Origin of the sequence: Pseudomonas sp. R9.37 (assembly GCF_963878885.1) — a bacterium.
Lineage (GTDB): Bacteria > Pseudomonadota > Gammaproteobacteria > Pseudomonadales > Pseudomonadaceae > Aquipseudomonas.
The window spans coordinates 1-57671 of sequence record NZ_CAWNZA010000002.1; the positions used below are offsets into that span (position 1 = coordinate 1).

The following is a 57671-nucleotide window of genomic DNA, read 5'->3' on the forward strand; positions in this document are numbered from 1 at the left end:
GTGCTTCTGCCCTGCTTTTGCTTCAACCACTCAGGTCGGCTACCAGGCCGCCGTGCTCTGCTCTTGATCTTGCTTTTGACTTTGATCTGACAGGCCCCGTCAACCACGCTGGCCGAACGCAGGCTTGGATCCGTGGGTAACCCGGCAGGACGCCGGGTTAGCCGTGTTGGGCCATGGATGGCCCGTCGCGGCGGCCCACGGATTCAAGCCGGAGTGAGGGCACACCGAGCCTGGGCGAGGTGCCGAGTGGTGGGGCAAAGACCTTTTGGTTACTTTTGGCTGGGCCGGCATTCCGGGCGTTTGCCAAAAGTGACCCGCTGTAAGAGCGGAACCCTAAGCCGCCGTGACCGCAGCAACGGATATACACCCCCCACCGCAGCCATTCGGTTTTCCGAACACCACACCCCAAACCATTCGGTTTGCCGGACCAAACCGCCAAATCCCTCCCGCCATACAAACTTAATACCCATATAAATCAACCAGATAACCTTTTATTCCTGGTATGGCACGACTCATGCTCTACACTCCCTGACGATTGCCTGCGACGCTTCAGGAGCCGTCACGGGCATTCGCTGTACAAAAGAGAGCCGTCTAGCCGGCTTCATAAAAAAAACAAATGTCGAGGAAGTATTGATGCGCATCGTTCCCCATATCCTGGGCGCAGCTATCGCTGCTGCTCTGATCAGCACTCCAGTTTTCGCCGCCGAACTCACCGGCACACTGAAGAAAATCAACGACTCCGGCACCATCACTCTCGCTCACCGCGACAGCTCCATTCCGTTTTCCTACATCGCGGACGGCTCGGGCAAACCCGTGGGCTACTCCCACGACATTCAACTGGCCATCGTTGAAGCCCTGAAAAAAGACCTGAACAAACCCGATTTGAAGGTCAAGTACAACCTGGTCACCTCGCAAACCCGTATCCCGCTGATCCAGAACGGCACCGCGGATATCGAATGCGGCTCCACCACCAACAACGCCGAACGCGCTCAACAAGTTGATTTCACCGTCAACATGTTCGAAATCGGTACCCGCCTGCTGGTCAAGAAAGACAAGGATGGCAAGCCGTCCTACGCTGACTTTGCCGACCTGAAAGGCAAAAACGTCGTGACCACCGCTGGCACCACGTCCGAGCGCATCATCAAAGCGATGAACGCCGATAAGCAAATGAGCATGAACGTCATCTCCGCCAAAGACCATGGCGAATCCTTCCAGATGCTGGAAAGCGGCCGCGCCGTCGCCTTCATGATGGACGACGCCCTGCTCGCGGGCGAAGAAGCCAAGGCCAAGAAGCCGGACGACTGGGTCATCACCGGTACGCCACAGTCTTTCGAAGCCTACGCGTGCATGGTGCGTAAAGACGACCCAGCCTTCAAAAAAGCTGTCGATGACGCCATCGTCGGTCTGTACAAATCCGGCGAAATCAACAAGATCTACAGCAAGTGGTTCGAGAGCCCGATTCCTCCAAAAGGCCTGAACCTGAACTTCCCGATGAGCGACAAGGTTAAGGAGCTGATCGCTAACCCAAGCGACAAACCAGCCCCTGACGTAAAAATCTGATACCTGACTAAGCTTATCTCCTGAGGGAGCCAACCCTCCCTCAGGCGTCTGTTACTACCTGCTGGCTTTAATTTGGAACACTCGACCTGGCGGTTTTCGAGCCGATCGTGTGTGCCTGGCGTTCAACGTCGGGCGGGAAAGGATCTTCCCCAAGCGGGTGCTTGTACATCGATCGATCTCGAGGGGAGACCCTAATGAATTACAACTGGGACTGGGGCGTGTTCTTCAAGTCCACTGGCGTGGGCAGCGAGACTTATCTCGACTGGTACATCGCCGGCTTGGGCTGGACCATCGCCATCGCTGTCGTGGCATGGATTATCGCCTTGTTGCTGGGGTCCATTCTGGGCGTCATGCGCACCGTGCCAAACCGCATCGTATCGGGCATCGCGACCTGCTACGTGGAACTGTTTCGTAACGTGCCGCTGCTGGTTCAGCTGTTTATCTGGTACTTCCTGATACCCGATCTGCTGCCGCAAAACCTGCAGGACTGGTACAAACAAGACCTCAACCCGACCACCTCGGCCTACCTGAGCGTCGTCGTGTGCCTGGGCCTGTTCACCGCCGCCCGTGTGTGTGAACAAGTGCGTACCGGCATCCAGGCGCTGCCACGCGGCCAGGAATCTGCCGCACGCGCCATGGGCTTCAAGCTGCCGCAGATCTACTGGAACGTGCTGCTGCCTCAGGCTTACCGCATCATCATTCCGCCGCTTACCTCGGAATTCCTCAACGTGTTCAAGAACTCCTCCGTGGCGTCCTTGATCGGCTTGATGGAACTGCTGGCGCAAACCAAACAGACTGCCGAGTTCTCGGCCAACCTGTTTGAAGCCTTCACCCTGGCCACGCTGATTTACTTCACCCTGAACATGAGCCTGATGCTGCTGATGCGCGTGGTCGAGAAGAAAGTCGCGGTGCCCGGCCTGATCTCCGTGGGGGGTAAATAATGGACTTCGATTTCAGCGGCATCATCCCCGCCATTCCTGGCCTGTGGAACGGCATGGTCATGACCTTGCAGTTGATGGTCATGGGTGTGATCGGCGGTATCGCGCTGGGTACGATGCTGGCGCTGATGCGCCTGTCGTCCAGCAAACTGCTGTCGCGTCTGGCCGGCGCCTACGTGAACTACTTCCGCTCGATCCCGCTGCTGTTGGTGATTACCTGGTTCTACCTGGCGGTGCCGTTCGTGTTGCGCTGGATCACCGGCGAAGACACCCCGATTGGTGCGTTCACCTCCTGCGTCGTGGCCTTCATGATGTTCGAAGCCGCGTACTTCTGTGAAATCGTGCGGGCCGGCGTGCAGTCGATCCCCAAGGGCCAGATGGCCGCCGCACAGGCGATGGGCATGACCTATGGCCAGACCATGCGTCTGATCATCCTGCCCCAGGCGTTCCGCAAGATGACCCCGTTGCTGCTGCAACAGTCGATCATCCTGTTCCAGGACACCTCGCTGGTTTACACCGTGGGCCTGGTGGACTTCCTCAACTCCGCCCGCTCCAACGGCGACATCATTGGCCGCTCCAATGAGTTCCTGATCTTCGCCGGTGTCGTCTACTTCATCATCAGCTTTTCCGCCTCGCTGCTGGTCAAGCGTCTGCAAAAAAGGTTTGCCGTATGATCTCTATCAAGAACATCAACAAGTGGTATGGCGACTTCCAGGTGCTGACCGATTGCAGCACCGAGGTTAAAAAAGGCGAAGTGATCGTGGTGTGCGGGCCGTCCGGCTCGGGTAAATCCACCCTGATCAAGTGCGTCAACGCACTGGAACCGTTCCAGAAAGGCGACGTGGTGGTGGACGGCACGTCCATCGCCGACCCGAAGACCAACCTGCCGCAACTGCGCTCGCGCGTGGGCATGGTGTTCCAGCACTTCGAACTGTTCCCGCACCTGACCATCACCGAAAACCTGACCATCGCGCAGATCAAGGTGCTTGGCCGCAGCAAGGAAGAAGCCACCAAAAAGGGCCTGCAACTGCTTGAGCGCGTCGGCCTTTCGGCACACGCCCACAAGCACCCGGGCCAGCTTTCCGGCGGCCAGCAACAACGGGTGGCGATTGCCCGCGCCCTGGCCATGGACCCGATCGTCATGTTGTTCGACGAACCGACCTCGGCGCTGGACCCTGAGATGGTCAACGAAGTGCTCGACGTGATGGTGCAACTGGCCCACGAAGGCATGACCATGATGTGCGTAACCCACGAAATGGGGTTTGCGCGCAAAGTGGCCGACCGTGTGATCTTCATGGACGCGGGCAAGATCATCGAAGACTGCCCGAAGGAGGAGTTCTTCGGCGACATCAGCGCCCGCTCCGAACGCGCGCAGCACTTCCTTGAGAAAATCCTGCAGCACTAAGCCCTACAGAGCTTCCACTGCAAAAAACCGAGCCCATGTGACTGTGGGCTTGTGTGGGAGCGGGCTTGCTCGCGAAGGCGGAGTGTCAGTCGGTACATTTTTCATTGACCCACCGCATTCGCGAGCAAGCCCGCTCCCACACTGGACTGAGCAGGCCGACAAGCTCTGGTTGACCCAAGGCAACTGTGATGAAATGCGACCCCAACCAATTTCGCGCCGCACCGCCATCACTTGCCGTGAAACCTCGTCTGATTCGCCAACTGTTCCTGCCGCCGTTGATCATCGCCCTGATGATCGGCTTGGGTTATATCGGCTTCTGGGTCAGTGAGTACTATGGCATTCGCACCCTCAGCGACAACGGCGAACGCCAGTTGGAGCTGCACGCGCGCACCGTTGAAAGTGAACTGAGCAAATACACCTACCTGCCCAGTCTGCTGGAGCTCGAATCCAGCGTGTCCACGCTGCTGGCCGACCCGAACCAGGAAACCCGGCAGACGGTCAATGATTACCTCGAAGGCCTGAACCGACGCAGTCGCAGTCGGGCCATCTACGTGATGGACACCACCGGCCGTGTGCTGGCCACCAGTAACTGGCGCGATGCCGACAGCTACCAGGGTGAAGACCTGTCCTTTCGCGCCTATTTCCAAAATGCCGTGCGCGGCCAGCCGGGCCGCTTCTATGGCATCGGCAGCACCAACGGCGAGCCCGGCTACTACCTGGCCCACGGCCTGGAAGAGCACGGCAAGATCATCGGCGTCGCCGTGGTCAAAGTGCGCCTCGAAGCCCTCGAAGAGCGCTGGCAGCGTGCGCGCCTCGAAGCGTTCGTGAGCGACGAGAACGGCATCATCATCCTCTCCAGCGACCCCGCCCGCCGGCTCAAGGCGGTGCGTCCGCTGAGCGACGACACCAAAGAACGCCTGGCCCACAGCCTGCAATATTACTGGGCGACGCTTAACGAGCTGGAGCCGCTGGCCCGTGAGCGACTCAATGAGGGCACCGAAAAGCTGACCTTCCCGGCCAACAGCGAAGTGGTCAACGACGAGCACGAGGTCAGCTACCTCGCCCAAACCCGCCCGCTCAACGACACGCCGTGGAATTTCACCCTGCTGACCCCACTCAATGACCTGCGCCGCGCGGCGATCAACCAGGGCATTCTGGTCGCCGTCGCATTCGGCCTGGTGGCGTTTTTGCTGATCGCCTGGAACGAGCGCCGCAAGGTGATCGCCACCCGCCTCGCCGCGCGGGAAGCCTTGCAGGAAGCCAACAGCCAGCTGGAGCGTCGGATTGCCGAACGCACCGCCGACCTGCGTGCCAGCAACGAACGGCTCAAGGGCCAGATTCGCGAACGGCGCCAGGCCGAAGAAACCTTGCGCCGCGCCCAGGACGAACTGGTGCAAGCGGGAAAACTCGCTGCCATCGGCCAGATGTCCACCAGCATCGCCCACGAGTTGAACCAGCCGCTGGCGGCACTGCGCACCCTGTCAGGCAACACGGTACGTTTCCTCGAACGTGGCGCCCTCGACACTGCCAGCGCCAACCTCAAAACCATCAATGAACTGATCGACCGCATGGGCCGCATCACCGCTAGCCTGCGCTCCTTTGCCCGGCGCGGCGATGACCAGGGCGAAGCCAACCTCGGTAAAGCCGTGGACGCCGCGTTCCAGGTGCTCGGCGCTCGTCTCGACGGCCTGCCGTTGACCGTGCACCGCGAATTCGCCAACGCTCAATTGCAAATCGACCAGACGCGCCTGGAGCAGATCCTGGTCAACCTGATCGGCAATGCCCTGGACGCGATGCAGGCGCAACCTGCGCCCGAACTGTGGTTGGATGGCCACGTGTTTGAGGGCAAGTACCGCCTGCACGTGCGCGACAACGGGCATGGTATCGACCCCGAAACGCGCAAGCATTTATTCGAACCGTTCTTCACCACCAAACCCGGCGAACAAGGCCTGGGCCTGGGCCTGACCCTTTCCGCCAGCCTCGCGGCGGCCACCGGCGGCAACCTTGCCGTGGAACACCCGGCCAGCGGTGGTACTGCCTTTGTCTTGTGCCTGCCGCTGGTGGGCACTCAAAAAGCTGAGTCGATATGAATACAGACACCACAGCCGCAAAAGACGAACTCACCGTTCTGATCGTCGAGGACGATCCCCATGTGCTGCTCGGCTGCCAACAGGCCCTGGCGCTGGAAGACATTCCCAGCGTGGGCGTGGGCAGTGCTGAAGAAGCCCTCAAGCGCATAGGCGAGAACTTTGCCGGCATCGTCATCAGCGACATTCGCCTGCCGGGCATCGACGGCCTCGAGCTGCTGACCCGCCTCAAAGCGCTGGATAAAAGCCTGCCGGTAGTGCTGATCACCGGGCACGGCGATATTTCGATGGCCGTCGGGGCCATGCGCAATGGCGCCTACGACTTCATGGAAAAGCCCTTCTCCCCCGAACGCCTGGTTGACGTCGCGCGACGCGCCCTGGAGCAACGCGGGCTGGCGCGAGAAGTGTGGTCGCTGCGCCGCCAGCTGGCCGAACGTGATTCGCTGGAGGGCCGCATCATCGGCCGCTCGCCGGCGATGCAGAACCTGCGCGAACTGATCGCCAACGTCGCCGACACGTCGGCCAACGTGTTGATCGAAGGCGAGACCGGCACCGGCAAGGAACTGGTCGCGCGCTGCCTGCATGATTTCAGCCGGCGCCATTCCCATCAGTTCGTTGCCCTGAACTGCGGCGGCTTGCCGGAAAACCTGTTCGAAAGCGAGATTTTCGGCCACGAAGCCAACGCCTTTACCGGCGCCGGCAAGCGTCGCATCGGCAAGATCGAGCACGCCCACGAAGGCACGCTGTTTCTCGACGAAGTGGAAAGCATGCCGATCAACCTGCAGATAAAACTGCTGCGGGTGTTGCAGGAACGCACCCTTGAGCGGCTGGGCTCGAACCAGAGCGTGGCCGTGGATTGCCGGGTGATCGCCGCCACCAAATCCGACCTCGATGAGCTGAGCCGCGCCAGCCAATTTCGCAGCGACCTTTACTACCGCCTCAACGTGGTCACCCTGGAACTGCCGCCGTTGCGCGAACGTCGCGAAGACATCCTGCAGTTGTTCGAGCACTTCCTGCAGCAATCCTCCCTGCGCTTTGATCGCACCGCGCCTGAGCTGGACAACCAGACTGTGTCGACACTGATGAGCCACGACTGGCCAGGCAACGTGCGCGAACTGCGCAACGTCGCCGAGCGCTTTGCCCTGGGCTTGCCCGCCTTCAAGAAAAGCGGCAGCGGCAACAGTAACCACGGCCTGGCCTTCACGGAAGCGGTGGAAGCCTTCGAGCGCAACCTGCTCAACGATGCCCTGCAGCGCAGCGGCGGCAACCTGACCCAGGCCAGCCTGGAACTGGGAATGGCCAAGACCACCCTGTTCGACAAGGTCAAGAAATACGGATTGAGCCACTGATGGATCTATTCTTGAAGGCCGCCATTGGCGCGGCGGTGGTGTTGGTCCTGGCGGCGTTGGCCAAGACCAAAAACTATTACATCGCGGGGCTGGTGCCGCTGTTCCCGACCTTTGCGTTGATTGCGCACTACATCGTCGGCAAGGGCCGCTCGGTGGAGGACCTGAAGACCACCATCGTGTTTGGGATGTGGTCGATCATTCCGTATTTTGTGTATTTGGCGACGCTGTATGTGATGGTCGACCGCCTGCGCCTGGAAGCATCACTCGCCGTGGCGGCGGTGGCATGGTTGATGGCAGCGACGGTGTTGGTGAGCGTGTGGGTGCGCCTGCATAGCTGACAACCGCGGTCAAAAACGGGCAAGGGTGACCTGACACACCTCAATCAAAAATGTGGGAGCGGGCTTGCTCGCGAAGGCGGCGTGTCAGTCGATATATCCGCTGACTGAATCACCGCTTTCGCGAGCAAGCCCGCTCCCACATTCAGAGGTGCGAATCACCCGAATCTCAGCGGACGATCTTGTCGACCTGAATCCCCAGCTTTTTCAACCGATACCAGAAGCTCCTTTCTGAAATCCCGATTTTCGCCGCCGCGGCAGCCTGCACGCCGTTGCTCTCGTGCAACGCCGCCAGGATGTAGGTTTTCTCGACGTCCGCCAGTGCCGCGTCCAGGTCCGCAGGCACGCCAGGGTTGTCCCCAAGCAACGCCGTGACGCCGTCCTCTGCCGGTTTTGAAGCAAACAGGTAGGCCGGCAGGTCGATGTCTTCGATCACCGGTTTGGCGGCGACGATGGTTGCGCGCTCCACGCAGTTTTGCAGTTCGCGGATATTCCCCGGCCAGCTGTACGCGGCCATGGCCTGCAAGGCCTCCGGGCTGAACCCGGTGATGCGTTTGCCGGCGGTGGCGCTCAGGGTCTGGGCGAAGTGCCGGGCCAGGGGCACGATGTCCTCAGCGCGTTCGCGCAGGGCCGGCAGCGGGATCGGGAACACATTCAGGCGGTAATACAGGTCTTCGCGAAACTCTTTATTGGCCACCGCGTCCAGCAGGTTTTTGTTGGTGGCGGCGATCACCCGCACATCCACCTTGCGCTCGCGCGGGTCGCCCACCGGCTCGATCACCCGCTCCTGCAACGCGCGCAGAATCTTGGCCTGCAACGCCAGAGGCATGTCGCCCACCTCATCCAGAAACAGCGTGCCCTTGTCAGCCTGCATAAAGCGCCCGACCCGATCCGCCACGGCGCCGGTGAAGGCGCCCTTGCGATGGCCAAACATTTCGCTTTCCAGCAAGCCTTCCGGAATCGCCGCGCAGTTGACCGCTACAAATGGCTTGTCGGCACGGCTGCCGTGCTTGTGGATCGCGCGCGCGACCATTTCCTTGCCGGTGCCGCTTTCGCCAGTCAGCAGGATAGTGGCGTTGCTGTCACGCACCGAATCGATTGCATGCAGCACCTGGCGAAACGCCGGGCTGTCACCCACCAGGCTGTCGAACTGCGCATGGTGATCGAGTTCGGCGCGCAGCCGCGCGTTGTCGCGCATGATGTCGCGAAACTGCAAGGCCTTGGCTACGGTGATGTCCAGTTCGTCGATGTCGAACGGCTTGGCAATGTAGTCATAGGCGCCGTTGCGCATCGATTGCACGGCGTTTTTCACCGTGCTGTAGGCGGTCATCACGATCACCGGCAAGTCCGGAAAACGCACCTTGATCTCGGCCAGCAGCGCCGGGCCGTCCATGCCGGGCATGCGCCAGTCACTGATCACCAGGTCGATGTCTTCCTGTTCCAGCACCTTGAGCGCGTGCAGGCCATTGCTTGCGGTAAATACCTGAATGCCGTTCTGGCTCAGGGCCGACGACAGCAGGTCGCAGAGCTTGGGCTCGTCGTCGACTACCAATACGTTATGCGTCATGACCATCCTCATCGTCGCCGTCGTCATCACCCTGGGCCGGAATGTACAGGCTGAAGGTGGCGCCGGCATCTTTCTCACTGGCACATTCAATGCTGCCGTCGTGACTTTCCATGATCGAATAGACTTTTGCCAGGCCCAGGCCCGTGCCCGAGGCCTTGGTGGTGACGAACGGTGTGAAGATCCGCTCGATCATATCCGCCGGGATGCCCTGGCCGGTGTCGGCGATGCTGATCACCGTGTTGCCGTCGACACTGCGAATGCCCAGGGTCAGACGCCCGCCTTCAGGCATCGCGTCGATGGCGTTGAGAATCAGGTTGAGGCACGCCTGCTTGAGTTGTTTGGCATCGGCATAGATCGTCGCACCGGGTGCCTGGTCGTCAATCTGCGCGTCAATGTTATGCGTGGACAGTTCCGGGCTGCAGAAACCGAGGATCTCTTCCACCAGCGCACGCGCCGGCTGTTGCACACGCAGCGGCGGGTTGGGTTTGGCGAAATCGAGGAATTCGGTGATCAGGTCGTTGATGCGGCTGACCTCGCTGATCACGTATTCCAGGTGGCGCTTGTCGGTTTCCGCCAGGTCGGCGCGACGGTGCAACAATTGGGTCGCGGTTTTGATGATGCCCAGCGGGTTGCGAATCTCGTGAGCCAGGCCCATGGCGACTTCGCCCAGGGCGTGCAGCCGATCGCGACGGCGCAACTGAGCTTCAAGGTGATGCAGTTCGCCCAGGCGCTCGGTCATGTGGTTGAAGGTGCTGCTCAACTGCGCCAGCTCATCGCCGCCAGTGACCAATACGCGGTGTTCGTAATGACCCGAGATCACCGCGTCCACGCCTTGGGACAAATCGCGCAACGGTTTGGTCAGGCGCCGCGACACCAGCACCCCGGCGCCCAGGGACAACGCCGAGCTGAGCAGGAAAATCAGCACGAACAGGTTGCTCTGATTCACCAGCCCGACCAGGCTGGTATGGCGTAGCAGACCGCTGAAGATCACCCCTTGCAGGTCGCCGGCATCATTGAAGATTGGCCAATACAGACCGCTGTAATTGTTGGTGAACTGCTCGCTCGGCTGCTTGGTGGCGCGCATGGCCGTTTCGACGTCCTTGGGAATGCGCGAGGGGTGGTTTTCGAAACGCTGGGTCGAGAAGATTTCGTTAAAGCCCGACGGATTGGCCAGGTACAGGCGCAGGTCGAGGGAATGCACATCGGCCACGCTGGTGAGGAAACTGCTGTCCAGGTACGTCGCCACCAACAGCAGGTAGTCGACGCCTTCCTGGGTGGTTTCGAAGGTCGAGACCACGAGGCCCGTACTCACGCCCGCCACCTGCACGGTTTGCAGCACCGCGTTGCTGGTCAGGTCGATCTGCTTGACCACATCGTCGGAGGCCGTGCTGAACACGACCTTGTGATCACTCACGCGAATCAGCGCGACCACGTCGATGTCCGTGGCGTCGGCAATGTCGGCGGTCAGCCGGTCGTGCTTGGCGGCCTGCTTGGTCGAAGGCGGGCTGGTGTAGCGCAGGAACAGCTTGGCCATGCGCGCGTTGTCATGAAGGATGTCGCCGATTTCGTCCTTGACGATCTTGGTCGACTCTTGCAGCCAGATACGCACGTTACTGTCGAAAATCTGCGACAGCGTGGTCGCCGCCAGCTCGGCGGCGATCATGGTGGGAATAACGCTGACCAGCCAGAACGCCAGCACCAGCTTGCGCTGGACGCTCCAGCGCGAAATGGCAAAGGGGCGGGCTTTCTGGCGGGTTTTGGTGATCATCAGGTTTCGCTTATCGCAGCAGCCATGGCAGGGTCGGAACGGTCCGGTCTCAGGTACATTTTCACGAGCTTGAGCAGGCTGTTGACCAGCCGGTTACGGTGACGGAAGAACATGCTGTTGCCTTGGAACTCGCACCCCAGGCGCAGCTTACTGGCATACCCTTCCTGACCGCACTCGTACACAGGGATCTTGTGCTGAATACAGTAGTCGACGTTGGTCAGCCAACTGCGAAAGTACAGGTTGTATTCGCGGCTGAATGCCATGTCGTGCCCAAAGAACTTGTCGATCAGGCGGTGCTGGTCCAGCAGGATCAGATTGAACGCCACCAGCTGCTCGTCCACCCAATAAAGAACACAGACCGCACGCCCTTCAAGCCGTTCGAGGATGCCGGTGAAGTAACGCGCCGGCAAACGTTCGAACTGCAGCTGCGAGCGCGCGAGCGTGGCCTCGTACAAGCGCATGACCTGCGGCAATACATCATCAATATTGCGCCGCCACTCCACGCGCGGGCCCGGCGCACGCAGTTTACGGCGCAGGTCCTTGCGCGTCGATTTGCACAACGAGCCAAGGTAGGCGTCTACCGAACCGTAGGGCACCGTCAGCAGACCGCTGGGCAAGCTCGGCATGCTCTGGAAACCTGCGCTGCGGCAGCTGGTCGCCCAGTGCGGGTCGTCGGTCGGTACATCTTTGACCGCCACCAGGCCAATCCCGAAGGCATTGGCATCCTGTCGCGCGGCTTGCAGCAACTGCTTGAGCAACACTGGGCGCCGCGCCTGGGGTATGGCGCTTGCAATACCAGCGTCGCAACGCTCGGCTATCGGCGAGCCAATGGCATACAGCGGCAACCGCAAAACACCCGGCCACAGTCGCTCCAGGCGTTCGGTAAAACGCTTGCCGGCACCCGACACCGTGGTGTCGAGGCGATAATGGGTGATGAACGCAGCGGCCACTGCCACCAGCGTTTCATCTTCGTAAACGGCCAGGTAACGCCATTTGAAGTCATCAATGGCCGCGTTTTCCACGGCGACGTAAAAATCCCAATCCTCCAGGGCACCGGGAAAACAGTCGTTCCAGGCACTGCGCTGGATGGCCCGGATAGTCGAGAAGGCTTGAGCGGTGATCACGGGTTTCCCTTTTTTTCTATTTCTTGTGGCGAGCGGGCTTGCTCCGCGGTGGGCGGAGCAGCCCCAAACCCAGGCACCTCGGTTCTAACTGGAAGCATGCAGTGTCAGTGATGGGGCGGCGGCGCCACCCACCGCGGGGCAAGCCCGCTCGCCACTGGCAGCGCGCGTGCGACTGACGCAGGCATGTTGCTCGACAAACTCGGCGCTCAACTCGATCACGCGTCGGTATTGCAGGTCGACGGTGATCATGTGGTAGCAGTTGTCCAACAGGATCTTGGTCACGGGGCCGCCCAAATGGCGCTCCACGTAATCGGCGTTCCAGCGGCTGGTGATGTCGTCCTCGATGGAGTGCAAAACCAGCGCCGGTACCTTGACCTCGGGCATGCGTTTCTTGACCACGGCGTTCATGCGGTGCAACTCGCGCACCGTAATGCCTTCCATGGTCAGCAAACCGGCTTCGCTACTCTCTCCTTCCTTCATCTGACGCTCGACGATGGCCCGCAGGCGCTCGTTCTTGATGCCGTAAGGCGGCTTCTCTTCGAAGCGACAGATGTGTACGCCGAACGGAATTTTCATCAGCAGTGGCGTGAGAAACGCCAGCTTGTGAATACTCCAGCCGTCATATTTCAAGGTCGTGGAATACATCAACAGCCCGGCGACTTGCCCAGGGTGTTCGGCGGCCACGTACATCGACATCACCGCCCCCATGGACAAGCCACCGACAAATACCTGCTCGTGACGTTGCTTGACCTGCACGAAGGTATTGCGCACGCCTTCGTACCAGTCCAGCCAGCCGGTGGCTTGCAGGTCGCTGTTGTCGCCGCAATGCCCAGCCAGGGTGGGCACGTACACCGTGCAGTTACCCGCCTTGGCCAAGCCTTTGGCGACTTGACGCAATTCCGTCGGGGTGCCGGTCAGGCCGTGGATCAGCAGGATCCCGACCGGACCTTCACCGAGAACGAAGCCGGCATCACCTTCACCGAGGTCGATCCCGGAAGTGCTCACCGTTTAGTCGCTCGCACCAGCAGTTGCTCGAGCAACTTCAAGCCCAGGTCGATTTCCGGGTAGCTGATTTCCAGCGACGGCGCCAGGGTGATCACGTTTTTGTAGTAGCCGCCCACGTCGAGGATCAAGCCCAGTTTCTGGCCATCGACGACCATGTCGCCCTTCATGCCTTCTTCAACCATGTAGTCCAGGGTCGCCTTGTCTGGCGTGAAGCCATCCGGGCCACAGATTTCGCAGCGCAGGGCCAGGCCCAGGCCATCGACGTCGCCGATGATCGGGAAACGTTTCTGCAGGTCCTGCAGGCCTTCCAGGAAGTATTTGCCCTTGGCCATGACCATCGCGCCGTAGTCGACTTCGCTGGTCATCTTGAACATTTCCAGGCCAACCGCCGTCCCCAGTGGGTTGGAGGCGAAGGTGGAGTGCGTCGAACCTGGTGGGAAGATCTTCGGGTTGATCAATTCTTCACGCGCCCAGATGCCGCCCAGCGGGTTCAGGCCGTTGGTCAGTGCCTTGCCGAAGACGATCACGTCCGGCTGCACGTCGAAGTGCTCGATCGACCACAGCTTGCCGGTACGGTAGAAGCCCATCTGGATTTCGTCGGACACCATCAGGATGCCGTGCTGGTCCAGTACATGCTTGAGTTCGCGGTAGAAGTTCATCGGCGGGATCACGTAGCCGCCGGTGCCCTGGATCGGCTCGACGTAAAACGCTGCGTATTCGCTCTGGCCGACTTTCGGGTCCCACACGCCGTTGTATTCGGTCTCGAACAGACGGGCGAATTGCTGCACGCAGTGGCTGCCGTACTCTTCCTTGGTCATGCCTTTGGGGCCGCGGAAGTGGTACGGGAACGGGATGAACTGCGCGCGCTCGCCGAAGTGGCCGTAGCGGCGACGGTAGCGGTAGCTGGAAGTGATCGACGACGCGCCGAGGGTACGCCCGTGGTAGCCGCCTTCGAAGGCGAACATCAGGCTTTTGCCGTTGGTGGCGTTACGCACCACCTTCAGGGAGTCTTCGATGGACTGCGAACCGCCGACGTTGAAATGCACGCGACCGTCGAGGCCGAACTTTTTCTTGGCATCGACCGCGATCATTTCCGACAGCTCGATCTTGCCTTTGTGCAGGTACTGGCTGGCGATTTGCGGCAGGGTGTCGATCTGCTGTTTCAGCGCGTTGTTCAGGCGCGGGTTGGCGTAGCCGAAGTTGACGGCCGAGTACCACATTTGCAGGTCGAGGTAGGCCTGGTCTTCGGTGTCCCACACGTAGGAGCCTTCGCAACGGCTGAAAATACGCGGCGGCTCGATGTAGTGAACAGTGTCGCCGTAGGAGCAGTACTTGGCTTCTTTATCCAGAAGGATCTGGTCTTCGGCAGTGGCGATACGGATATCAGACATGGTGGAAGAGTTCCTGGTTGTCAGCAGTAAAGGTGGTAGCGTTGGCCGCGATGCCCTGAGGCAGCTTGGCCAGCAATGCGGTCACTTCGGCGAAGGTGTCGAAGCGCGCGTGAGGAATATTGTTGGCCTGGCAATAGTCGGCCAGGCTGCCCTTGGCGAAGACGAAGTCGGCGGTGGAGGCCACGCACATGTCGGACTTGCCGTCGCCGATCACCAGCACGCGCTTGCTGCGCGGGGTGGATTTGCACTTGCAGTTGCCGGAAGCGGCACGGCAGGCATCGCTGGAATACGGGAAGTCGATGCGCCAGCTGTTCTGGTCGACCTGGCGCAGGCGGTTGGCGAGGATCGGCAGCAAGGTCACGTAGTTGCGCGACAGGATGCGCGCGATGCCTTGTTCGATGCCGTCGCTGACCACTTCGATGGTCGCGCCCAGGCCCATGACGTGATCGACGAAGTCCGGGAAGTCCGGGTCGATCTCGACGCTGTCGAAGTACGCCAGCAGTTCAGCCGGGGTTGCTTTGATCAGCGCCAGTTGACGGCTCAGGCATTCGCGGGAACCGATATGCCCATCCAGCCATTCCTGTTCGATGGTTTCCCACTCGGGGCCGGCGAAGCGTTGGAGGACGTTGTCGATGACGTCGGTTGGGGTGATGGTCCCGTCGAAGTCACACACGATATGCCAGTGGATCATTGCCTTTCCTTGAGTTGGAGGGCTTGAAGAAAATCGCGCTCTTTGCGCTTGCAGGAGGGGTAGAGCAGGGATTGTGCCAACTGGCTAAAAGCCCGCAGGGCTGGGGTTTTGGCCGATAGCCCGGGTGTTTTGTGTCGCAGGAGCTACAATTTTTGTAGCTTGCTACAAACAAGATGAGTGCTTGCGTCAGGGACGCCCTTCGCGCGTGAATGCGCGCATGTTCAGATAAGGAAATGGCTCCATGTTCAAGGTTACTTCTGCTGTATTCGCCGGTTTGCTGGGGCTGTGGGGCTTTTCCAGCACGGTATGGGCCGACGGCGCTACCGGCGAAGTGGGTGCGGGTGTCAGCTATCAACCCCACGACCCTACCGGCAGCCGCTACGAAACCCGGCCGATTCCCTACTTCGATCTGGACTGGGGCAGTGTCAGCCTGGGCACCGACGACGGCCTGACCTGGAGCGCGCTGAACACCAACGGCATTACTGCCGGCCCTTACATCAATTACCTGTCGGGCCGCACGGCCAATGGCTCACTGCGCGGTTTGCGCGATGTGTCGGACATGGCGGAAGTCGGCGGTTTCATCCAATACGCTCCGGCCGAGTTCTGGCGCGTGTACGCGCAGGTCGGCCAGGCCGTGGGCGGCGGGCGTGATCAGAGTGGCGTGTTGGGCAAGCTCGGCGGTGAGCTGGGTTACCCGTTGGGCGGCGGCATCATCGGCAGCACCGGCCTGATGGCGCACTTTGCCGATGCGCGCCAGACGCAGACTTTTTTTGGTGTGGATGACAAGGAGTCGGCGGCTTCGGGCATTCGGGCCTATAACGCCAGCGCGGGTTTCCAGAACCTGACGCTGACCCAGAGTTTTGAATTTCCGCTGGATACGCATTGGTCGTTATTGACCAGCGCCAGTTGGACGCACCTGGTGGGGTCGGCGGCCAACAGCACGATCGTCAAGCAGACGGGTGATGTGAACCAGGGGCAGGTGCAGACGGCGATCAGTTACAAGTTTGAGTGATGGGTTGGTTCTGGTTGGCTGGCGGCCGGCCCGCCGCCTTCGCGAGCGAGCCCGCTCCCACACTTGAAGCTCAGTGCATCAGGTGTACTCGGACAAATGTGGGAGCTGGCTTGCCTGCGATAGCATCGACTGGGCGCGCCTGATGTACCGAGGTGCCTGCATCGCAGGCAAGCCAGCTCCCAGAGAAAAGCAGATCTGCTGTTGCTGCAATCACTCAGGATAGGTACACAAGGCCCCGAAGACCTATCAGCCCTTGGCCTCACTGATGATCTGACGTATCGCCCCAACGAAGGCCTCAGCCGGTTGCCCCCCACTGACCGCATACTGATCGTTGAACACGATAGTTGGCACCGAAGTCACCCCTCGGGAAATCCACAGCTGCTCTTGCTCGCGCACCTCTGCGGCGTATTCATCAGAGGCCAGAATCTGCGCAGCACGCGTGACATCCAACCCAACACTTTCAGCAATAATCGCCAAGGTCGCAGGGTCGGACGGGTCTTGCCCATCACTGAAATAAGCCTTGAACAGCGCTTCCTTCAGGTTGTACTGCAACCCTTCCAACCCAGCCCAATGCAGCAAGCGATGCGCATCAAACGTGTTGTAGATACGACTCTGCCCGTCAGTGCGAAACGCAAAGCCCAACGCCGCACCCAAGTCACGAATACGCGCACGGTTAGCCTGCGATTCCTCTGCCGTGGAGCCGTATTTTTCAGTGATGTGCTCAACGATGTTCTGCCCGATAGCCGGCATATTCGGGTTCAGCTCAAACGGCTGGAAATGAATCTCGGCCTGCACCTCAGCGCCCAGCTGGTCCAACGCCTCAGTCAGCCCACGCAGGCCGATAATGCACCAGGGGCAAGACACGTCGCTGACGAAATCGATTTTCAGGGGAGTACTCATGGTAGGCAACCTCGCTGGCATTGATGCGCCGTAAAAGTTGCACGATACACCAACTTCACAACACCTTCGAAGGCTGCCCCAAATCAATCTGCGCCCAGTGCGCGGCATCTTCGCGATGGGCTTGCAGGTACGGCAACACCGCCGCCAGCAACGGCGCCTTGAACGCCTCCTGAAAACGATGCGCCAGGCCGGGAATCAATTTCAACTGGCTGCCCTGGATATGCGCGGCCAAATGCACACCGTGCATCACTGGCAGCAACGGGTCGGCAGTGCCATGCACCACCAGCGTTGGCACACGCAATTGATTGAGCAGCGGCACACGACTGGGCTCGGCGAGGATCGCCATGATCTGGCGCTTGACCCCGTCCGGGTTGAAGGCGCGGTCGTAGGACAGCGCGGCCTGATGCAGCAATACCTGGCGATCGTCCTTCACATTCGGGCTGCCCAACGCCGCCAGCAAGTCGGCCTGTTGCTCCAGCGCCACTTCACGGTTGGGCGCGCTGCGCCGCGACAGCAACTGCACCAATGCCGCACTCGGCGCCGGCAAGCCTTCGGCGCCGGAGCTGGTCATGATCAACGTCAGGCTCTCGACCCGTTGCGGCGCCATGGCCGCCAGGTGCTGGGCGATCATGCCGCCCATGCTCGCACCCAGCACGTGGAATTGGCGGATCTGCAACGCGTCCATCAAGCCCAGGGCGTCGTCGGCCATGTCGGTCAGCGTGTAAGGCGCCGCCACCGGCAGGCCGAGTTTGTAGCGCAGCACTTCGAAGGTCAGGTTGGCACTGGCCGGTGCCTGGCGCCACGTGGACAGGCCGACGTCACGGTTGTCGTAGCGAATCACCCGAAACCCTTGTTCGCACAGCGCCACGACAACTTCGTCCGGCCAGTGGATCAACTGCCCGCCCAGGCCCATGACCAGCAGCAATGCAGGGTCGGACGCACGGCCGATGCTCTGGTAGGCAATGCTCACCTGAGCCAGGTCGACCGTTTGCGTCGGGACATTGACGTCACATCGAGAAGCCGCAAAAGACGGCAGGCCGAACAATAGAGCGGCCAGTAAACACAACACGCGCATGAAAAACACCGAAACACAGAACCCCAGTAGAGCGCGAGTCTGATGAAGTTTGTTCAAGCGCGCTGCCACAGTTGCGTGACAGTTTGATGAACGGCGCCCAGCGGTCATGATCGACACGCCTTGCAACATGAGACAAACTCACGCCATTGCTGTTTTTCACAAATCGTCTTCATGGAGAGCCCGTGCTCGAAATCCGTCACCTCAAGACCCTGCACGCCTTGCGCGAAGCCGACAGCCTGGTCGAAGCCGCCGAGCGCCTGCACCTGACGCAGTCGGCACTGTCCCATCAGTTCAAGGAGCTGGAAGAGCGCTTGGGCATGCAGCTGTTCGTGCGCAAGACCAAGCCACTGCGCTTTACCAGCGCCGGCCTGCGTTTGCTGCAACTGGCCGACGCCACCCTGCCCTTGCTGCGCGGCGCCGAGCGCGATATTGCGCGTCTCGCCGGCGGCACCGCCGGGCGTTTGCACATGGCCATTGAGTGCCACAGCTGCTTCCAGTGGCTGATGCCGACCATCGACCAGTTCCGCGATGCCTGGCCGGAAGTCGAGCTGGACCTGGCCTCCGGTTTCGCCTTCGCGCCACTGCCGGCGCTGGCGCGGGGCGACCTGGACCTGGTGGTGACTTCCGACCCGCTGGAATTGCCGGGCATCACCTACGTGCCGCTGTTCACTTACGAAGCCATGCTGGCCGTGGCCAACCAGCACGCACTGGCGAACAAATCGTACATCGTGCCCGAAGATTTGCTCACCGAGACCCTGATCACCTACCCGGTGGAACGCGATCGTCTGGACATTTTCACGCGCTTTTTAGAGCCGGCCGACGTGGAACCGGCCCAGGTGCGCACCTCGGAACTCACCGTCATGATGATGCAGCTGGTAGCCAGTGGCCGTGGTGTGTGCGGCATGCCGCATTGGGCGCTGCATGAGTACAGCTCGCGCGGTTACGTGAAGGCCAAGCGGTTGGGCGAGAAAGGGCTGTTCGCGACGTTGTATGCGGGGATTCGTGCAGACATGCTGGACGCGCCGTACATGCGCGACTTTTTGCTGACGGCCAAGGACACGTCGTTTTCCACGCTCGATGGCGTCAGCGCCGTTCGCTGAACGACACAGATTAAAAATGTGGAAGCTGGCTTGCCTGCGATGCAGACGACGCGGTCTGACTGCAGCACCGAGGCGATGTTATCGCAGGCAAGCCAGCTCCCACATGGGATTGAGTTCCCACCTGGGATTTCAGTCGACCTTGAGTTCACGCCACATGTGGATCTTGTCGAAATAATCCTCGCCCACCCGCACCGCCAGTGGCTCCAGGCCGTACTGGATGAAGCCGCAGCGCTGGTACAACGCGAAGGCGGCGTCGTTGCCAGCGGTGACGGTCAGCTGAATCAGTGTGAGGTGCGGATGTTCACGCGCCTCGGCGAGCGCCGCCTCCACCAACTGACGGCCCAGGCCTCGGTGCTGGTACGCCCGGTTCACGTACATACCGAACAAGGTCACCTTGTGCCGCGCTTTCTCACGGGGCTCGAACGCCAGGCCGACAATGCCGACCAATGCGTCCCCCTCAAAAGCCCCGAGCAGCCGATCCAGCGGGCTGTCGACGCGCTTTTCCCACCAGCTCAAGGGCATCAGCGCGCGCTCCGCCACGCTGGAGGTGAACGCCTGCGGATAAGCGCCGTACGCCTCAAGCATCAACGCCCGATAAGCCTCGGCGTCGTTGGCGCCAAGTGACCGAATCATCATGCGTCGCAGGTCAGCGATGCGCGGTAAAACGGCAGGATCACGTCGCGCGTCAACGGCGCCAGTTGCAGGCCACCGTCACCGGCAGGGTCGATCCAGCGCACTTCTTCGATTTCGGCCGCGGGCGTCACCGCTACGTCGATGTGCACCTGGAACAGCTCGGCGTCCACGGTGAACCCAGGCTCATTGGCGGCGGGGGCCGAGAAGTGGCCAAGATAGACAGCTTGGCTTGGCTCGATGCACAGGTTGAGTTCCTCAAATAGCTCACGGGCCAGGGCTTGGGCCGGTTGTTCGCCGGCGTCAATCTTGCCACCCGGTTGCATGAACGCCTGGGTGCCGCGCTTGCGCACCAGCAGGGTTCGGCCGTCGCTGCCAATCAACAGCGCAGCGGCGATGCGGATAGTGGATGTCATGTAAAACTGCCTCGAATGCAAAGGCGCAAGGATCACAGATAGCGCGTTATTCGCAAAGCAATCCTTCATGCCGCTCTTTGATAAACACGCTGTACCTGGCGCCTTCCATCGTCTCAAAGGCAATCAACTTGTCCACCAGCGGCAGGTTCAGCACCTTGCCGGCGTTGAGCAACAACATGCCGTTATCGGCGTTGAGGTTGCGCGCCAGCACCATGCCCTCCTCCAGCTCGCGGGTGCCCAGCACCCTGACGCTGGGGTCGCCCAGGGTCACGTCATTGAGGTACGTGGCGCAGACTGAAACAAAACTTTCCACCATGTCGGGGTCGTAAAGGCGACCGGCGTATTTGCGGATATAGAGCAGCGCTTCGTCGCTGTTCATTTGGCGTTCGAGGATCAGGCCCTTTTGCAGCTCGATAAAGTCCACCGCCAGTTTCAACAGGCGCGAACCTGCGGGAATCGCGTCACCCTTGAGGTGATCGGGAAAGCCGCTGCCGTCCCAGCGCTCCTGATGATGGCGGATAAGCCGCGCTGCGTCTTTCATCGGTTCCAGGGTCATCAGCAACGATTCGCTTTGGGTGGCGTAAGCGCGATAACGCTCACGGTCGCTGCTGTGCAACAAGTCTGAAGGCGAGGCCATCATGCTGTCGCTCCAGCTCAATTTGCCGATGTTGTAGAGCGCGGCAGCCATGGTCAGGTCGCGGTTACTGGCCTCATCTACGCCATGGGCCACACACCAGGTGCGCACCAATTCGATGATTTGCCGGTTGGTCTGCTTGGCGCGCGGTAAGCGCAGGTTGGCCAACAACGAGAACACCTCGGTGCCCGTGGCGTAGCTGTGTTTGAGCTCTTCGTAGGCCAGGTCGAGCATATCGGCGGTTTGCTGCAATTCACTGGTGCGAGAGGCAACACGTTTTTCCAATGTGGCGTTGAGCTGCTTGAGTTCATCGTTCTGCGCCTGGATCAGCAGCTCCAGGCGCCCACGTTCGCGCTCCGAATGCTGATGGGCCAAGGATTGACGCAGGGCCAGCAGCAGTTCTTCATCGTTCCAGGGCTTGCTCAGGTAACGGTAGATCTGGCCTTCGTTAATGGCTTTGACGATCAGCGTCAGGTCGGTCTCGCCGGTCAGCAGAATGCGCACCGTGTGCGGGTGGTGTTGGTGGATGTGCGCCAGCAACGAGGCACCATCCATGTCCGGCAGACGCGCGGCGCTCATCACCAGGTCAATGGGTTGAGTGGCGAGAATGCCCAGGGCATCAGCGGCGCAGGTGGCGCTGTGCAGTTCGAAGGGCTCCAGGCTGAGCAGTCGCTTGAGGCTGTGCAAAACGTCCGGGTGGGCGTCGATCAACAGCAGCACTGGACGGTTGGCATCGATAAAGGTCACTGACTCTCCCATGGGACACCTCGGATCGTCGATCTGCGTTCCTTACGGTCTGGGACAATGCCTCCTGGCGATTACCCGGTAGTTTAGTTGGTTTTTACCAGGTGATGGCCTTGCGATATCAACGCATAAAAAAAGCCGCTCCAAATGCTGGAGCGGCCTTTGAGGTGAAACGTGAATCCCTCACGCCTCGGCGTTTTTTGGGCTGGTGCCAAACGACGCAAAACGCTTGTTGAACCCGGCAATCCGGCCTTCGACCTGAGTCTTGCGTTGCTGGCCGGTGTAGATCGGGTGCGAGGCGCTGGAGACGTCCAACGGGATGTAAGGGTACGTGTTGCCATCGCTGTGTGTGTGGGTGCGATCACTGTCGGCCGTGGAGCCTATCAGGAAGAACACGTCGGCGGCGGTGTCATGGAACAGCACGGTGCGGTAGTCGGGATGGATACCAGTTTTCATAGTGCCTCCGGGGCGTTTGAGTGCATCAATGTGTTACACAGTAACACAAATCATGCGCCCAAACGAGAACCGATTGCAATAAGGATAGACCTGTAGCGTCTATGCAGCTTCCTGAAAGTCCATTTCCGGCGGCTGTTGCGAGAAGCCGCGCGTCAGGAACCCCAGGTAAACCAGGCCGATCGCCAACCACACCACGCCCAGGTAAATCGCCAGATGATCGAGGCTGACCATCAGCCACACGTCCGCCGCGAGGCCGATGGCCGGGAACAGCAGGAACAACATCAACTCACGCACGCCACGCGCTTTCGCGCCGATCCAGTAGTGAAAGATCACCGACAGGTTCACCAGGCTGAACGCCAGGAATGCACCGAAGTTGATGAACGAGGTGGAGGTGGTCACATCCAGCTTCAATGCCAGCAACGCCACGACCGCACACAACAGGATGCTGTTGACCGGCGTGCCGAAGCGCGCATGCAAGGTGCCAAAGAACGACTTGGGCAACACGCCGTCGCGCCCCATCGCGAACAACAAGCGCGAACCGCTGGCCTGGGCCGACAGCCCCGAGGCGAACTGGCCGACGATCAAGCCGATCAGGAAGATCGACACAAACAGGTCACCGCCGACATTGCGCGCAATTTCATAGGCCGCCGAATCCACATCGGCAAACTCGAACGACGGATGCGCGATCTGCACGAAATACGACACGCCAACGAAGATCAACCCGCCGATCAAGGTGATCAGCATGATCGCCCGCGGAATGGTCCGGCGTGGGTCGCGGGTTTCTTCAGTCAAGGTACTGACCGCGTCAAAGCCCAGGAACGAATAGCAGGCAATCGCCGCCCCGCTCATGATCAGCGGCATGTGCATCTGGCCGTTGAAGAACGGCGCGACGGTCCACAGCGGCTTGCTCGCGTCGCCCCCGATGTAATGGATGCACAGCGCGACAAACGCAATCAGCACCAGAAACTGCACCAACATCAGCAGCGCATTAATGCCGTTGGCCAGTTTCAGACCGATGATATTGATCGCCGTGGTGACGCCGATAAACGCCAGCACCCAGATCCATTGCGGCACCGCAGGGAATGCCGAATGCAGGTACGCCGCCCCGATCAACCAGATGGCCATGGGCAAGAACAGGTAGTCGAGCAACACCGCCCAACCGGCGATAAAGCCCAGTTTCGGGCTGATCGCCTTGCGCACGTAGCTGTAGGCGGAACCGGCCACCGGAAAGGCCGACGCCATACGCCCGTAACTCATGGCGGTAAAGAACATCGCCACCAGGGCGGCCAGGTAAGCGGCCGGCACCATGCCGCCAGTGGATTGCGCGAGGATGCCGAAGGTGCCGAGCACAATGATCGGCGTCATATAGGCGATGCCAAACAGCACCACCGACCCTAACGACAGGGTGCGTTGCAAACGAGCCATGAGCGATTCTCCGCTGATTTATTAGATTTATGGCAGAACTGAAGTCGGTGAAGCGGATGTCATTTTTCTTATGATCAAGCGTATTTACTGTGGCGAGCGATGCTTGATGTAGCGAGCGGGCTTGATGTGGCGAGCGGGCTTGCCCCGCGTTGGGCTGCGCAGCGGCCCCATTACATTCACTGCATTTCTCCAGGCAAACCGCGGTTGCAGGTTTTAGGGCCGCTTCGCGCCCCAACGCGGGGCAAGCCCGCTCGCCACAAAGGGTCAGCCTTAATTGTGTGGAATCAGCAGTTCACGCGTCCCATCCGTGCGCTCGATCACCTCACCCGGCAATTTCAAGCGCTGGTCGTCGAGGTAGCGGTAGTCCTTGCGAGCCGCCACCAATTGGTCAAGGTCCAGCTCGACGGTAAATTGCCGTTCCTCGCGCCCGGCTTCGAACAGCAAGCTGCCAAACGGGTCGACCAGGGCACTGCCGCCGGCGAACAACAGGCCGCCATCGCCTTCTTCCACCCGATTGACCATCAGCGCAAACGCCTGGTTTTCCTGGGCGCGCGCCATGATCGCGGTGCGGTGCGTGGGACCGTAAGGGTCCATGTTGCCGTTGGTGACAATCAGCAGTTCGGCGCCCAGTTGCGCGTTGGCGCGGGCAGTTTCCGGGAACTCGATGTCGTAGCAGATCAACAGGCCGACGCGCACACCGTTCCACAAGCAAGTGGCATAGCGGTCACCGGGCGTGAACACGCCGCGATCCGAGGCCCACAGGTGGGTCTTGCGATACCGCAGGGCGATGCCTTCGGGGGTGATCAGCAACGTGGTGTTATAGAATTGGCCGGCGTCGCTCTCGGCCATGCCGATCACCACGGCGATATTGCCTGCGCGAGCCGCCTCGACAACGGCCTGCACGGTCGGGCCATCCACCGGCTCGGCGATGTCGGCGACGGTCTCGGCTGACGGGAAGCCCATCAGGTGGGTTTCCGGAAATACGATCAGTTGCGTGTCGGCGGCGCAGGCAGCAATTGCCGCCAAGGCGCGCTCAAGGTTGTAAGCTGTGCCGTTATCACGACCTGCCAACTGGGCAAATTCGACCTTCATGGGAAGTCCTGTTGTTTTATCTGTGGCGCAGTATGCGCAGCCGCACCCGTCGGGGAAATCACGCCGCCGGGGTAACCCTATGGGGGTAGACGAATGACAGTCTCGCTACAAGACATCGCCTGGCACCGTTCGGTGGGGCAAATGATAGACGCCCTCGACCAGGCCAACTTCTGGACCCAGCTCGTGCGCTTGCTGGACAACTACGTGCCGTTCGACAGCTGGGTGGTATTGCTGTTCAGCAGCGCGCACCGCCCGCTGGTGTTCGCCGAATGCCCGGGCGTCGACGGCACGCCGGACCAGTTGTTCCAGGACTACCTCAACGGCCTGTACCTGCTCGACCCCTTCTACATCGCCAGCCGCGAACACTCACGCACCGGCCTGTTTCGCCTGGCCGAAGTCGCGCCGGAGCACTTTGAACTCACCGAGTACTACCAGCGCTACTTCCGCCTGAACGTGGTGGCCGATGAAATCCAATTTAATTGCCAGTTGGCGGATGGGCGTACCCTGTGCCTGTCCCTGGGCTCGAAACAGCGTTTTGACCCGCAGCAGATCGCTCTGCTGTCGCTGATCCAGCCTTGGGTGCTGAGCCTGCTGCGCCAGCGCCTGCCCTTTGAACTCAAGCAGGTCAGCGCACCGCAGCCGCCGATTCAGAATGATGACTGGGGCGCGCAACTCACCGCCCGTGAGCTGGATGTGGGCCGCTTGATGCTCAGCGGTTGCTCCAGCAAGGAAATCGCTCGTAAGCTGGAAATCTCTGTTGAAACCGTGAAAGTCCATAAAAAACACATGTACAGCAAGCTAGGGATCAAATCCCAGTCGGAGCTGTTCTCGATCTTTCTACAGGCGCAAAACGCCTAGCCGATGAGTGAACCCAAGGAAAACCGTATGAGCCTGTCGTTACTAAGCCGTTACGCCTTCTTTGCCGTGTGCGTCATTTTTACCCTCGCCAGCCTCCCCTTTATCGAACATGAATGGCTGTGGCCAATCACCGTGGTCACCGGCGTGCTCAGCTTGATCGGTCTGTTCGACCTGCTGCAAAGCCCCCACGCGGTGCGCCGCAACTACCCGATCCTGGGCAATATCCGTTACCTGGTGGAGGCCATCCGCCCGGAAATCCGCCAGTACCTGCTCGAATCCGACAGCGACGCGCTGCCCTTCTCACGCGCGCAACGCTCACTGGTTTACTCGCGCGCCAAGAACGAAACCGCCGACAAACCCTTCGGCACCCTGATCGACGTGTATCAATCGGGCTTCGAATTCATCGGCCACTCCATGCGCCCTGCGCCGTTGAGTGACCCGAGCGCGTTTCGCGTGATGGTCGGCGGCCCGCAGTGCAAGCAGCCGTACTCGGCGTCGGTGTTCAATATCTCGGCCATGAGCTTCGGCTCGTTGAGCGCCAACGCCATTCGCGCATTGAACCAGGGCGCCAAGCTCGGCAACTTTGCCCACGACACCGGCGAAGGCAGCATCAGCCCTTACCACCGCGAAAACGGCGGCGACCTGACCTGGGAACTGGGCAGTGGCTACTTCGGCTGCCGTACCAGCGACGGCCGCTTCGACCCGGAACGCTTCGCCGCGCAGGCGCAGAACCCGCAAGTACGCATGATCGAAATCAAGATGAGCCAGGGCGCAAAACCCGGCCATGGCGGGATTCTGCCCAAGCACAAGGTCACCAAGGAAATTGCCGAGACGCGCGGCATCATGATGGGCGAAGACTGCATCTCGCCGTCGCGCCACAGCGCGTTTTCCACGCCGATTGAAATGATGCAGTTCATCGCCCAACTGCGCGAACTGTCCGGCGGCAAACCGGTGGGCTTCAAGTTTTGCCTGGGCCACCCGTGGGAGTTCATGGGCATCGCCAAGGCCATGCTCGAAACCGGCATCCTCCCGGACTTTATCGTGGTCGACGGCAAGGAAGGCGGCACCGGCGCCGCGCCGGTGGAGTTCACCGACCATATTGGTGTGCCGCTGCGTGAAGGTCTGCTGTTTGTGCACAACACGCTGGTGGGCCTCAATCTGCGCGACAAGATCAAGCTCGGCGCCAGCGGCAAGATCGTCAGCGCGTTCGATATCGCCAGCGTCCTGGCCATTGGCGCCGACTGGGCCAACTCCGCGCGCGGCTTCATGTTTGCCATCGGCTGCATCCAGTCGCAGAGCTGCCACACCAACAAATGCCCGACCGGCGTCGCCACCCAGGACCCGCTGCGTCAACGTGCGCTGGTGGTGCCGGACAAAGCCCAGCGCGTGTTCAACTTCCACCGCAACACCCTCAAGGCCCTGGCGGAAATGCTCGCCGCAGCCGGTCTGGATCATCCCTCGCAGCTGTCGGCCAAGCACCTGGTGCGACGCATGTCGGCGACTGAAATCAAACTGTTCTCGCAACTGCATGTGTTCCTCAAGCCCGGTGAACTGCTCACCGGTGAAGTGAACGGCGAGTTCTATTCGCGCATGTGGCAGATGGCACGCGCGGACAGTTTTGAGCCGAATGAGCTGGTAGCCGCGTAACCCGATGAAAACTATTCACTGCTGAACCGGACCACCGACGGCATCGTTGAAACCAGGAGATTCACATGCCGTTACTCGACTTCGCCGCCCTCGCCGGGCAACTGCCTGACAGCTGGAAATCCACGCGCCTGGGCCAGGTAGGCCCGGCGCGGATCAAGGTGTTGCGCATGGATGAGCAGGCCTACGAGGCAGAAACCCACGCTTACAACGAAGGCCTGCTGGTGATCAGCGGCCTGCTGCGCTTGAGCATCGGTGACGAGGAAATCCGCGTGGAAGCCGGCCAGATGTACCTCGTCCAAGCCGGTATCGCCCACGCGGTCCTTGCCGGTAGCCAAGGCACGTTGGTGATCATTGATGTCTAGAGACATTCAGTAATACCCAGCCTTTGCAATTGCTTATAAATACCGCCAACCTGCGCCCGCCCGACGTGCGGCGTGCGACAACGTTGCCGTGCACCTGTCATTACTAAACTATTTGTTCAAGAGCCCGCTGCCATGCTGAACGGACGCGACCCGCGCATCGATTTTTTTCGGGGCCTGGCGTTGATCTTCATTTTCTGGGATCACGTCCCCCACAATCCCCTCGGCCAGATCACCCTGCGCAATATCGGGTTCAGCGACGCGGCTGAAGTCTTCGTGTTCCTTGCCGGCTACGCCTCGGTGCTGGCGTACGGCAAGGTCCTGCAGCGCGAAGGCTACTGGATGGCCTGCTTGAAGATCCTGCGGCGCACGTGGGTGCTGTACGTGGTGCACATCTTCCTGCTGGCAATGCTGATGGGCATTGTGTTCTTCGCCAACAGCCATGTCGAAACCCGCGACCTGGTCGAAGAGATGGGCCTGACGCATTTTGTCACCCATCCTCAGCAAGCGCTGGTGGACGAATTGCTGTTGCGCTTCAAGCCGAACCTGATGGACCCGCTGCCCCTGTATATCGTGCTGTTGGCGGGCTTGCCGCTGGTACTGCCACTGCTGCTGCGCAAGACCTGGGCGGTGGTCGCGGTGTCGATGGCGGTGTACCTGCTGGCGCCGCACCTGGGCTGGAACCTGGCCGCCATTGCTGACGGCGTGTGGTACTTCAACCCGGTCACCTGGCAGTTTCTGTTTGTCCTGGGTGGCGCGGCGGCCATTCACGGGCAACAACCCCGCGCACAGGATAATCGGCCACTGCTGCGCCAGCCGTTGTTCGTCACGGCGGCGGTCTACGCGCTGGCGGCGGGTGTGCTCACCCTCGCCTGGCGTTGGCCTGAGGTGCACGACGCATTGATGCCAGCGGCCTTGAGCGAACTGCTCTACCCGATCAGCAAGACCGACTTGTCACCGGTGCGACTGTTGCACTTCCTGGCGCTGGCCTACGTCACCGCCAAACTGTTGCCTGGGCGTGCCTGGACACAAAATTGGCTGGCCCGGCAGACCTGCCGGATGGGGCGTTATTCGTTGGAAGTATTCTGCCTGGGCGTCTTACTGGCGCCGTTGGCGGATATGCTCAACGCCCTGGCTGGCGATGCCTTGACCATGCAAATCGTCACCGCACTGGTCGGCGCCGCCCTGATGGCCGCGCTGGGCGCCTGGCTGGAATTCAACCAACGCCTGAGCCAATCGCCTCGCGTGGCCACCGCCTGAAAAACAAAAAGCCCCGATCTCGGGGCTTTTTGTTGTGCGCCTGAACGTCAGGCTTGAGCACGCGCCGCAGCCTGGGTGGGCTGCAACTTGAACACGTAGAACAGCACTGTCAGCAGCACCAGGAACACCGGGCCGACATACAGCGCGACACGCGTGTCCGGGAAGTACGCCATCAGCCCTACCACCAGCACCAGGAACGCCAGCGCCAGGTACGAACTGACCGGGTACAGCCACATGCGGTACTTGAGGCCGGCTGCCTCGGCCGGGCTCAGGCTTTTACGGAACTTGAGCTGAGCCAGCAGGATCATCAGCCAGGTCCAGATCGCGCCGAAGGTGGCGATGGACGTCACCCAGACGAAGACCTTCTCGGGGACCATGTAGTTGAGCAACACGCCCAGCAGCAGCACGAAAATCGACAGCAGCAGCGCCTTGCGCGGCACGCCATTGCTTGAGGTGGTGCCGAAGGCGGCCGGGGCCTGACCGTTCTGCGCCAGGCTGTAGAGCATGCGGCCGGTGCTGAAGATGCCGCCGTTGCAGGAGGACAACGCAGCCGTGATCACCACAAAGTTGATGATGCCGGCGGCGGTCTTGATGCCCAGTCGCTCGAAGGTCATCACGAATGGGCTGCCCTGGGTGCCGATTTCATTCCATGGGTAGATCGACAGAATCACGAACAGCGCGCCCACGTAGAACAGCAGGATGCGCCAGAACACCGAGCCGATGGCGCTCGGGATAGTCTTCTGCGGGTTCTTCGCTTCACCGGCGGTAAGGCCGATCATTTCCACGCCCAGGTACGCGAACATCACCATTTGCAGGGACATCAATACGCCGGTCACACCATTGGGCATGAAGCCGCCGTGGGCCCACAGGTTGGAAATCCCCAGTGCCACGCCGTCGTTGCCAAAGCCGAACGCGATGATGCCGACGCCACCGATCACCATGGCAATGATCGTGACGATCTTGATCAGCGCGAACCAGAACTCGAACTCACCGAATGCCTTGACCGCAATCAGGTTGATCGTGCCCATGCTGACCAGCGCCGCCAGCGCCCAGATCCAGCGCGGCACATCGGGAAACCAGACGCCCATGTAGACGGCAACGGCGGTGATTTCTGCCACGCAGGTCACCAACCACAGGAACCAGTAGTTCCAGCCGGTAAGAAAGCCCGCCAGCGGGCCGAGGTAGTCCTGGGCGTAACGGCTGAACGAACCGGCGACGGGGTTATGCACCGCCATTTCGCCGAGCGCGCGCATGATCACCAGGATCGCCAGGCCGCCAATGATGTAGGAGAGCATGATCGCCGGACCGGCCATTTCGATGGCCTTGGCGGAACCCAGGAACAGGCCGACACCGATACAGGCGCCGAGGGCCATCAGGCGAATATGCCGTTCGCCCAGTTCACGTTTCAGCGGGCCGCCCTGAGCGGTCTCGCCATGGGGCAGGTGATTGCCAACTGGCATAGGGGTACAACCTCGTCTTGTTATTGGATATGAACCACCGAGCGTTGCGCACGCCAAGCCGGTAAGCCGGGGGCGCACTTCAACCAGGCCTGTTTCGTGGACAGGCACGTCCGGCAGCGCACAGCCTGCGGGATCGGCGGGGGTGCAGTATAAAAAGCCGACACTAGGGTCTTTCACTCTAAAAATGACTAAATTCAGCGATAAGTCTGGGTAAATAAGCCTTTTACAAGCAAGCATTACCTGCCTTTACGCATTTATCAGGTCATCGCGAGGGCCGTGAGTATTGCACAGTGATGGTGCAGCGTCATGCCTGGGCCGACGCCCTCCGCCCGTCAAGGAAGGCTCTGGCCCAAGGCTTCGAGCTCGGCCACAGGTAAATCGGAACCGTCATGATCCCCCTGCCAACGGCACTCCCTCAGGATGAGGGAACAGCCTCCATGCACAGGGAAAATCAATGGACACGCCTACCGAACGACTCGAGCAGGGCCGCGCCCGACGCCAGGAGGGTGATCAGCACATGGTCACTGCCCTGATCAATCATTTGAATGGCACCAGCGCAGCGCCGCTGCTGATACCGCCCCATTCTTCGCCAGGTTGCTGGCTGCAACTCTGGCGCCAGGCCATTAACCGCCCGCGCTTCATCGCCTGGGCCCGGCAACGGAACATCGACCTTGCCAGCCTGACCCTGGCCAATGGCAGCCTGACAGACCAGACCCAAAAAACCTGGACCCTGTGGGACGACGCGCAAGGTTGCGCCCTGGCCCTTCCCCTCCTGACCATCGCCGACATCCTGGACCCAGCGGCCAGCGGCCTGCCGTACGGGCCGATGACTGCCGGCGAGAACACGCTGCAATTGCCCGCCAGCCAAGTGCTGCGGTTCTACGGTTACCCTCAGCCGCAGACCCGGGGCCAGCGAATGATCGTCATCCAGGCCCTCGATCAACTCAACCCTTTCGCCAGCGCCAGTCCAACGCTGGCGCGTGATTTCGAACGGCTGAACCAAGATCTGCTGCAGCTGGCCGACAGCCTGGAGGCTGCCGCGAGCGAAGCGGGTTTCAACCCGCAAACCGCTCACCGCAACAGGCTGACCCTCGACTCCGGCTCTTTTGCAGCCAATGCCCAACAAGCCGGCGCAGCGCTGCTGGGTTACATCACCCGTCATCAAGACTTCCTGGCGCTGGAGCCAGTTCACGGCCTGCAGCCCGGCCACTACACATTCGATCCCGACACCCGCCAGCTCACCGGCCAGCGCGCAGATGGCGCACAGGTGGCACTCGGCATCGAATGGCTGTTGCCGCTGCCACTGGCAGGCCGTCTCGAACAACTGGTCAGTGTGGCGCAACAGCTCGGCACCTCTGTTCACCAAAGCGGCCAGTTCAGCGTGGCGCAGTTGCTGCACTGCCATGACCTGGCGGTGCCCGCCACGTCAGACACGGCCAGGGCGCTGAGCCTGCGCTTGCGCGCGTCGCAGCCCCTGCACGTGCCGCCCGTCTGCGACTTCGCCGAGGCCGATATTGCGCTCATGCAGCAACTGCACTGGCAGCGTCTGGACCATGACCGCGACCATGCTGCGGCGGCTTTGCGCACGCTGCTCGAGGGCAAAGCCGCTGAGGCCGTGATTGCCACGCACTTGACGTTGCTGCAGGTCTGGGCCGGCGACGCCCATTTGCATCCGGCGCTCGCACCTGCGCCGCGCACCGAGGCGCGCAGCCTCGCCCAGCATCTACAAGGCCAGGGTCTGGCCGTTCCGCGTACCGCCGGCGACGCCCTGGGTACGCTGCAAATCCTCGAAATGACCCTGCCGCGCAGCACTCAACACGCTGACTATCGACAAGGTTTGCCGTTAACGCCCGACCAGCGTGAGACCGTGCGAACGCGGGTCAACGCCTGGCTGCCGCGCACGAGCAGCAGGCTGTTGGAGTATCTGGCGGGGCCGTTGTTGACCGAGCTGTCCCGAACCGCGATTCGCACCCAGGCCGACCGGTTGCTCAAGCTCATGCTCAGGCGCCCTCCTGCCCGGCAACTGGGCCGACGGTTGCTGGAGGCACTGGGCGGGTACGGCCAGCATCCACACGAACACACCAACAGCGCCAGCCTTGAAAACCTGGTGCTGGCCGCGCTGATGATCGAGCTTGATCCGCTGCCGGATGAACAGCGTTACGTCGTCGCGGGGTTCAACCTCGCCCAAAGCAGCCAATGGGGCCGTTCCCACGCGGCGCTGCGTGAGGACCTGGAACTGCACCTGATACGCAGTGGCGTCGTCTCGGCTGAGGCCACGCCGCTGGCGGCCCACCTGCTGCTCGCGGGGGCAGCACCGGAGTTTCTGGTGCGGGAACTGCCGGACACGTTGCGCTTCATGACCTCCACCCAGTGGCTGGTGTTCAGCCAAGGCGTGGCGATGGCGCAGAGGATCGCGCCCGGCTCACCGCAGCAACTGAGCTACAACGATGTCATCGCCTTGGCGTCACGGGAGGACACCTCGCCCGAGCAGCAACAATGGCGCGAATACACCGCAACCCAAGGCCTGCTCGATTGGGCCGTCGCCCAGGGTGAACTGACGCAACAGGCCGACGGACGCTACCCGATCGGCGCGATCAACGCGGCGAAAGCCCGACTGCAGGCGCGCCTGGAGGCACTGAAAAGCGCCTTCATGACGTTCGCCAGCGACCCTCCGACGCGCCGGTCGGTGGCGCTCGATGACCTGCGAAACGTCTTCCCGGGCCACTCCCGCATCAATACGCCCGACCTGCGCTGGGCGTTGGCGTCGCGCCTGCAACTGAACCTCGGCCTGGCGTCCAGCGGCCCGCCGCGTTGGCACAACGTGCCTTACCTCAGCCAGCACTCCCTCGTGGACTTGCACAGCCAGGGCTGGCTGCAGCCTTTTTCGCGCCATTGGGCATCGGTTCACCCACACCTGGACCTGAACCTGATGCGCAGCGCGTTCAGCCGCCTGGGGCATGTGAATACGCTGTTCGAGGCCGCCTTCGACGCCCACATTGACCGCCTTAAACAGGCGTACGCCACCACCCTTCAGGACCTGCTGGCACAATTACCGCTGGCCGAGCGTGCCCGGCTGCCCATCGGCGAACTGCAATTGCTGGTGCTGAGCAAAGAGGCCACCAAGGCCGAAACCCTGGAAACCCGCGAGGAAAAAAGAGCCCGCGTCGGACGCTTCGGCATCATCCTGCGCTGCACCCTGCCCCACGCCACCCACGATTACGAGTTGTTCCCACTGCTCAACCGCCTGCATAAACGCAGCGGCCCTGCCCTGGTGTTTGACCTGGGCGGCAAACCCCTGTCGGTCACCACCGGCCGACCAGGCTCGGTTCAACCCGTCAGTGTCTTGCACACCGGCAATCCACTGGCCATCGACTGGCAAGCCTACGAAACCGGCAGCGCGCCGCGGCCGAACGTGTTCTCCACGGTGGTCGTCGAGCAGCTCTGGCAGCAGGGCCCTACACCCGCCGAAACCGCCACCCCGCGGTTCGGTTCGGCGATCCTGCGCAGCATCACCCAGGCCATCGTCGAGCGGCATTTTTTCCTCGACGTCGAAGCTGCGCGACAACAGGCGCGCGGCGCGTCCGCCGAAGAGGGCTTCGAACACCACCACGACGCGTTGACCCAACGCCTCAAAATCCTGGTGCCGTTGTGGTCGTGCGGCCAGGATATCGCCTCGGGCGACCCCCACCGCATGACGTATGGCAGCTACCAGTGCCTGCTCGACCTGTTCGGCCTGCTGATGCCCGCCCGCGCCTACTCGTCGGCCGGCCTGGCGGTACTGAAAAGCACCGCACCGCTGCCAATAAAACTGCTGCAACTGGGCAAATTGAGCACGAACCTGCTGCAGACAACCCTCAACCCCCTCGACCTTACTCCCACACTCGCCAGGTTGGCCCGTAATGGCCTGATCGCTCTGGGCAAGGCCGCGTGGCACACCCTGAGGGAAGCCATCGAGCAAGCACAACGCTGGACCGCCAACACGCCGTTGCGCGAGTACGTGCGCTGGCTGTCCAGGGCCGACATTGGCATCGGTGCCGTACTGGGCGGGAGCGACTTTTCACGCATTGTCGCGATAATGCGCGAAAAACAGTGGTACGCCTTCGACCCTTTCAGCGCGCGACCCTATGGGCCACCGCTGCCCAACTTTCGCCTGGACAGCGCCCTGAGCGTGACACCGGTGCACTGTGTCAACGGTTACCAGGCGCGCGTCACCGAGCGCCTGTTTGACACCCCGCCATTGCTCATTCCTCGCGCCACCGCCACGGATTTACTGGTTGACGGCAAGGTCATGCGCCTTGAACACAGTGCACCGACCCACTTGGACGACCTGGCATCGCCTGCTCATTTTCGCGTCGAACACCATTTCGACACCCGCTGCACGCCCACCCGAAGAAAACGCAACGCGCCCCCATTCATTTGCTTCACCAAAAGGCTCTCTGCGTTTAACCACTCCATTCATCAACGTCGCGTGCAAGCGCTGGAGCATATCCGGATCATTCCCGCGCCCAGTCAGGGCGGTGCGAAGCAGCGACTGGTGTATCACCACACCGTTTACGAAGTCAGCCGTGACGAAGTTGCCTTTGAGCTGACCCAGGTCCCGGCACCGCCCCTGATCTATCGCCGTCGCACGCTGGGCACGCTTGTCGACGAACCGCAATTCGGATTGCCCGACGACCAACTGGACAACCTGCTGGGCCATGAAACCCGGGTGGTGGAACTGCAAGGTATCGCCGAAGGCATTGATGACACGCGCGTCATGCGGGCCATGGTGTTCGAACTCTCCCGGCCTGGGCCGATCCCGGGCCCACGCTGGGTTGTCGAGGCCGACACCGGTGTGTTCTTTGAAGTTATCCAGACCGCCAACCCGCCTGAACTGGTCTTCGATTACCTGGACTTCAGCCAGGGCGGCGAAGCCGCGCGGCTGATCCACGCTTTCTGCGATTACAAGCGCGATTACCTGGACATTGCCGAACTCATGCCCACGCAACCGCTGGTGGCACTGCCGACGCTGGAGGTGCTGTACCGGCAACTGGCAGCCCGCGGTTTTTCTGACGGCACCCTGGCAAGGCTGCGCCATACCGCCAGTACCCTGACCCCCCTCAAACAACGGGAATTATTGTTGAACGCGTCCAGCCAGGGACAGCGTCTGGATGTGCATGTCGCCGCCAAACCCTTGCAGCTGGACATATGGCCGCCACGCCCGGTGGTAGCCGGCGGCCCCAGCGCCGCGCAGATCAACGAGTACCTCGCGCAGAAGGCCCACGCCAGCACGCTGGCGCTGGTCGAAAGAACCGGAGTCGGCGCCGCCAACCTCGTTACCGATGCCGTTGACGACCTGGCGCGGTTGCGGATCGCAGCGCCTGTGGTGCTGTGGCAATACACCCTGGTCGGGCAGCCCGACTACACCGAGATCATCCTCAAGACCGGCGCCGGCAATTGCGACCAGATGGCCCATGTCGCCCATGAACTGATCCGCACCAACGGCGGCGTCTCGCAGATATGGGGCTCACGTCCGCCTACCCATGCCTTTGTGGTGGTCGGCAAAACGCCGTCAAGCCTGGTCGAGACCCAGGACTTCACGGAGGACGACTGGCAGGGTCTGTGGATCTGCGACCCCTGGGCCAGGATTGCCTGCCCGGCAAACCAGTACCTGAACGCGTTCAACGAACGGGTGCGTGACTGGTCCGGCCAGCACATGTCGGTGTACTACAAGGGCCAATGGGAGCGAATCGAAAACTCCAGCTGGCTGGCGGACTGGAAACGCGGCCTGAAACTGTCATGGCGCTAGGCAGCCCGCACACAAAATCTTCACGGCGCATCACCAGCGACTAAGCTTGAACCAAGTCCGATCAATCTGCGTGAATGGATCAATCGACTATGGGCGCTTTATGGCAGACCGATTCGAAACCCGCTGTGGTCCAGACCGACAGTGCGGATCCACCGCCATTGCCACAAAGCCCCCGCTCTCGACGCCTGTGGTGGCGGCTGATGGGGCTGGTGCTGGTGCTTGCGTTGGTGGCCCTGGGGTGGGCCGCCAGTCGGGAAATACGCACCTCGCGCCTGCAGGCTGAACACCTGAGCCCTTTTGCCGCATCACTGAGCTACCGGGTGGAACCTGGCGCGAGTGATGCGATGGTGTATCCCGGCGAGGGTCCTTTTGACCGGCGCCTGGGCTACAGCGCGCTGAATGAGTTCTTGCCACGCCTGCTCAAACGCAACTACGTGATCCAGGCACAGTCGCGGTTTTCCCCGGCGCTGATGAGCTACGCCGAGCACGGCCTGTTCGTGCCCTACGCCGAAAAGGTCCAGGCCGGCCTGACCATCACCGACTGCCGCGCGGCGCCGCTGTACGCCTTCAGTTACCCACAGCAACTCTATGCCAGCTATGCCGCCATTCCACCGCTGGTGGTGCAGAGCCTGTTGTTTATTGAAGACCGCGACCTGCTGGACCCCAAGCGTCCGATGGCCAACCCGGCGGTGGACTGGCCGCGCTTTGCCAAGGCCGCCTGGTCGCAGGTGGCCAAACTGTTGCATCTGCCAGGGCAAACCGCCGGCGGGAGCACCCTGGCTACCCAGCTTGAAAAGTATCGCCATTCGCCCGACGGCCTGACGCTGTCCGGTGGCGAAAAAATCCGCCAGATGATGTCTGCCAGCGTCCGCGCCTACCAACCGGGGCCGCAGACCCTGGACAGCCGGCAGAACATCGTGCGCGACTACCTCAATAGCGTGCCGCTGTCGGCGGTGCCGGGCCATGGTGAAGTGCACGGCATGGCTGAAGGTCTACGCGTGTGGTACGGCGCCGACTTCAACCAGAGCAATGCGCTGTTGAGTGGTAACGCGCCCAAGGACCTTCCAGCAAAAGGCCTGGCGCTGCGCGAAGTGCTGTCGCTGATGATCGCCCAGCGCCGCCCTTCGCATTATCTGACCAAGGGCCGCGATGAGCTGGCGCAATTGACCGACAGCCATATCCGCCTGCTGGCACAGAACAACGTGATCGATCCGGCGCTGGCCAAGGCCGCCCTCGCCAGCCATGTCACTTACCGCGACTGGCAGCAACAACCGACGCTCCAGCCGGTGGAAACCAACAAGGCGATCAACGTCGCACGCAGTCGCCTTGCCAGCCTGCTCAACCGTCCGCTGTATGACCTCGATCGCCTCGACCTGTCGGCCACGAGCACGCTGCAATACGACCTGCAAACCCAGGCCACCGACTATCTCAAGCACCTGGCCGACCCCGCTTTCGCAGGGCAAATGGGCCTGCTCGGCCCGCGCTTGCTCACCCCGCAAAGCACGCCGCAAGTGCGCTACAGCTTCACCCTGTTCGAACTGACGCCCGACGGCGCACGGGTGCGGGTGCAAACCGACAACACCGACCAACCCTTCGATATCAACGAAGGCAGCAAGCTGGAACTGGGCTCCACCGCCAAGCTGCGCGTGCTGACCACCTACCTGCAAATCATCACCGAGCTGCATGATCGCTACCGCGCGCAAACACCAGCCGAGTTGAAAAAAGTCGAGGTCCCCGAACAGGACCCACTGTCACGCTGGGCGCTGGACTACCTGATCCAGAACCCTGAACGCGACCTGTCGAAGATGCTCGACGCGGCCCTCAACCGCACCTATTCGGCAAGCCCCGGCGAAGCGTTTTTCACCGGCGGCGGCTTGCATCACTTCCACAATTTTCGCAATGAAGACAATGGCCGCAGCCCGACCCTGCGCGATGCGTTGCGCGAGTCGATCAACCTGCCGTTCATTCGCCTGATGCGCGATCTGGTGCGCTACACCACCTACTCCGGCGAAGACAACAGCGCGCGCTTGCTCAAAGATGACAACGATCCGCGCCGTCAGGAATACCTGGCCAGGTTCGCCGACCACGAAGGCACCGCGTTCCTGCTCAAGTTCTGGAAAAAGTACCGCAACAAAGACACGCAGACGCGCCTCGACACCTTTATGGATGGCCTGCACCCCACCGCGATTCGCCTGGCTGCTGTGCACCGCTACTTGCTGCCGCAGGCCAGCCAGGAGAGCTTCAACCGTTTTGTGCGCTCCCATCTGAAGAACCCCAAGCCCCCCGAAAAGCTCACGGACGAGCGTCTCGAAAAGCTCTACCAAAGCTACGGCCCCGGCGCCTACGACCTGCCGGACCAAGGCTACATTGCCAAGGTGCACCCGCTCGACCTATGGCTGCTGGGCTATCTGCTCAACCACCCCGATGCGACCTTCGGCGAGATCGTCAAGGCCAGCGAATTCGAACGCCAGGAAGTCTACAGCTGGCTGTTCAAGAGCCGGCACCAGAGCGCGCGCGACAGCCGCATCCGCACCATGCTGGAGATCGAAGCGTTCCTGGAAATCCATCAGCGCTGGCAGGCTGTCGGCTACCCGTTCGACCACCTGGTACCGTCGCTGGCGACCGCTATCGGCAGCTCCGGCGACCGCCCCGCCGCCCTCGCAGAACTGATGGGGATCATCCTCAACGATGGCGTGCGCATTCCGGTGCTGCGCATCGACAGCCTGCATTTTGCCGCCGGCACGCCGTATGAAACGCTCGTGATCAACGATCCCAACCGTGGCAAGCGCGTGATGCCCAGCGAAGTCGCCACGGCGCTGCGCGGTGCACTGTCGCAGGTGGTGGATGCGGGCACGGCGAAACGCGTGGCCGGCAGTTTCAAACTGGCCGATGGCGCGCCGCTGGCCATGGGCGGCAAGACCGGCACCGGCGACAACCGCATCGAAGCCATGGGCGCGGGTGGGCGCATCCTCAGCTCCAAATCGATCAACCGCACCGCAACGTTTGTGTTCTACATCGGCGAGCATCACTTCGGCACGCTGACCGCCTTCGTCCCTGGGGCCTCGGCCGAGCATTTCACCTTCACGTCGGCTTTGCCCGTGCAAGTGCTCAAAGGCATGGCGCCGATCCTCACGCCGTACCTGCAGCCGGGCACGCAGACGCTGTGCGTGGCGCGCTGAATCCAGGGTGTCAGTTATGTATTTTTCACCCTCGAATTGTTGACCGTTACGCGCCTTAAAACCCGCGTAAACCACTATTTTTAAAGCTTATTTTAGTCTCGACGCGTGAATAGACTCAGGGAGTCTCCACTCTCTGTTCAGGTTCACACCATGCCTACCGATTCCTGCGCCCTGCCGTTCCAGGGCCGTCATTTCGAGTTGATCCAGAACGCATTGCCCGCTTGGGTAAAGGGCACCACAGCGGCGCGAATTGGCGCGCTCAAACACCAGGGTCTTCCATCTGCGGCGCCTTACCCCGATACCTCGCCGGCGCAGCACGTGTCACTCAAGCGCGCCGTGGCTGACCATTGGCACGCCCAGGCGCCGCTGGACAAACGCCTCGGCCCGCTCAACGACTTGCGCGCCTTTGCCGAGCCGCTGCTCAAGCAAGCGCTGTTCACGCACTACGGCGAGGTCGATGTGCGCAACACCTGGCTGCGGGTGTACGTAGACGCCTCCAATGCCTGGTGGGTGATTGACGTCAGCCGAGGCGTACAGAGCAAAACCCTGTCGTTGCTGGACATGGCCCTGCATAACTTCGCCGCCGGCGACACCTTCGTCGACCACGCCTTCCTGGGCCCGGAAGACGCGCGTGGGCAGCGCGACAGCCTGTCGATACGGGGCCGGCCCGGTGGGCCGCTACTCACGGCGCAGCGCTTCAAGGCCGTGTGTCGGTCCCTGGACATCGGCGGCCTTTACCAGGCCCGCCTTCAAGCCGCGCTGGGGTTCGATCAGCCGGCGCTGGCCCGCACCGTGCGCGACGAAGTGGTCAGCCAGCTCAAGGCGGATTTGCGCAGCAGTGCCCATCTGGGCCTGCACAGCGGTCACCTGGCAAACGACGCCCATCACGCGTTGCTGAGGTTCATCGCCACGCCGCTGGGCCTGTCACTCGATGGCCACCCCTTGAAGTGTCATACCCTGAGCCTGGCAGGCTGCCAACTGAGCGGGATTGTGCTGTTCGCCACGCCTGCAGAGCAGGGCTCCGCCCGTGGACGGCTGATTGTCTGGGTGCCCCAGGACCCCGAGCATCCGCTCAAGCAGTACCCTTCGCCGATTGCTTTCGTCGAAGAGCTGACGCGTCAATTGCACAGCGGCCCGGCGTACCAGGCGTTTTTCAGTCAATTTGTCGCGCACGCCGAGCGCGGCGTGTTTTTCTCGCGGTTGCAGTCGCGTGCACACCTGCCATTGCGCCTGCTGGACATTGACCGGGATTACCCCAACCGCGCCGCCGACCCGGCGCGAGACGACCTGTGGAACTACCTGCACCGGGTCAAGCTCAACAAGATTGTCAACGACGCCCGCGAGCTGGCGGTATCCACGGCCTACGTCGACCGGCTGGCCCGCTGGGCCTGGTGGGACAACCTCGAGCAGATACTCTCGGACGTCCTCAATGCAGCCTTGCTGGTGGTCACTCCTTTTGTGCCGGTAGTGGGCCAATTGATGCTGGCCTACAGCGCCTATCAACTGTGCGACGACGTGTTCGAAGGCCTCCTCGATTGGGCCCAGGGCAATGCACAGGAGGCTGGCGAGCATGTGTTGGGAGTGGCTGAAAACCTGATTCAGCTCGCCTTGTTTGCCGGTGCGGGAAAAATCGGCGAGGTCGCGCGCCTCAAACTGTCGGCGTTCGTCGAAGGCCTGCACCCGGTGCAACAGGCTGACGGCACGCTCAAACTGTGGAACCCGGACCTTGCACCCTACGCCCAATCCAGCACCCAGGGGCCCACGGACAAAACCCTGTTGCCGCTGGAGGACCGGCATTATCGCGTGCGCCACGATGCCAGGGCCGACGAGCACCGCGTGGTGCACCCGACGCGTGAACAGGCGTATCAGCCCTGGGTGAGGTTCAATGCCGACGGCGCGTTTTTGCACGAGGGCGAACAGCCGCAACGCTGGGACAGCCAGACCCTGATGCGCCGAATTGGCCCGCGCGTACAAGACTTCAGCGACCAGCAACTGGCCGACTTGCGCATCGCCAGCGGCACCGATGAGGACGTGCTGCGCGCGATGCACCTCTACAACCAGCCGCTGCCGCCGCTGTTGGCCGCCAGCCTTGGCCGCCTTGAAGCCCAGCGCTATCCCGAAGCCATCAGTCGTAAGGTTCGTACAGGCGCGCCGCTGCCAAACGGGCCGTCATCGGATTGGTTCCCACAGCTCATCACCGAGCTGCCCGGCTGGCCACAAGACCACGCCCTGAAGGTGTGCCTCAATGATGATCTGTCCGGACCGGCGCTCACCTTCGGCAACGTCAACGCGACCCAGGCCAGGACGCTGACCTTGAGCCTGTCTCAGACGCTGTCCGGGACCCTGCCTGAACAGGTGCTGGCTTTTCTCGACGACGCCGCGCTACGCAACATGCTCAACGGCGATGTCCCCAAGGACCTTCGGCTCACCACCCTGCGCGATCAATTGGCCGACCGGGTGCTCAGCAACGCCCCCGAGATTGCCGACAAGGTCTACAAGACCCGGGAAATCACCGACAAGCCCAGCCTTGCAACCCTGCGCAAGCCGTTCGAGTACCTGGACTCCAACGCCGCCATTGCCCTGCTCGGCAGCGCCACCGGCGAAGAACGCCAGGCGCTCGCCCAACGACAACTGCCGCTGCGCCTGCATAACCAGGCGCGTGAATTGGGGTTTGCCAACCAATCGGTGCTGGCCTTTCAGGGGTTTGACTGGCCTTCGCCGCTGCCGACCCCGACCGAGAGACTGGTGCTCAACACCTTGAAGGTTCACAGCGACACGTTTGCTCGGTTGCGCATCGAAATCCGCGAAAAGGCGGTAACCGGTCGCGTGCTGTGTGAGGCCGGGCCGGCGACAGCCGAGACCACACGCGTGCTGATTCGCAAGGCGCGCGGCTATGCAGTACTCGACCCGACAACTTCACGGCCGTCAGCGCTCATCGACCTTTACGAGGCGATCCTGCAAGCCCTGCCCGCTGACCGGCGCGACGCATTGGGTGTGCAAACGGGCGAAGGTGAAACGCTCAAGCAATGGCTCAAACAGCGCGTGGCGTCCATGGCCGAGCGCCGCAAAGTCCTCGCGCAACCGCCCGTACCGATGGTCCAGGGCCGCGAAACCAGCCGCCTGCTGGGTGGGCCGGCGGCCAGCCGCTGCTCCGCGTCACCCGCGCGAACCCACACCGAGCACGCCCGGCAAACCCTGCAACTGTTGTTCCCAAGCTTGAGCGAAGCGCGCTTGAACCGATTTCTGGAAGAGATTCCCCAGGCACAACTGCGCACTACCCTGAACACGCTGGTGGTGGAAAAACAGCAACTGCATGTGGACCTGATGAACTGGCAGAACTCCGTCATCCTCGGCGTCACCGACGCCGCCGATAATCACGAAGTACGGGTGTCCAGAAAGCACCTGGCCCACCTGATCATGCGCTGCTGGGGTGACCGGTTTGCTGAATACACGGACGGCCGCGGCGCTGTCCAGCAAGGCGCCGCACTCAACTTCAAGGGCTTGCGCCTGCCGCCCAGGCTCCCCACGCTGAGCGCCAGTTTCGAGCACGTGACATCTCTGGACGCCAGCCAGTGCGGCTTCGGCGAGCGCCACAGTGACTTCCTCAAGTACTTCCCGTCCTTGCGTGGCCTCAACCTGGCTGACAATCGCCTCACGCAGGTGCCTCAGGCGCTGGAACAGATGCGTTTTCTCAAGGCGTTAAAACTGGCAGGCAACAGACTTGCACTGACGACGGAGGACGTGGCGCGGTTAAAAAAACTGCGGCGCCTGAAGAGCCTCGACCTGAGCAACAACCCGTTGACGCTGGCGCCCGACATCAGCCATATGCCCGGGTTGCGCCTGCTTTACCTCAGCGGCACGCACCTGGCTACCTGGCCCGAAGGGTTGTTCGCACACCCGCGCAATGACGCCTTTGTACTCGACCTGCGCGGCACCCGGATCAACCGCCTGCCCGAGGTCGCAGCCGGTTCCGCGCAGGGCAGAGTGGTAGCCCGCGCACGCCTGGATCGGCGCACCCTGAGGGACGAGCAACGCCTGCGCTATGAAGCTTTACGCATGGCCGCAGGCCTTGATCCCAACCGCACGTATGAGCCGCTTGGGCACAACGCGTTCTGGATGCAGGACCTGCAAGGCGCCGACCTTCAGGACGCTCAAGCCCTGTGGCAAGCGGTGGAGCAGGAACAGGGTTCCCAGGGCTTTTTTGAAGTCATTGAAGCGCTGGAGATCGAGGGCATTTTTGAAACTGACGCCGACCGCCAACGCTACACCGTCAACCGCCCACTGCTGACCCAGCAGGTATGGCGCCTGCTGTGGGCGGCCTATGACGATACCGAGCTGCGTGAGCGCCTGTTCAAGATGGCCAGTTTTCCCGGCCTGTGCCCGGATGCCGGGGCGCAGATTTTCATTGAAATGGGGATCGAGGTCATGGTCAGCGAGATCCGGCGGGATACCGCAACCGCCGCCGAGCTGGAAAGCTGCCTCGTCACGCTGGCCAAAGGCAGCGCCCACCTCAAACAACTGGCGAAGGCCGTGGGCCAGGAAATCGCCCGACGCCTGCGCCCGGTGGCCGAGGGCGGGCTTGGGCAGCGGTTCAGATCGCAAGTGCGCGACGGGGTGCCCGGCGAGGTTGATGAGGTGGACATTCACCTGGCCTACCAAACCGCCCTCGCCAGCCGTCTCGACCTGCCCTGGCTGAGTGATCACATGCTTTACCGGGTCAACGCGGCGGTCAGCGCCGCCCAGATCGAGCAAGCCTACAGCGCGGTGCTGGCGCTGGATGAAGGCGACGGACTGGTCAACCAGATGCTGCTCGAACCCTGGTGGGAACAGCACCTGCGTGACACTTACGACAGCCAGTACCGTGACAACGAGCGTGAGTACGGCGAGCGCTTCCTGGCGCTGGATGATCTGCAAACAGCGCAGGCGCAATGGGCCAATGCCCAGGCGTTGCCGGAGCCCGAACGCGAGCGCCTTCGCGCATCGCTCAAGCACTTGGCCGAGGCGGTGCAGGTGCCCGAAAGCGTGGTGTTCACCGACGAGCCCATGGACGACGCGCAGTACAACCGCCTGCTCAACGACCTGGGCTACAACGAACAGGAATGGATGCGCCGTCTGACGCGCCGGGCGCTCAACGACGCGACGGGGCGCAGCAACCGTTCCCGTTGAAGAAGGTGGCGATGGCGCGGGCAGGTTGTTCTCGCCACCGTCCCGACGCTTGAAACGGGTCGGTGACTCGATAAAACCAACCCGCGAAGGCGTGCCTGTGGGCAAGTGGCGGTCAACCGTTACCGGTGCACGGTCAACTCACGGTGCGAGGAAGTCGAACACGATGTGCACCGTGCCGTAATAGTCCCCGGCCACGTAGCCGTCGACGGGCTTGATCGCGGCGATTTCCAACTCCGCGCGCCGGCCCACGCGCGCCTCGGCGGCGTTGACGACTTCGGTACTCTCAAGGGTCAGCGGCACCTTGTTGAACAGCACCTGCAGATCAATCCGCTGGTGGCCGCTGTACAGATACGGCTCGGCCCCCAGCCGCGCGGCAACCGCGCCGGTGAGGTTTTTAACATCAAAATTCTTGCGCAGGCGGCTCAGCTCAGAGGTCACCAGGTTCCAGGCAAGCACTTGATCATGCCCCATCCAATCGGGCTCGGAAGGCAGCACGTAGGCCTCGTGCACAGGAATCGTCACCGAGACATCGAACGCGTGACGGGACTCAATCGCCCAGGCCTGGGCGGCCACCAATACCAGCACTGCAAACAGCGTCAGCCTTGTGAGTTGCTTGAACATCGTCATCACCCGTTGCTGTTGACTGTGACCGGTTTTTTGTTCTGCCCTTCAATCAATTGAAAGCCGTAGGTGCGGTCGGTTTTTTTCTCGAACACCAACTGGCGCCCCGGCAGGATGTGATGCTTGGTGGTCGGCAGGCAGTCGCTTTTTGCGGTAAGCGAACAGTCACGAAACTCATCCAGCACCACCACGCTGTTGCCGTTGTTACGCAGCTGGTATTGGTTGCCTGTCTGGTTGATCTGCGTATCGAAACGCGTGTCTTTGGGCCGCACGAAAAACACCGTGCCGTAACCCGCCATGACGTTGATTCCGGCCGCGAGGCTGTCCTTGTAGTCGGCCCGTTCTTCGTCGGTGATCGCGAAGTTATCGTCCTTCTCCGGCACTACGGGAATAAAGCGCACGCGGAAATAACGCTCCTTGTCCCTCGGCCCCATGTACAACAGGCGCGTGCCCTGGCGCCCGTTGGCCGGTACGATCAGCCGCGCCGGGCTCGCCATCAGGCCGTCGCGCCGGGTGGTATTGCCATCGCTGTCGGTGAGCGATGCAACCGGCACCTCGCGATGGGTGCCATCGGCGTTGTAGACGATCTCCAGCACATCGACGCGGATGAACGCCGTGCTCGTGCCGGTGTTAGACACGCGCTTGAGATAGGAACTGCGATCCTGCTCGAGGTAGTCATACACCACCCCGACGTTGATCGCCGGGGCCGCCTGGGCGCCGAGAGCACAAAGCAACAACCCGATCGATAACACTGCCTGTTTCATGTTTGATTACGCCTCGTTAATTGAACACGGCCCGCGCGATACCCACGGGCCGGGAATGCGGATGACCGTCTAGACCTGCGAATCCCAGACCACGGTCACCACGCCCGAATAGGTACTCCCGGGCCGCTTGAGCATTTCGCTCATGTCGTCTCGCTGTACTTCGAAGTGCAGGGTGCCGGGCCGGTCATTGATGTAATGCAACGGCTGAAACAGCTCGCTGCCCACGCCATCCAGGCGCAGCGCGAGTTTGTTCACCGTTTGTGCGTATTGATCGACCAGGCCGCTGGGCAAGGTCACCGCGACCTGCAGCGGCACTTCATCACCCTCGGCATTGCGCAGCCCGCAGGTGTTGCCCATGACGATCGAGCATTCGAGCTGCATCTTGAAACGTGAGCTGCTGGCGATGCGGAACGTCTGGTCGCGGTACAAACGCGCCGGTGCCCGCCCCTGGTTGAGCCAGGCTTGCCAGCCGCCCTGGGGGATCAATTCGACACGGTTGCCACCGGGCGGGATATCGACCTTGAGCGCGTGTTCCACGCTCAGCCGAAAATTGAAGGTGGCGACGGTTTCGCTGGTTTGCATCACATCGCCGATGTCGAAATCCCCGCCTGGCCCGAAGGTGTAGGTGAGGCTGCCGGCGTAATCACCGGACCTCATGTTGAGCGGGTTCGGGGTCCTGAGTTCGTAGGCGTATTCAAAATTGCTGTAGTACATCCAGGGTATGTCAGTGCCGGCCGTCACACTGCAGGCACCGGCATTCTCGGGGACGATCCAGAAAAACAACGCAAAGGACGGCGAGGCCGCCAGGTAATTCACGCCCTGGCAAGGCGCTGGCGCATGCTGCCAGTAGTAAGCCCACTGAGGCATGCCTGTCGTCGCCCAGCCACTGACCCCCGGTGGGTAGGTGACATCCCAGCGCGCGCCCACACCGGCAATACGCATCTGGACCGTCTCGGTTTCACCGGTCGCCTGGTGGGTTACCTGCAGGTCTCGCCAGGTTGAGGGCACTTTGAAATAAGCGCCTTTGCGCGGCTCGGCATAAGCCAGCACGGGCCCGCTTGACGCCGCCGAGAAGGGCCTGCGAATGGTGAAAATATTCATCGCCTTGCACCGCGCGGGAATATGCCCGGGGCAAATTCCGCTTTCCGGCGTGGTGTTCTCGAATTTGTTGACCATCGGGTTGCCCGGATCGGGACGGAACACGGCGGTAATCTCCTCGACAAACGCCTGCGCCGGTGTGCTGAACAAACCCATGATCAGGGCCAGCGCACGGCACGGCCCCAAGGCGCTTCTGGTTGCAGCGACTGACTTCATACATTCTCCGGTTCAAAAGTGCGGGCAGCCATCAGCCGGCGGTTTCCACGTTGAAGTTGGCGTCGGCCAGCGTGTCGGGGGTGCAACGCAGGTCGCCGATCATCAGCACATCGTTTTCATTCGGGGCGTTGGCCGGGTCGAGGCGGAACTGGCAAAGCAACTGGTTCTGGTAGCGCACTTGCAGGGTGGGTGAGCTGGCGCTCATTTCCATCGAGAAGAATCCGTCCACCTCGCTGACCCCACGGCTGGCGTGGTTGATCACGTGATGCCCCTTGAGCGGCCGACCCTGGGCATCGAGCAGACGCCCCAGCACCGACACGGTTTTCAGCACGGTGACCTTGCGGTAGTCCACCCCGCCCTTGTTCAAGTGATACGTAGTGCGCGGCGGCTGGATGTTGGCGGCGGGCGGATGATTGCCGTCGAAATCGAAGTTGACGCTGCTGCTTTTGTAGGCGGCCAGCGGCACAAAATTGCGACCGGGGCGCAATACCGCGCCACCGCCACTGAAGTCATCGGCGCGCAGGGTGATGGCGTCGAGGTCAGTCTCGACATCGATGATCATGCCCGCGCCCGTGCCGTGGTACTGGCTGGTGAGCAGCGCCTTGTCGGCGCCGGCCACGAACGTGCTGTTGAGGTTCAGGCCGCCGGTGAATTTATTGTTGAACGAGCTGCGCTGCAGGAAGCCGTCGCCGCTGACCGTGTCGGTACTGAAGCTGGCCGTGCCCGACAGGCCGACGCCATAAGTGTCGGTGATGGCAGTGGCCGAGACGCTTTGCAGCAGGTGGTCGGTGAGGTCCTGGCGAAAGGTGACCGAGGCATTGTTGTCACGGCCGCCATCACGCGCCGTGCGAGTGCCGACACTGCCGGACACTTGGCGGCCGTCGGTACCCAGCGCCAGGCTCAAGGTGATGTCGATGCCACGGTTGCGCTGATCGTCAGTACCGTTGGTGCCCGGCCGGTCGAACGCCGAGAAGCGCCAGTTGGCGTCGCTGCCCATCAGGGTGCTGCGCCGGTTCCAGCCCAGGTCCAGGCCGGCGCCCACGACATTGCCCTGGCTGTGGGACAGGCGCACGTTCCAGGAGTTGAGCGCATCGACACGGTGGTTGACCGACAACGCGGTGTTGCTGGTTTCGCCGACAAAGGTATTGCGCCGCAACCGCGTGCCGTCGGGCAGCGTGTCATAGGTGTCGCGGGTGTCGAGCCAGCTGCGGTTGTGGCTGAACACCAGGTTGGTGGTGCCCAGCGTATAAAGCGCCTGCAGGTCCATCCCGGTGCCGTGTTCCTGTGTCTCATACACGTTGGCGTAGACGCTGGTGTTATTGGCGACGGTCCAGTCCACCGAACCGCCGTATTGCAATTGCTCACGCACTTCACGTGCCGACAACCCGAGAATCACCCGCGGGTGCAACAGGTAGTTGACGGAAGCGCCGGTGGTGATGGCGCCGGAGGCCTGGTCGTCCCAGTTGCTGAATAATTTGGTTTCCCTGCCGGCAAACACGTTGTAGCGCCAGCGGTCCTCGGCGTTGCGCCAGTTGCTCGGTTTGTACACCAGCTCCTGGGAGGTACTGACCGTCATGCCGTCTTCCACCAGGCGCACTTCCACCTCGTAAATACCGCCGGGCAGTGGGCGGGTGTCGAGCGTCTGCAGGCCGGCCGCCACTGACTGGCTGTTGAGCAGCAGGCCATTGCGGTAGATCTCCACGGAAGCCTGACGGTTGGCCGTGACGTAGATCGGATAGACGCTGGCCTTGGCGTTGTTGATTGCCAACGTGTCGGAGCTGCCGTACATCACGCCCAGGGCCGTGTCGGGGCTGGCGCCAAAACTGCGCAGCTGTCGGGTCAGGCCATCGGAATTGGGCGTGAAATGGCCCAGGCGCAGAAAACGCCCTTCGAGCTCGCGCTGGGTATACAGCTCGTGGATCGCGTGGCGCAGGTGCTCTTCGTCGCCGCTCTGGCGGGCCAGCTGCAGGTTGAACACTTGGCTCCAATTGCCCAGGCTGGCGCTCGCCTGCAAACCGTAACGCCCGCCCAGGTCTTCGTCCTGGCCGCCATTGAGGTTCAGTTGATTGTTGACGATCAAGCCACGGCTGCCGCCTTCCGGCTGCGCGTAGTAGCGCGGGGCGTCGTCGGCGCGTTCGACGTTTTGCGTGATGATCGAAAGCTGCGAGCTCTCGAGGCTGTAGTGGGTAGACAGCATCTGCGCGGGGCACGCCTGGCTGCACGCGCCCAGCGCCACACCCTTTTCAAGGATGGCCTGCCAGGTGTCGCGGGTCGCCAGTGGAACTTTGCTGTCGCCCACGTCGGTAAATTCGAGCAGGGTTACGCGGTCATCCCGGGACAACACGATTAACGCCTCGCCGAGTAACTGCTGGTCAAGATCGACCCGCACGGCCAGCGGTACATCGAAGAAGTGATCACTGAACCCGGCGGGCAAGCCTTGGGCCTGAGCGATCAGACTGCCAGGATTTTCAACACCGGAATTCGGCGCCGCCAGGGCACCCATACAAAAAAAAAGCGCAAGCGCCGCCGCGATGGGAGTCATCGGGAACATGAACACATACTCTGAATGCCAAATGACAAGAATGAAAATCAGGCCGGCGGCCCCTGAACAACCGGCCGGCCTGCTGACGCGATGCCCACGAGCGCGAGGCTCAAGGGGCACTCATTGGCGTCAAAGAGCTGGCAGCACCGCGTCAAATACCAGCGGCATAACGCTGGTGTAATTGCCACGCTGATTCGCCGAAGGTTTGGCGGCGTCGATACGCAGTACGGCGCCCAGGCCCGGTGTGGAATCAGCTTCGTTGACAACTTCCTGAGGCGTGCCGCTGAGCACCACGCCATTCAAGGTGGCCGTCAGTGGAATGTTTTGCGTGGCATCACCGTTGAACAGCACTGCCGGGCCGCCGTCGATATAGGCGTGAATAGACCCGTTGGTGTTGCGCATGTCGTAGACCGCGGACAACGACGCCAACTCGCCATTGGCCAGGTTATACGACATGGCCTCGTCACGGCCCCAGTTAGGGTCGCGCGGCTGCACATGGAACACGGTGGTCGGGATGCTCGCCTTGATATTGACAGTGTGATTGGCCTCACCGGCCGCGAACGCCATGGAGGACAGCGCCATGGCAGCCAAAGGGGCAGCAATTGCGAACTTCTTGAACATAGTCGACACCTGTTATTTGCATTGAGTTATATCGCTGAACGTTGAACACAAGACACTGCACAACGTGCGAAGGGCATTACGCGCTTATCAATGTTTGAAAAGCACGGTAATGATCAAGCAATTCAAATAACCAGGATGCCCGCCATTTCTTATACGCCTGTGGCTTTAATTAATAATGTTTGAGGGAAAAAGATGGCACATTGCCAAAACTTTTAATTGATCCGTAAGAACAGGACTACACGGCTATATTCGCAACTTAACTGTGGAATAAAAGTCCGTCAGAACAGTACCACAACAGTCATGTTGCGGATAAACATCGACGCTTAAAAAGCTGAGTATTAACTCTACCTGTCATTCACACCTCTGGCCGCTGTCTTGAAAAGACCAGACCGCTGGCCACCGACCGTTGGTCGTCTCGGCCTTTCGCCGATCAAAGATATATCTTACGTTGTATCTTAACCAAAGCGGAGAAAGCGAAAATGAGAGAGCATCCCCACCAACGCGACCACGGTGATGGCCGTGACGGTTTTGAAAAACGCCCCGGCCGCGAACGCGGTGGTCGTGGTCCACGCGTGTTTGCCCCTGGCGACCTGAAATTGCTGCTGCTGGCCTTGATCGGCGAACAGCCCTGCCATGGCTACGACCTTATCCGTCAGATCGAAGGCCTGTTCGACGGCGCCTACAGCCCCAGCCCCGGCGTGATCTACCCGACCTTGACCTTTCTTGAAGAAAGCGAATTGGTGACCGGCGATACCGAAGGTGGAAAAAAACGCTACACAATTACCGACGCTGGTCGTCTTTCCTTAAGTGAGCAGGCGATTGCCCTGGAAGGCGTGCGCATGCGCATCGACGTCAGCAAACGCTCGCTGCGCGGCCATGATCGCCCGCCCGAAATCCATGAGGCGGTGCACAACCTGCGCCATGCCTTGCAGTTGCACCACGGGCGCTGGAGCCCGGAAGAAATCGCGCGTGTCGCGGCGCTGCTCAACAGCACCGCCCAAGCCATTGTCGACGGCCCGGCCGTTCAACCAGTCCAGGGAAAAGCTCAATGAATACGCAAGCCATCCACCGCGTCACCCACGAGATCAAGCGCCGCCGCCTGGAAGTGCTGCGCGTGACCGACATCACCCCGCGCATGCGCCGCATCACTCTGGGTGGGCCCGAGCTGGCAGGTTTTATCAGCCTGGGCAGCGACGACCACATCAAGCTGCTGTTCCCGCAGAACGCCGCCGAACAGGCCGCGCTGGAAAGCCCGAATTTCAGCATCAAGGGCGAGGGCCCACAACCGGCCATGCGCGACTACACGCCACGGCGTTTCGACCTGAACACCGGTGAACTGGACATCGATTTCGTGCTGCACGGCGATGGCCCTGCCTCTACCTGGGCCGAGCAGGTGCAGGTCGGCCAGCACCTGTACATCGGTGGGCCACGCGGTTCGATGATCGTGCCGGATATGTTCGACAGTTACCTGTTGATCGGCGATGAAACCGCCCTGCCCGCCATCGCCCGGCGCCTGGAAGAATTACCGGCGGGCCGCAAGGTGCTGGCGGTGATTGAAATCGCCAATGCCGCAGAACAGCAAGTGCTGAACAGTGCCGCCGATGTGCAAGTGATCTGGGTAATACGCGGCCAGGACGACCTGCTAGAGACCGTTCGCACACTGACGCTGCCGAGCGGCTCGCTGTACACCTTCGTGGCGACGGAAACCAAGCTGTCGCGCCAAGTGCGCCGCGTGCTGCTGGACACGCATCAGGTCAATGAAGCGTTTCTCAAGGCTGTGGGTTACTGGCGTGCAGACGGCAGCGAAGAAGAGTAAGCCAATCGAGGTCAAAATGGTGGGCGCGGACTTGCCCGCTCCCACCCTTAGTTTCGCGGCGGCTTTAAGCATTTATCCAGCCCCACCACTGCCAATGAAATCCCGATAAACCCCGCCAGAATCCCTCCGGCATTCACAAACACTTGTGGATAACCGAGCGTGTCCACATCAATGAACGGGTACTGATACTGCCCGAGCAAATGCCCGCGCAGCAGCACATAGCCGAAGTACACCACCGGGTAGATCACCCAGGCGCCGATGTGGTTGAAACGCAACGTGCCCTTGGGCACACACCGCCACCAATAAATCACAAACAGCACCGGCATGACGTCGTGCAGCAATTCATCGGCGACGAACTGAAAGCCTGTGGGGCTCCACAAATGCCGCAGCAGCAAGCTGTACGCCAGGCTCACCACGACGATGCTCGCAGCAATCGCGCTACTGACCCTGGGCGCCAGAAAAAACCGCTTGGCGGCTGAATCCCGACTGACCAGCGCATAGCTGAGCACCACCACCACCAACGTGTTGGTCAGCACCGTGAAGAAACTGAAAAAGTTGATCAACCCGCCCAGCAGGCTGGCGCCCGCCGTCCAGCGCGAATAGAAAATCAGGTATTGCTGAATCGCCAACCCTACCCAGCCGGCCAGTGCCGCAGCCGCGATGAAACGCTTCATGGGCTCAGTCCAGTGGGCGTTTGGTACGCATCAGCTTCACATACAACCCTTCGACTTTCTCCCGCGCCCATGGGGTTTTGCGCAGGAACGTCAGGCTCGACTTGATGCTCGGATCGCTCTTGAAGCAGCGCACATCAATGCGTTCGGCCAGGCCTGCCCATTCATAGTGTTCCACCAGAGTGGTGAGGACGTGTTGCAGGGTCACACCGTGGAGCGGGTCGTTGCTTGTCGCGGTCATGCCGGGCCTTTTGCACTAAGAGGAAACACAGCCGCGCACCTTAGCCGACGGGGCGTACAGGTGGAAGCACTGCATTGAATATAGACCCTGGAGAAAAGTTCCCCTTTTCAGCGAAAAAAGAGATGTTATATTGTAACGATAAATATCAAAAGTAACTGACCCGATACCGTTTCAGCCTTCTCTTTTTTGTGCCGTTTTGCCAAGGAATGTTCGATGTCCCTCTCTTCTCTCTGGCGCTTGACCCCTCTTGCCGCCGCTGCGCTGATCTGCTCCGAAGCCCACGCCCTGGAACTGCAACCCCAAGTCATCACTGGCAATCCATTGGGCAGCGAACAGCTCGCCTCACCGACCACAGTGCTGGAAGGTGATGACCTGACCCTGCAACAAAAAGGCAGCCTCGGCGAAACCCTGAACAAGCAACCGGGCGTGTCCTCGTCCTACTTCGGCCCGGGTGCCAGCCGGCCGATCATTCGGGGCCAGGATGGCGACCGCATTCGTATCCTGCGCAACGGCGTGGGCGCGCTGGACGCCTCGTCACTGTCCTACGACCACGCCGTGCCGCTGGACCCGGTCAACGTCGAGCGCATTGAAATCGTGCGCGGCCCGGCCGCCCTGCTGTACGGCGGCAGCGCCATTGGCGGCGTGGTCAACACCTTCGACAACCGCATCCCCACCGAAGCCATCGAAGGCATCCACGGTGCCGGTGAATTGCGCTACGGCGGCGCCGACACCACCCGCAGCAGCGCCGGCAAACTGGAGGCCGGCAACGGCACCTTCGCCTTGCACCTGGACGCCAACGCGCGGGAATTCAACGACCTGAAAATCCCCGGTTTTGCGCGCAGCCGCCACGCCCCGGACACCGAAGATGGCCCCGGCAAAAATGGCCGCCTGGGCAACAGCGACGGGCGCCAGGACGGTGGCGCGGTGGGTGGTTCCTACACCTGGGACGACGGCTACGCCGGCCTGTCCTACAGCAACTACGATGCAAACTACGGCTCACCTGCCGAGCAGGACGTGCGCATCCGCATGAAGCAGGATCACTACGCCTTCGCCTCCGAAATCCGCAACCTGCAGGGCCCGTTCACCTCGGTGAAACTCGACGCGGGCTACACCGACTACGAACACCGCGAAATCGAAGGCGGCGAAACCGGCACGGTGTTCAAAAACAAGGGTTACGAGGCGCGCGTAGAAGCTCGCCATCAGCCGATTGGCCCATTCGATGGCGTGGTCGGCGCGCAAGTGACCCGCAACGAATTCTCGGCCCTGGGCGAAGAAGCCTTCGTGCCGCAGACCGACACCAACGCCGGCGCCCTGTTTATCCTCGAAGACATGCAGGCCACCGAGCGCCTCAAACTCAGCCTCGGCGCCCGCCTGGAACACACCAGCGTCGACCCGAACGCCAAGGGCAATGCGCGCTTCGCCAATGCGGATAAAACCAATGACTTCACCGCCGGCAGCCTGTCGTCCGGCGCCGTGTACAGGCTCACGCCGGTCTGGTCCCTGGCTGCGACCCTGGGCTACACCGAGCGCGCGCCGACCTTCTACGAGCTGTACGCCAACGGTGCCCACGTCGCCACCGGCACTTATGAGTTGGGCGATGCCAACCTGAAAAAAGAAAAAGCCGTGTCCAGCGACTTGGCGCTGCGTTTCGACAATGGCACCCACAAGGGCAGCTTCGGGGTGTTCTACAGCCGCTTCTCCAATTACATCGGGCTGCTGGGCACCGGACGTACGCTGAACGATGACGGCGAAGAGGACGCGGGCGGCATCCCTGAGTACAGGTACTCGGGCGTGCGTGCACGTTTCGCCGGTTTCGAAGCCCAGGATCACTGGAAACTCGGCGAAAGTGCCTACGGCAAGTTTACGTTGGAGCTGTCAGGCGATTACACCCGCGCAACCAACCTGGACACCGGCGAAGCCTTGCCGCGTATCGCGCCGCTGCGCTTGAACAGCGGTTTGCTGTGGGAACTGGACCGCTGGCAGGCGCGGATCGACGTCGAACATGCGGCAGGCCAGGGGCGTGTGCCGAGTAACGAGAGCGGTACCGATGGCTACACCACCCTGGGCGCGAGCGCGGGTTATCACTTCAACGTCGGCGCCAGTCAGTGGCTGGCGTTCGTCAATGGCGAAAACCTGACCAACCAGACCGTGCGCTATGCCAGCTCGATCCTGCGCGATATCGCACCGGCGCCGGGGCGCAGTGTGCAATTTGGAGTGCGTACCACTTTCTGACCCCCCCCCTTTGGGATCAGTTTTTTGTAGCAAAAGTGCTTCCTGTGGCGAGCGGGCTTGCCCCGCGTCGGGCTGCGAAGCGGCCCTGAAATCAGTCAATGAGCTGTACCTGACACACCGCATTTCTCATTGATCAGGGCCGCTTCGCGGCCCAACGCGGGGCAAGCCCGCTCGCCACGACAAACCAACTGGCCACCACCCTCTCAATCCAACTTGGGAATTGGGGTTGCGCAGCCATTTTTGCAGCGACGTTCTGTCACTGTTACCAGAACTGAAATGATGCATCTCTCGATTTAGTCTTTCTCAATTCGAGAAGGCGCTTTATCCTTGCCGCAACAAACTGAAACGTTTCATGCCTGCGGTCGATCCCACCTTGCCGAACTTATCCCTCTTCAGAGACAGCGCTGTCTTATACCGACCTGCGCACGGGAATAAATCGCCCGCCTGTGGATAACCCTCTTATCCCCGGAAAAACTGAATTAACGCTGAACCAAGCCCGCGCCGAATCGTCATCTACAGTGAAGCACGGGGTTACATAATTCCAACGTCACGGAGAAACACACTATGAGCACTGATGGTGCTTCAAGCCCAAGCCGCCTGCTGCCCAGGCTGCTGGGGATCTTGCTGCTGATCATGGGGCTGGCCTTGCTGGCCGGCGGCGTCAAGCTGAGCATGCTCGGCGGGTCGCTGTACTACCTGCTGGCCGGTATTGGCATCGCCCTCACCGGCGTTTTGCTGCTGGCCACCCGCCGCGCCGCGCTGGGTCTGTACGCACTGGTGCTGTTCGCCAGCACCGTGTGGGCACTGTGGGAAGTCGGCCTGGATTGGTGGCAGCTGGTGCCGCGCCTGGCCCTGCTGTTCGCCTTGGGCATCGTCTTGCTGCTGCCGTGGTTTCGCCGTCCGTTGCTGCGCGGCCAGCCTGCGCCGCTGGGCACTGGCGCGCTGAGCGTGGCCGTGGTGCTGGCGGGCGCTGCCGCCCTGGCCAGCCAATTCACCAACCCGGGTGAAATGGTCAAGACCGGTCAGCTCGACCGCGACGCCGTGCCTGGCATGGCCAGCGCTGCACCGGCCCAGGCCGATGGCGACTGGAACTCCTACGGTCGTTCGGCCTTCGGTGATCGTTACTCGCCACTGGCGCAGATCACCCCGGAAAACGCTCACAAGCTGGTACCGGCGTGGACCTTCCGCACCGGCGACATCCCTGGCCCAGGCGATCCCGGTGAAACCACCGCAGAAAACACCCCGCTGAAAGTCAACGGCATGCTCTACGTGTGCACGCCGCACAGCCAGGTGATTGCCCTGGACCCGGACACCGGCAAGGAAATCTGGCGTTTCGACCCGAAGATCAGCACCGAAGGTGCCGCGAACTTCAAAGGTTGGGCGCACATGACCTGCCGTGGCGTGTCGTATCACGATGACGCCGTGTACGCTTCCGAGCAAAGCCCTACCGGCAGTGCCAGCACTGCTCCGGTCAGCGCCGTCTGCCCGAAACGCATTTTCGTACCGACTGCCGACACCCGTCTGATCGCCCTGGATGCCGACACCGGCAAAATGTGTGAAGACTTCGGTGACAAAGGCCAGGTCGACCTGCGTGCCAATATCGGCAGCTTCGCCCCAGGCGGTTACTACTCCACCTCGCCACCGGCCGTGACCAAGAACCTGGTCGTGATCGGCGGTCACGTGACCGACAACGTTTCCACCGACGAGCCTAGCGGCGTGATCCGCGCGTTCGACGTGCACACCGGCAAGCTGGTGTGGAACTGGGACAGCGGCAACCCGGACGACACCACCCCGTTGGCCGAGGGCAAGACCTACACCCGCAACTCGCCGAACATGTGGTCCATGTTCAGCGTCGATGAAAAACTCGGCATGCTCTACCTCCCGATGGGCAACCAGATGCCTGACCAATACGGCGGCGACCGTACCGAAGATTCGGAAAAATACAGCGCCGGCCTGACTGCTCTGGACATCGACAGCGGCCACGTGAAGTGGACCTTCCAGTTCACTCACCATGACCTGTGGGACATGGACGTGGGCGGCCAGCCTAGCCTGATCGACATCAAGACCGCACAGGGCGTCAAGCAGGCGGTAATGGCTTCGACCAAGCAAGGCAGCATCTACGTGCTGGACCGCACCAACGGTCAGCCTGTGGTGCCGATCAACGAAATCCCTGTACCGCAAGGCGCAGTGGCCGGTGATCACACCTCCCCTACCCAACCGAAGTCCGACCTGAACTTCATGCCGCCGCCGTTGAAAGAACGCGACATGTGGGGCGTGACACCGTTTGACCAGATGCTGTGCCGGATCGATTTCAAATCCATGCGCTACGACGGCCCGTTCACCCCGCCATCGCTGCAAGGCTCGATCGTTTACCCAGGTAACTTCGGCGTGTTCGACTGGGGTGGCATTTCCGTCGACCCGGTTCGCC

42 protein-coding genes (1 of these 42 running past the window's edge) are annotated in these 57671 nt (G+C 61.5%); 20 read left to right on the forward strand and 22 right to left on the reverse strand.

Going from position 1 to position 57671, the window contains the following annotated elements; translation table 11 throughout:
- Nucleotides 1-633 precede the first annotated feature (633 nt).
- The 7 genes from AACU78_RS01135 to AACU78_RS01165 all read left to right on the forward strand — a co-directional run bounded on the left by AACU78_RS01135 (nt 634) and on the right by AACU78_RS01165 (nt 7677).
- Nucleotides 634-1560, forward strand: coding sequence for a glutamate/aspartate ABC transporter substrate-binding protein (locus AACU78_RS01135; protein WP_106579409.1), 927 nt, complete (start codon nt 634-636; stop codon nt 1558-1560).
- 194 nt (nt 1561-1754) lie between these two features.
- Nucleotides 1755-2501, forward strand: coding sequence for an amino acid ABC transporter permease (locus AACU78_RS01140; RefSeq protein ID WP_003208731.1), 747 nt, complete (start codon nt 1755-1757; stop codon nt 2499-2501).
- Complete coding sequence (locus tag AACU78_RS01145) at nt 2501-3172, forward strand: amino acid ABC transporter permease (RefSeq protein WP_106579410.1); 672 nt, start codon at nt 2501-2503, stop codon at nt 3170-3172. Before AACU78_RS01140 ends, AACU78_RS01145 begins: the two co-directional genes overlap by 1 nt.
- Nucleotides 3169-3903, forward strand: a complete 735-nt coding sequence (locus AACU78_RS01150) for an amino acid ABC transporter ATP-binding protein (protein ID WP_012722475.1) — start codon at nt 3169-3171, stop codon at nt 3901-3903. The genes AACU78_RS01145 and AACU78_RS01150 overlap by 4 nt, the downstream gene beginning before the upstream one ends.
- Before the next feature lie 188 nt (nt 3904-4091).
- Entirely contained in the window at nt 4092-5993 is a 1902-nt protein-coding gene (locus AACU78_RS01155) for a sensor histidine kinase (protein WP_106579411.1), read from the forward strand.
- Nucleotides 5990-7339 (forward strand): sigma-54-dependent transcriptional regulator, encoded by a 1350-nt coding sequence (locus tag AACU78_RS01160; protein ID WP_106579412.1) that lies wholly within the window; start codon nt 5990-5992, stop codon nt 7337-7339. Before AACU78_RS01155 ends, AACU78_RS01160 begins: the two co-directional genes overlap by 4 nt.
- On the forward strand, nt 7339-7677 hold the full coding sequence (locus AACU78_RS01165; RefSeq protein WP_106579413.1) for a GlpM family protein: 339 nt from the start codon (nt 7339-7341) through the stop codon (nt 7675-7677). Before AACU78_RS01160 ends, AACU78_RS01165 begins: the two co-directional genes overlap by 1 nt.
- Nucleotides 7678-7843: 166 nt before the next feature.
- On the opposite strand, the gene AACU78_RS01170 is transcribed toward AACU78_RS01165, so the two are convergent.
- The 6 genes from AACU78_RS01170 to AACU78_RS01195 form a co-directional block, all read right to left on the reverse strand.
- Nucleotides 7844-9241 (reverse strand): sigma-54-dependent transcriptional regulator, encoded by a 1398-nt coding sequence (locus AACU78_RS01170; protein WP_106579414.1) that lies wholly within the window; start codon nt 9239-9241, stop codon nt 7844-7846.
- On the reverse strand, nt 9231-11009 hold the full coding sequence (locus AACU78_RS01175; protein ID WP_106579415.1) for a sensor histidine kinase: 1779 nt from the start codon (nt 11007-11009) through the stop codon (nt 9231-9233). Before AACU78_RS01175 ends, AACU78_RS01170 begins: the two co-directional genes overlap by 11 nt.
- Nucleotides 11009-12133, reverse strand: a complete 1125-nt coding sequence (locus AACU78_RS01180; protein WP_106579416.1) for a GNAT family N-acetyltransferase — start codon at nt 12131-12133, stop codon at nt 11009-11011. The genes AACU78_RS01175 and AACU78_RS01180 overlap by 1 nt, the downstream gene beginning before the upstream one ends.
- Nucleotides 12134-12217: 84 nt before the next feature.
- Nucleotides 12218-13138 (reverse strand): alpha/beta hydrolase, encoded by a 921-nt coding sequence (locus tag AACU78_RS01185; protein WP_106579417.1) that lies wholly within the window; start codon nt 13136-13138, stop codon nt 12218-12220.
- The gene (locus tag AACU78_RS01190; RefSeq protein WP_106579418.1) at nt 13135-14529 is read right to left on the reverse strand and encodes an aspartate aminotransferase family protein; all 1395 of its coding nucleotides are present in this window, start codon (nt 14527-14529) and stop codon (nt 13135-13137) included. Before AACU78_RS01190 ends, AACU78_RS01185 begins: the two co-directional genes overlap by 4 nt.
- Entirely contained in the window at nt 14522-15220 is a 699-nt protein-coding gene (locus AACU78_RS01195; protein ID WP_106579419.1) for an MtnX-like HAD-IB family phosphatase, read from the reverse strand. The genes AACU78_RS01190 and AACU78_RS01195 overlap by 8 nt, the downstream gene beginning before the upstream one ends.
- 241 nt (nt 15221-15461) lie before the next feature.
- Here AACU78_RS01195 and AACU78_RS01200 point away from each other — a divergent pair, with 241 nt between their 5' ends.
- Complete coding sequence (locus AACU78_RS01200) at nt 15462-16232, forward strand: MipA/OmpV family protein (protein WP_106579420.1); 771 nt, start codon at nt 15462-15464, stop codon at nt 16230-16232.
- A gap of 246 nt (nt 16233-16478) precedes the next feature.
- Here AACU78_RS01200 and AACU78_RS01205 read toward each other — a convergent pair whose 3' ends face one another.
- Both AACU78_RS01205 and AACU78_RS01210 read right to left on the reverse strand, forming a co-directional pair.
- Complete coding sequence (locus AACU78_RS01205) at nt 16479-17132, reverse strand: DsbA family oxidoreductase (protein WP_106579421.1); 654 nt, start codon at nt 17130-17132, stop codon at nt 16479-16481.
- A gap of 55 nt (nt 17133-17187) precedes the next feature.
- Complete coding sequence (locus AACU78_RS01210; protein WP_106579422.1) at nt 17188-18207, reverse strand: alpha/beta fold hydrolase; 1020 nt, start codon at nt 18205-18207, stop codon at nt 17188-17190.
- Nucleotides 18208-18389: 182 nt separating this feature from the next.
- Between AACU78_RS01210 and metR the strand changes: the two genes are divergently transcribed.
- Entirely contained in the window at nt 18390-19307 is a 918-nt protein-coding gene (gene metR / locus AACU78_RS01215; protein ID WP_057012200.1) for a transcriptional regulator MetR, read from the forward strand.
- 129 nt (nt 19308-19436) lie between these two features.
- Here the strand turns inward: metR and AACU78_RS01220 are convergent, their stop codons facing one another.
- From AACU78_RS01220 to AACU78_RS01245, 6 genes are all read right to left on the reverse strand, one after another.
- Nucleotides 19437-19943 carry a GNAT family N-acetyltransferase gene (locus AACU78_RS01220; protein ID WP_106579423.1) on the reverse strand — a complete coding sequence of 169 codons (507 nt, stop codon included), beginning with the start codon at nt 19941-19943 and terminating at the stop codon, nt 19437-19439.
- Nucleotides 19940-20353, reverse strand: a complete 414-nt coding sequence (locus AACU78_RS01225) for an NUDIX hydrolase (protein ID WP_106579424.1) — start codon at nt 20351-20353, stop codon at nt 19940-19942. Before AACU78_RS01225 ends, AACU78_RS01220 begins: the two co-directional genes overlap by 4 nt.
- Nucleotides 20354-20399: 46 nt before the next feature.
- Nucleotides 20400-21746, reverse strand: a complete 1347-nt coding sequence (locus tag AACU78_RS01230; protein ID WP_106579425.1) for an HD domain-containing phosphohydrolase — start codon at nt 21744-21746, stop codon at nt 20400-20402.
- Between the two features lie 168 nt (nt 21747-21914).
- Nucleotides 21915-22187: a type B 50S ribosomal protein L31 gene (locus tag AACU78_RS01235; RefSeq protein ID WP_106579426.1), complete on the reverse strand. Its 273-nt coding sequence runs from the start codon at nt 22185-22187 to the stop codon at nt 21915-21917.
- A gap of 99 nt (nt 22188-22286) precedes the next feature.
- Nucleotides 22287-23612: an APC family permease gene (locus AACU78_RS01240; protein ID WP_106579427.1), complete on the reverse strand. Its 1326-nt coding sequence runs from the start codon at nt 23610-23612 to the stop codon at nt 22287-22289.
- Between the two features lie 270 nt (nt 23613-23882).
- Entirely contained in the window at nt 23883-24704 is an 822-nt protein-coding gene (locus AACU78_RS01245) for a carbon-nitrogen hydrolase family protein (RefSeq protein WP_106579428.1), read from the reverse strand.
- Between the two features lie 93 nt (nt 24705-24797).
- Between AACU78_RS01245 and AACU78_RS01250 the strand changes: the two genes are divergently transcribed.
- From AACU78_RS01250 to AACU78_RS01265, 4 genes are all read left to right on the forward strand, one after another.
- A complete protein-coding gene (locus AACU78_RS01250) occupies nt 24798-25562 on the forward strand; it encodes a helix-turn-helix transcriptional regulator (protein ID WP_106579429.1) in 765 nt (254 codons plus the stop codon).
- Between the two features lie 27 nt (nt 25563-25589).
- Complete coding sequence (locus AACU78_RS01255) at nt 25590-27209, forward strand: FMN-binding glutamate synthase family protein (RefSeq protein WP_106579430.1); 1620 nt, start codon at nt 25590-25592, stop codon at nt 27207-27209.
- A 65-nt stretch (nt 27210-27274) separates the two neighbouring features.
- Nucleotides 27275-27571, forward strand: coding sequence for a cupin domain-containing protein (locus AACU78_RS01260; RefSeq protein WP_106579431.1), 297 nt, complete (start codon nt 27275-27277; stop codon nt 27569-27571).
- Nucleotides 27572-27703: 132 nt separating this feature from the next.
- The gene (locus AACU78_RS01265) at nt 27704-28828 is read left to right on the forward strand and encodes an OpgC family protein (protein ID WP_106579432.1); all 1125 of its coding nucleotides are present in this window, start codon (nt 27704-27706) and stop codon (nt 28826-28828) included.
- A 47-nt stretch (nt 28829-28875) separates the two neighbouring features.
- Here AACU78_RS01265 and AACU78_RS01270 read toward each other — a convergent pair whose 3' ends face one another.
- The gene (locus AACU78_RS01270; RefSeq protein WP_106579433.1) at nt 28876-30288 is read right to left on the reverse strand and encodes an amino acid permease; all 1413 of its coding nucleotides are present in this window, start codon (nt 30286-30288) and stop codon (nt 28876-28878) included.
- A 454-nt stretch (nt 30289-30742) separates the two neighbouring features.
- Between AACU78_RS01270 and AACU78_RS01275 the strand changes: the two genes are divergently transcribed.
- The 3 genes from AACU78_RS01275 (at nt 30743) to AACU78_RS01285 (ending at nt 44421) form a co-directional block, all read left to right on the forward strand.
- Nucleotides 30743-36076, forward strand: coding sequence for a hypothetical protein (locus AACU78_RS01275; RefSeq protein WP_146151453.1), 5334 nt, complete (start codon nt 30743-30745; stop codon nt 36074-36076).
- A gap of 89 nt (nt 36077-36165) precedes the next feature.
- Nucleotides 36166-39255 carry a transglycosylase domain-containing protein gene (locus tag AACU78_RS01280; RefSeq protein ID WP_106579435.1) on the forward strand — a complete coding sequence of 1030 codons (3090 nt, stop codon included), beginning with the start codon at nt 36166-36168 and terminating at the stop codon, nt 39253-39255.
- A 150-nt stretch (nt 39256-39405) separates the two neighbouring features.
- Nucleotides 39406-44421, forward strand: coding sequence for a dermonecrotic toxin domain-containing protein (locus AACU78_RS01285; protein ID WP_106579436.1), 5016 nt, complete (start codon nt 39406-39408; stop codon nt 44419-44421).
- Nucleotides 44422-44559: 138 nt separating this feature from the next.
- On the opposite strand, the gene AACU78_RS01290 is transcribed toward AACU78_RS01285, so the two are convergent.
- The 5 genes from AACU78_RS01290 to AACU78_RS01310 all read right to left on the reverse strand — a co-directional run bounded on the left by AACU78_RS01290 (nt 44560) and on the right by AACU78_RS01310 (nt 50283).
- Complete coding sequence (locus AACU78_RS01290; protein ID WP_106579578.1) at nt 44560-45042, reverse strand: CS1 type fimbrial major subunit; 483 nt, start codon at nt 45040-45042, stop codon at nt 44560-44562.
- Nucleotides 45043-45047: 5 nt separating this feature from the next.
- On the reverse strand, nt 45048-45806 hold the full coding sequence (locus tag AACU78_RS01295; RefSeq protein ID WP_106579437.1) for a pilus assembly protein: 759 nt from the start codon (nt 45804-45806) through the stop codon (nt 45048-45050).
- Between the two features lie 69 nt (nt 45807-45875).
- Nucleotides 45876-47120, reverse strand: coding sequence for a hypothetical protein (locus AACU78_RS01300; protein WP_106579438.1), 1245 nt, complete (start codon nt 47118-47120; stop codon nt 45876-45878).
- Between the two features lie 31 nt (nt 47121-47151).
- Nucleotides 47152-49671 carry a TcfC E-set like domain-containing protein gene (locus AACU78_RS01305; protein ID WP_106579439.1) on the reverse strand — a complete coding sequence of 840 codons (2520 nt, stop codon included), beginning with the start codon at nt 49669-49671 and terminating at the stop codon, nt 47152-47154.
- Nucleotides 49672-49791: 120 nt separating this feature from the next.
- Entirely contained in the window at nt 49792-50283 is a 492-nt protein-coding gene (locus AACU78_RS01310) for a CS1 type fimbrial major subunit (protein WP_106579440.1), read from the reverse strand.
- A 479-nt stretch (nt 50284-50762) separates the two neighbouring features.
- Here AACU78_RS01310 and AACU78_RS01315 point away from each other — a divergent pair, with 479 nt between their 5' ends.
- Nucleotides 50763-51335 carry a PadR family transcriptional regulator gene (locus AACU78_RS01315; RefSeq protein WP_106579441.1) on the forward strand — a complete coding sequence of 191 codons (573 nt, stop codon included), beginning with the start codon at nt 50763-50765 and terminating at the stop codon, nt 51333-51335.
- Nucleotides 51332-52099, forward strand: coding sequence for a siderophore-interacting protein (locus AACU78_RS01320; RefSeq protein WP_106579442.1), 768 nt, complete (start codon nt 51332-51334; stop codon nt 52097-52099). The genes AACU78_RS01315 and AACU78_RS01320 overlap by 4 nt, the downstream gene beginning before the upstream one ends.
- 47 nt (nt 52100-52146) lie before the next feature.
- Here AACU78_RS01320 and AACU78_RS01325 read toward each other — a convergent pair whose 3' ends face one another.
- Together AACU78_RS01325 and AACU78_RS01330 are read right to left on the reverse strand one after the other, a co-directional pair.
- Nucleotides 52147-52773, reverse strand: coding sequence for a Pr6Pr family membrane protein (locus AACU78_RS01325; protein WP_106579443.1), 627 nt, complete (start codon nt 52771-52773; stop codon nt 52147-52149).
- A 4-nt stretch (nt 52774-52777) separates the two neighbouring features.
- Entirely contained in the window at nt 52778-53011 is a 234-nt protein-coding gene (locus tag AACU78_RS01330) for a VF530 family protein (RefSeq protein ID WP_048720273.1), read from the reverse strand.
- A gap of 213 nt (nt 53012-53224) precedes the next feature.
- On the opposite strand from AACU78_RS01330, the gene AACU78_RS01335 reads away from it, so the two are divergent.
- Both AACU78_RS01335 and AACU78_RS01340 read left to right on the forward strand, forming a co-directional pair.
- Nucleotides 53225-55243: a TonB-dependent receptor gene (locus AACU78_RS01335; protein WP_106579444.1), complete on the forward strand. Its 2019-nt coding sequence runs from the start codon at nt 53225-53227 to the stop codon at nt 55241-55243.
- Nucleotides 55244-55807: 564 nt separating this feature from the next.
- Nucleotides 55808-57671: the 5' portion of a glucose/quinate/shikimate family membrane-bound PQQ-dependent dehydrogenase gene (locus tag AACU78_RS01340; RefSeq protein ID WP_106579445.1), read on the forward strand. 554 nt of this gene lie beyond the right edge of the window; only the first 1864 of its 2418 coding nucleotides appear in the window; the start codon lies at nt 55808-55810; its stop codon lies off the right edge, out of view.

Bases quoted from the DNA above. Each gene is read 5' to 3' on its own strand.
- AACU78_RS01135 (WP_106579409.1), top strand. From the start codon at position 634: ATGCGCATCGTTCCCCATATCCTGGGCGCAGCTATCGCTGCTGCTCTG.
- AACU78_RS01140 (WP_003208731.1), top strand. From the start codon at position 1,755: ATGAATTACAACTGGGACTGGGGCGTGTTCTTCAAGTCCACTGGCGTG.
- AACU78_RS01145 (WP_106579410.1), top strand. From the start codon at position 2,501: ATGGACTTCGATTTCAGCGGCATCATCCCCGCCATTCCTGGCCTGTGG.
- AACU78_RS01150 (WP_012722475.1), top strand. From the start codon at position 3,169: ATGATCTCTATCAAGAACATCAACAAGTGGTATGGCGACTTCCAGGTG.
- AACU78_RS01155 (WP_106579411.1), top strand. From the start codon at position 4,092: ATGAAATGCGACCCCAACCAATTTCGCGCCGCACCGCCATCACTTGCC.
- AACU78_RS01160 (WP_106579412.1), top strand. From the start codon at position 5,990: ATGAATACAGACACCACAGCCGCAAAAGACGAACTCACCGTTCTGATC.
- AACU78_RS01165 (WP_106579413.1), top strand. From the start codon at position 7,339: ATGGATCTATTCTTGAAGGCCGCCATTGGCGCGGCGGTGGTGTTGGTC.
- AACU78_RS01170 (WP_106579414.1), bottom strand. From the start codon at position 9,241: ATGACGCATAACGTATTGGTAGTCGACGACGAGCCCAAGCTCTGCGAC.
- AACU78_RS01175 (WP_106579415.1), bottom strand. From the start codon at position 11,009: ATGATCACCAAAACCCGCCAGAAAGCCCGCCCCTTTGCCATTTCGCGC.
- AACU78_RS01190 (WP_106579418.1), bottom strand. From the start codon at position 14,529: ATGTCTGATATCCGTATCGCCACTGCCGAAGACCAGATCCTTCTGGAT.
- AACU78_RS01195 (WP_106579419.1), bottom strand. From the start codon at position 15,220: ATGATCCACTGGCATATCGTGTGTGACTTCGACGGGACCATCACCCCA.
- AACU78_RS01200 (WP_106579420.1), top strand. From the start codon at position 15,462: ATGTTCAAGGTTACTTCTGCTGTATTCGCCGGTTTGCTGGGGCTGTGG.
- AACU78_RS01205 (WP_106579421.1), bottom strand. From the start codon at position 17,132: ATGAGTACTCCCCTGAAAATCGATTTCGTCAGCGACGTGTCTTGCCCC.
- AACU78_RS01210 (WP_106579422.1), bottom strand. From the start codon at position 18,207: ATGCGCGTGTTGTGTTTACTGGCCGCTCTATTGTTCGGCCTGCCGTCT.
- AACU78_RS01220 (WP_106579423.1), bottom strand. From the start codon at position 19,943: ATGATGATTCGGTCACTTGGCGCCAACGACGCCGAGGCTTATCGGGCG.
- AACU78_RS01225 (WP_106579424.1), bottom strand. From the start codon at position 20,353: ATGACATCCACTATCCGCATCGCCGCTGCGCTGTTGATTGGCAGCGAC.
- AACU78_RS01230 (WP_106579425.1), bottom strand. From the start codon at position 21,746: ATGGGAGAGTCAGTGACCTTTATCGATGCCAACCGTCCAGTGCTGCTG.
- AACU78_RS01235 (WP_106579426.1), bottom strand. From the start codon at position 22,187: ATGAAAACTGGTATCCATCCCGACTACCGCACCGTGCTGTTCCATGAC.
- AACU78_RS01240 (WP_106579427.1), bottom strand. From the start codon at position 23,612: ATGGCTCGTTTGCAACGCACCCTGTCGTTAGGGTCGGTGGTGCTGTTT.
- AACU78_RS01245 (WP_106579428.1), bottom strand. From the start codon at position 24,704: ATGAAGGTCGAATTTGCCCAGTTGGCAGGTCGTGATAACGGCACAGCT.
- AACU78_RS01250 (WP_106579429.1), top strand. From the start codon at position 24,798: ATGACAGTCTCGCTACAAGACATCGCCTGGCACCGTTCGGTGGGGCAA.
- AACU78_RS01255 (WP_106579430.1), top strand. From the start codon at position 25,590: ATGAGCCTGTCGTTACTAAGCCGTTACGCCTTCTTTGCCGTGTGCGTC.
- AACU78_RS01260 (WP_106579431.1), top strand. From the start codon at position 27,275: ATGCCGTTACTCGACTTCGCCGCCCTCGCCGGGCAACTGCCTGACAGC.
- AACU78_RS01265 (WP_106579432.1), top strand. From the start codon at position 27,704: ATGCTGAACGGACGCGACCCGCGCATCGATTTTTTTCGGGGCCTGGCG.
- AACU78_RS01270 (WP_106579433.1), bottom strand. From the start codon at position 30,288: ATGCCAGTTGGCAATCACCTGCCCCATGGCGAGACCGCTCAGGGCGGC.
- AACU78_RS01275 (WP_146151453.1), top strand. From the start codon at position 30,743: ATGGACACGCCTACCGAACGACTCGAGCAGGGCCGCGCCCGACGCCAG.
- AACU78_RS01280 (WP_106579435.1), top strand. From the start codon at position 36,166: ATGGGCGCTTTATGGCAGACCGATTCGAAACCCGCTGTGGTCCAGACC.
- AACU78_RS01285 (WP_106579436.1), top strand. From the start codon at position 39,406: ATGCCTACCGATTCCTGCGCCCTGCCGTTCCAGGGCCGTCATTTCGAG.
- AACU78_RS01290 (WP_106579578.1), bottom strand. From the start codon at position 45,042: ATGTTCAAGCAACTCACAAGGCTGACGCTGTTTGCAGTGCTGGTATTG.
- AACU78_RS01295 (WP_106579437.1), bottom strand. From the start codon at position 45,806: ATGAAACAGGCAGTGTTATCGATCGGGTTGTTGCTTTGTGCTCTCGGC.
- AACU78_RS01300 (WP_106579438.1), bottom strand. From the start codon at position 47,120: ATGAAGTCAGTCGCTGCAACCAGAAGCGCCTTGGGGCCGTGCCGTGCG.
- AACU78_RS01305 (WP_106579439.1), bottom strand. From the start codon at position 49,671: ATGTTCCCGATGACTCCCATCGCGGCGGCGCTTGCGCTTTTTTTTTGT.
- AACU78_RS01310 (WP_106579440.1), bottom strand. From the start codon at position 50,283: ATGTTCAAGAAGTTCGCAATTGCTGCCCCTTTGGCTGCCATGGCGCTG.
- AACU78_RS01315 (WP_106579441.1), top strand. From the start codon at position 50,763: ATGAGAGAGCATCCCCACCAACGCGACCACGGTGATGGCCGTGACGGT.
- AACU78_RS01320 (WP_106579442.1), top strand. From the start codon at position 51,332: ATGAATACGCAAGCCATCCACCGCGTCACCCACGAGATCAAGCGCCGC.
- AACU78_RS01325 (WP_106579443.1), bottom strand. From the start codon at position 52,773: ATGAAGCGTTTCATCGCGGCTGCGGCACTGGCCGGCTGGGTAGGGTTG.
- AACU78_RS01330 (WP_048720273.1), bottom strand. From the start codon at position 53,011: ATGACCGCGACAAGCAACGACCCGCTCCACGGTGTGACCCTGCAACAC.
- AACU78_RS01335 (WP_106579444.1), top strand. From the start codon at position 53,225: ATGTCCCTCTCTTCTCTCTGGCGCTTGACCCCTCTTGCCGCCGCTGCG.